Consider the following 57,671-nt stretch of genomic DNA (forward strand, 5'->3'; position numbering starts at 1 on the left):
TGCAAAACAGATAGCCGCTTAACCCGTTGGACTCTACGGTTGACGACCTACGTCAATTTTTCCAACCCATTCCCGAAAATCAGAGGCTTTCATAATCGTGTCCTCCCTCTATTGATGTTCCAGCTCGTTGGACTAAAATGACTTTTCAACGTTTAATGCAGACATAGCCTTTTCTTATCCCGAACTCAGGTTAATTTTATCATTCCCAGTCGATCTGATCACCATAAATGACAATATAACCAATAATAATCAGTCGGTTATTTTGTCTTTCAGGGACGACTAAATAATTGCTGATCGAGGCTGACAGCCGGGAAAGGTACCCTTTCAAACCGTCCAAGCCAGATTTTATCGGCAAGAAGCAGATGGTTCAATGTGCCGTGGATGGACCGGAAAAAAGCCCCGCGATCCTGCTTGCATTCTTCATCAAAAGTTCGGCGCATACTGCATATAACCGTTCATTCATCCAGCGATTGTAAGCTGCCATGGTAATTGCTTGTTCCGCTTTCATGAGTCACTTTCCGGGAAAGATCAGGGGAATCTGAGAAATAATAATTGGTTTCCGTCATGGCTGAAATGGAGGAACGCTTTCTTTCCGGATGACGAGAATGTTGCAGCGGCCCGATAGTGTAATTCTGATAGCGCGATATCAAACCGGAATATGCTGTTTAGTCCTACATTGTAGTGGTATGGATTTGCCTCCGATGCGTATGGAAATCTGATCAATTTTGAGTCACTGGGGGTGAAGTTCACGACGCCAAAGTTGCGCACCAACTCATCGCGAAAATAGGCGTGGCGGAGAATTTCATTGCAGACAAAGGCTATGACTCAGAGGCCATTCGTGAGCAGACAAAGGTTGTCGGAATGAATCTCGTCATCCCGGGAAGAGCCAACAGCAAGAAACCCATCCAGAGTTCGATTCCTACCTCTACAAGCTTCGTCACCTGGCGGTAAATCTGTTTGCCAGACTTAAACACTTCCGCAGTATTGCAACCCGCTTTGAAAAGCTGGCGCATAATTTCAAAGCGATGGTCTGCCTGGCCTGTATATTCATCTGGCTCAAACTGTGAAATGAGGACACACACTGGTGCCAGAAAAACCTGACTTAAACTAACTTAGTTAACAACATAATAAATATAATAATTATTATCAGAGGAACGATAACAGCCTTCCAATCCGAAGAAGTAGCTTTAGGGCTGTTCTTCATCATTTCCAGCGCCGCGGGAAATAAAATTATCAAGAACATTACTAACGCTAATGCGGAGCCGATTTGCATCCAATCCATACCTGAACCTCTTTCCCTTCCATTTATTCCGCTCTAAAAACAAAGCCCCGGTCAAACCGGGGCTTTGAGTAGCTAAAGCAGCTGACAATTAATCATCACTACCCATAATTCCTAAAATTTGCAACAAACTGATAAAGATATTGAAAATAGTCATATACAGCCCGATTGTTGCTAACACATAATTAGTTTCGCCACCATGAATAATACGACTCGTGTCATATAAAATGAAACCACTCATGATGAGAATAACTACAGTTGATATCGCTAATGACATTGCAGGTATTTGTAAGAAAATATTTGCCAGGGCAGCAAGTAAAACTAACAAAAAACCTACCATCAAGAATCCACCCAGAAAACTAAAATCTTTTCGTGTGGCAAGGGCATAAACCGATAATCCCATAAATATTGTGCCAGTGCCCGCTAGTGACAATGTAATGATATTTCCACCATTAGGCAGCGAAGCATACATGGTTAACATGGGCCCCAATCCAAATCCTAATAAACCTGTAATCAGAAAAACAATTCCGATTCCTGCTGCAGATCTGGCAAAACGGGGTAACACAAACATTGCAATCAGCATGCCGCCTATCACAGAAACCAAATATGTCATCGGTGGCATATTTAAGAACATCGAAAGCCCGGCAGTTAGGCCACTGAACAATAGCGTCAACGATAACAGCATGTAAGTGTTACGTAATACCTTGTTAGTCGCAAAAGAAGATGATGCACTATGAGAAACTGTTGAATAGCTTCGATTCATTTTAATGATCTCCAAACATAAATATACAAATTACTGCTGTTTTTGTTATAGCAGGTTATATTGACCCGCCTGCCTTATTTATAGTTCATCTTATAAGTATAACCTCAGTAGCGCCTAGGGATAGTTTGAAATTGCTCTGTATTTTTACTGGTCGCCGGAAATCTCATTACAGAAACGGGGTTGATATAGAGAACGATGATAGTTCTATACATCTTTTTCCCGGCCTGGGTTGGGATACGTCGAATGCTCCTGTGCGAACTCATCTCCTGTCAGCGTGCCAATTCAGGGTTGTGCAGGTAGAATTGGCTGAAAAAACCGATTGGCAAACGGCAGCACCATATGGGAGGGGATATGAATTTTATACAGGTAAAGGATTACCTGATTGATTTACAGAACAGAATCGTAGCCGAGCTGGAGCAGGCCGATGGCCAGTCATTCCGTCGCGATACCTGGGATCGCCCGGAAGGCGGAGGAGGGGCCAGTTGTGTGATCGAGGAGGGTAACGTGCTGGAGCGCGGGGGAGTCAATTTCTCGCATGTGTTCGGCAAAGCGCTGCCCGCCTCGGCCACTGCAGCTCGGCCTGAACTGGCCGGCAGAGCATTTGAAGCAGCAGGTGTTTCGCTGGTATTGCATCCGCGCAACCCTTATGCACCGACTGTTCACATGAATGTCCGTTTTTTTGCAGCCACTAAAGAAGGAGCAGAGCCGGTGTGGTGGTTTGGCGGCGGTATGGATCTCACGCCTTACTATGGTTTTGAAGAAGATGCCGTTCACTTTCATCAGATCTGCAAGGATGCACTCCAGCCTTCAGGTACGGAGTACTACCCGCGTTTCAAGAAATGGTGTGATGAATACTTTTATCTGAAACACCGCAAGGAACCACGCGGAATTGGCGGGGTATTTTTTGATGACCTCAATCAGCCGGATTTTGCTACTTGCTTCAACCTGACCAGAAGTGTCGGTAATCATTTTCCGGCAGCATATATCCCGATCCTGCAAAAGCGTCGCGATCTTCCCTATGGCGAATGTGAACGGGATTTTCAGGCTTATCGGCGTGGCCGCTATGTGGAATTCAATCTGGTATGGGATCGCGGCACACTGTTCGGTTTGCAATCGGGAGGGCGTACCGAATCCATCCTGATGTCACTGCCGCCTATCGTCAAATGGCGTTACGACTGGTCACCCGCAGTGGGCAGCCCGGAAGCGAAGCTCTATACCGATTTCCTTACGGGCAGAGACTGGCTCCCGCTTAATTGATACTGCAGTTCTGCAGAATGATGTTTTTCAGAATGTGCAGTTTGCCATGGAAAAAGTGCTCGGCACCAGGAATGACCGTCACTGGAAGTGTTTGTGGAGCTGCCCAGCTCAGTACGTTCTGAAGCGGCACGATCGTATCCTGATCACCCTGAATGACCAGGATATGCCGGGCATGATCGACTACAGGCGGGGCATGTAGACGCTCTACTGATGGTGCAACCAGTACTAGCTTGCAGGGCTTCAACTGCTGTGCGACATGCGCCTGGACCGCTCCACCAAATGAAAATCCGGCCAGTGTCAGCGGCAGTGGTTCCGGCCCGGTATCGTACTGCTCACGCATAGCTTGAGTGACAGCCATTACATCTTCGATTTCCCCTTTTCCTTCGGCATAACTGCCTGCACTTGCACCCACACCACGAAAATTGAATTTCACCGTGATGTATTGCTGTTCGATAAAAGCCCGGGTGAGTATGTAGACGATCTTATTGTCCATGCTGCCCTGATAAAGCGGATGCGGATGTGCCACGACAGCGAGGCCGCGTGGTGATTCCTCCGGCAGTGTAACAACGGTTTCCAGTTGGCCGGCCGGGCCGGTAACGAAGAGTTTCTGTTCATTTAGCATGGATGAATCCTGTAACAGGTGACTGTTTTATGACGACTAACTACTGTATAGAGTGTTTTGCCGGATATGCCGTATTTACAGTGTGTATGAGTTTTCCAGTATGATATCTGTCTTGAATGGTGTGTTTTCTGCTATGTATTATCCACCTCCTATCTTTGAATTAGATCAATGATCACAATAGAAAATCAGATTGAATTTGATCTGATCGCCAAGCTTGGTGACCTCAAGTACACCTATCGCCCTGATATCCGGGACCGTGCCGCGCTAGAGGCCAACTTTCGCGCCAAGTTTGAGGCACTCAACCGGGTGCACCTGACCGACAGCGAGTTCCAGCGTCTGCGGGACAGCATCGTGACAGACGATGTTTACAACGCTGCCCAAACACTACGCAACATCAACAGCTTCGAGCGCGACGATGGCACGCCGCTGAACTACACCTTAGTGAACATCCGGGATTGGTGCAAGAACGACTTCGAGGTCATCAACCAGCTACGCATCATCACCGCTACGATGTAATGCTGCTCATCAATGGGGTGCCGGTAGTGCAAATTGAGCTGAAGACCCTGGCCGTCAGCCCGCGCCGGGCGATGCAGCAGATCGTTGATTACAAGACCGTTCCCGGCAACGGCTACAGCAAGACGCTGCTGTGCTTTTTGCAGCTATTCATCGTCAGCAACCGCACCGATACCTGGTACTTCGCCAACAACAACGCGCGCCATTTTAGCTTCAACGCGGACGAGCGTTTTCTGCCGATTTATCAGTTCGCCAGCGAAGACAATAAGAAGGTTACCCTGCTCGATAGCTTTGCCGAGAAGTTTTTGGCCAAGTGTACCCTTGGCCAGATGATCAGCCGCTACATGGTGCTAGTGGCCAGTGAACAAAAGCTGTTGATGATGCGGCCATACCAAATCTATGCCGTCAAAGCCATCGTGGATTGCATCCACCAGAACTGCGGAAACGGCTATATCTGGCATACTACCGGCTCGGGAAAGACTCTCACATCCTTCAAGGCGTCTACCCTGCTCAAGGACAATCCAGACATCGACAAATGTCTGTTCGTGGTCGACCGTAAAGACTTGGACCGACAGACTCGCGAGGAATTCAACCGCTTCCAGGAAGGCTGCGTTGAGGAAAACACCAATACCGAAACACTGGTGCGCCGCCTGCTGTCGGATGACTACGCCGACAAGGTGATAGTCACGACCATTCAGAAGTTGGGCCTTGCCCTGGATGGGGCCAACAAGCGCAATTACAAAGAGCGTTTGGAGCTACTACGCAACCAGCGAATGGTTTTCATCTTTGATGAATGCCACCGTTCGCAGTTCGGCGACAATCATAAAGCCATCAAAGAGTTCTTCCCTAACGCTCAGCTCTTTGGCTTTACCGGCACACCCATCTTCGAGAAGAACGCCAGCTATCAGCAGATCGAAGGCCAGCAGGCCAGCTACCGCACGACCGACGATCTATTCCAGCGCTGTCTGCACCAATACACCATCACCCACGCCATTGAAGATCGCAATGTCCTGCGCTTCCACGTGGACTACTTCAAGCCTGAAGGCAAGAACCCGCCCAAGCCCGGCGAAGGCGTAGCCAAAGCCAAGGTCAAGGTCATCGAGACTATCCTCGCCAAGCATGACACTGCGACCAATGGTCGTAAGTTCAATGCGGTGCTGGCAACGGCCGGCATCAACGATGCGATTGAATACTTTGAGCTGTTCGGGCGCATTCAGAACCAAAAAACAGAGCAAGACCCCGAATTCCGTCCGTTGAATGTCGCCTGCGTGTTCTCCCCACCAGCCGAAGGCAACAAGGACGTGCAGCAGATTCAGGAAGACCTGCCACAAGAACAAGAAGACAACAAGAAAGACCCAGAGGGCAAGAAGGCGGCACTCACTCGCATCGTCGCCGATTACAACGCACGCTTTGGTACCAACCACCGTATCAGTGAGTTCGGCCTGTACTACCAGGACGTGCAAAAGCGCATCAAGGATCAGCACTTTTTCCTGGCCGTGGTCGAGCTGGCGATGGATTTGGAGATCGAGGCGTATCAGTGGGTGAAGTATCTGTATATCGACGACCCGATCTCATCACTGGATGAGCACAACGCCATTGCCGTCGCCAATCACCTGGCACAGTTGCTCAAGCGGCAGGACAACCGACTCAAGACGGTGATCTCCACGCACCACACCTTGTTTTCAATGTGCTATGCAATGAGCTGGGCAAGGCTCGCCGCTATGTAATCAACAAGCACCCGGCCAACGGCGGCTATCTGCTACGACCCGAAGAGGGCGATACGCCGTTCTTCCACCACGTTGCCGCCTTGGCTGAACTGTATCAGGCGGCGCAGGAAGATCGTTTGTTCACGCACCACTTCAACATGCTGCGCACGATTCTTGAGAAGACGGCGAGCTTTCATGGCTTCTCGAACTTCTCGGCCTGCATCCCGACCGACGATGCGGACGACCCGGAGGGTGTGCTGCATGCGCGACTCATCAACATCCTGAGCCACGGCAACTATTCCTTGTTCGAGCCCCAGCCGATGCTGGAAGAGAACAAGGTCTACTTCAAGACGATTTTGGATGGCTTCCTGAAACGCTATCCCTTCAATCCCGATTTTTTCCCTCAGACCGCTGAGGCCGCAATAGTAGGCACACCATGACCGAATTCGAAAAACAAAAACTGGGCAAAACCCTCTGGGCCATCGCCGACCAGCTACGTGGCGCGATGAATGCGGATGACTTCCGCGATTACATGCTGGCTTTTCTCTTCCTTCGCTATCTGTCGGACAATTACGAGGCCGCCGCGCAGAAGGAGCTGGGGCCAGACTATCCGCAGCAGATTGATGGCTCGGTCTCTACCTCGTTGCAGCTTTGGTACGAATGCAACCTGGATGATGTGCCTGAGTTTGAGAAGCAAATGCGCCGCAAGGTGCATTACGTGATCGAACCCCAATACCTGTGGGACAACATCGTCGAGATGGCGCGCACGCAGAGCCCGGAACTGCTCATCACTTTGCAGGCCGGCTTCAAATACATCGAGGAAGAATCCTTCGCCAGTACCTTCCGTGGGCTGTTCTCAGAGATCAACCTGGCATCCGACAAACTGGGCAAAACCTACCCAGAACGTAACACGCGCTTATGCAAGATCATCGCCGAAATCGCCAAGGGCCTGGGTCAGTTCTCCACTGACAGCGACACCCTGGGCGATGCCTATGAATACCTGATCGGCCAGTTCGCAGCAGGCTCCGGCAAGAAGGCCGGCGAGTTCTACACGCCGCAGCGTATTTCAGACATTCTGTCGGCCATCGTCACGCTGGATAGCCAGGAACCTGCCACGGGCAAGCGTTCGCACCTTGACAGCGTGCTCGACTTTGCCTGCGGCTCAGGCTCCCTGCTGCTCAACGTGCGACACCGCATGGGGCCGCACGGTATCGGCAAGATTTACGGTCAAGAGAAGAACATTACCACTTACAACCTGGCTCGCATGAACATGTTGCTGCACGGGATGAAGGATTCGGAGTTCGACATCTTCCACGGCGACACCCTGCTCAATGAGTGGGACATGCTACGCGAGACCAATCCGGCCAAGATGCCCCGGTTCGATGCCGTTGTGGCCAACCCGCCGTTCAGCTACCGCTGGGAGCCTAGCGAGGCACTGGGTGAAGACACCCGTTTCAAGAACTATGGACTGGCACCGAAGTCGGCCGCAGACTTCGCCTTCCTGTTGTACGGCTCCACTTCCTGAAGCAGGACGGCGTGATGGCCATCATCCTGCCCCACGGTGTGCTGTTCCACGGCGGAGCCGAGGCGCGTATCCGCACCAAGCTGCTGAAAGACGGCCACATCGACACGGTGATCGGCCTGCCCGCCAACCTGTTCTTCTCCACCGGCATCCCGGTGTGCATCCTGGTGCTGAAGAAGTGCAAGAAGCCGGACGACGTGTTGTTCATCAACGCCGCCGAGTATTTTGAAAAGGGCAAGCGGCAGAATTATCTGCTGCCGGGGCACATTGATAAGATCATCGACACCTACCAGTTCCGCAAGGAAGAGCCGCGCTACTCGCGCCGGGTAAGCATGGAAGAAATCGAAAAGAAAGATTTCAACCTCAACATCTCGCGATATGTGGGTACCGCCGTGGCGGAGGAGGAAATTGATCTTGCGGCCACACACCAGCAATTGATGGATATTGAGCAGGAGATTGCGCAGGCAAAGGCCAAGCACAATAAATTTCTGAAGGAATTGGGTTTGCTCTTACCGCCATGAAGATGGGCTATGTGTTTCCTGTTAGAACCTGTTCAATATCTCACTGAAGGGTGCATTGCAGCGTTAAAATCGAACTCAAAATGCTCACATACTTCGAGTATGCTCCGCTTTCTCGTTCAATTTTGCCTTGCACTGCTTCCCTTGATCGAGACTTTGAACAGGTTCTTATTGCCAGGCGGGGAACAGTCAGATCTTCAGCCGTTCGACGATTTTCCCGTTCTGCAGGTGAGATTCGATGATTTCGTCGATATCTTCCTGATCGACATAGGTGTACCAGACTTCTTCCGGGTAGACGACGATGACCGGGCCTTCGCCGCAGCGGTCGAGGCAGCCGGCGTTGTTGATGCGTACTTTCCTTTTTCCGCTCAACTTGAGTTCCTTTATACGTGCCTTGGCGTAATCACGCATTTCCTGAGCGTGGTGGTCGTTGCAGCAGCGTTCGCCATTGGCGCGCTGGTTGATGCAAAAGAAAACGTGGTGCTGATAGTAGGTCATACCTTTTACCTCAGTTTGATTTCTGTCCATATCCGGCTGAGTAGCCGGCGTTGTGTGTGGTTGATGTCTTCCAGCATTTCCAGCCGGGCAAACTGTGCTGCATCCGGGAAAATGGCCGGATTGGCAATAATTTCGGGATGGATGTAGGGCCTGGCATCCAGATTGGGGTTACCGGAGCCAGTCAGATTGGTCAGCTCGGCAGAGTTTTCACCTTTCAGCATGAAATTGATGAAGCGGTGTGCTAGATCGGGGCGGTGTCCGCTGCGGTGGAGCACCATGCTGTCGAGCGACAGTACTGCGCCTTCCTTCGGAATGGCAAAGTCGATGCTGAACTGGCGCCCGGTTTTTTTCGCATCCTGCGCAGCCTGAAACATATCGTTCGAATAACCGTGAGCAACCCATAGATTACCAACCGCCAGTTCACGGATATAACTGGTGTTGTTGAAAGCGGCCCAATAAGGTTTGGCGCGAATGATCAGTGCTTTGGCCTGTTGCCAGTGAGCTTCGTCGGTATCATGGGCGGAGTAGCCCAGATATTTGAGTGCAGCAGCAAGCAGTTCGCGCTGGCTGTCGAGTACTGTCACGCGTCCTTTGATTCTTTTCAGGTATTCCGGTTCGAAGATGATTGCCCAGCTATCGGTGGGTAATCCCAGTCCGGTAATTTTTTCGCGATTGAATCCCAGCAGGGTAATGGTGTTGGCATACGGGACGGAATAGCGGTTGTCCGGATCAAATTTGGTTTCCAGGTAGCCGGGATTGATATTTTTCAGATTGGGGATCTTTGATTTATCCAACTCCCTCAGCGCGCCCTCTCGAATCAGTGTGTCCATGGCATCGCCCGTCGGAACGAGCAGATCATAACCGGTTGCACCAGCCGCCAGTTTGGCGAGTAGCTCTTCATTATCGGAATAATAGTCTTGTGTTACCTGGCACTGACACATCTGTTCGAAGCGCTCGACTGTTTTCTGGCTGATGTAATTATTCCAGTTGAACAGCCGCAAAACGTTATCTTGCTGATCAGACGAATTATCTCCGGACCCGCTTCCGGCAGTGCAGCCTGCAAGTATACTGATCAGCAGATAGACGAGATACGATCGAATAATCCCCACTTTCACTGTTATTCTCCGCGTAGTGCACCAGCATCGAGCCGGTTGGCGAGAATGATCAGGACGAGCGTCAACAGCATCAGCAGTGTGGAAATCGCATTGACTTCGGGCGTTACTGAAATTTTGATCATGGTATAGATCTGGATCGGCAGAATCGGTTCTCCGACACCCTTGGTAAAGAAGGTGATGACAAAATCGTCGATCGATAGTGTGAACGACATCAGTGCGCCGGCGGCCACGGCAGGCATGATCAGCGGCAGGGTGATCAACCTGAACGTTTGCCAGGGAGTTGCACCCAGATCGCGTGCTGCTTCGAAAATACTGTCGTCCATACCTTGCAGGCGAGCACGGACGATGATCGCGACAAAACCGATACAGAAGGTTGTATGCGCAATGATGATCGAGATCATGCCCAGTGTCAGATTCAATACCTGCAGGAAAAATAGCAGCAGCGAAACTCCCAACAGAATTTCCGGCATGGCGATGGGTGTAAAGGCAAGTATCGGCAGTACTTTGAGCCGGTAGCGGTGAATCGCCAATCCGGCCATGGTTCCCAGTATGGTGGCGAGCAGGCTCGCAGTTACTGCGATGATCAGTGAATTGCGGGCGGCCAGCAGCATTTCACCGTTGTTGAACAGTTTGTAGTACCAGTCCAGTGTGAAACCCACCCATTCCGCATTCAGGCGGGAATCGTTGAACGAATACACTATGACGACAATCAGCGGAATATAAAGAAATGCATAAACCGGAATGGCTGCAAGCCACAATGTCAGATTATTACGTTTCATGTCAGTGAATTAATTACTGGAAGCAGTGCGGGAGCGGGCAAACCAGGTTGCCAGGCCGGCCACACTCAGCACCGCCAGGGTGAGCATGATGGACAGGGTAGAGCCGAACGGCCAGTCGCGTGTACCCAGGAACTGATCCTTGATCAGGTTACCGATCAGGATATCGCCGGTGCCACCCAGGATATCCGGTATGGCAAACATGCCGAGTACCGGGATGAATACCAGTGCCGAACCGGAAAATACACCCGGCAGGGATTGTGGCCAGGTTACCCGCCAGAATCGCTGCCAGCGGTTTGCACCGAGATCCTGGGCCGCATCGAGCAATACCGGATCATGTTTTTCCAGATTGGTGTAGAGCGGCAGGATCATGAACGGCAGATGCACATACACTGTGCCTACCAGTACAGCAAACGGGGAAAACAGCAGCATGACCGGCTCGAAGCCCAGCACACCGAGTACGCTGTTGATCAGGTGACTGAATGTCGATTCCGGCCCGAGAATGATCATCCAGGCATAGATACGGATCAGAAAATTACTGGCAAATGGCAGTACCACCAGCAGTACCATCAGATTGCGGTATTTTTTTGCACTCCGGGCAATCAGCATGGCGACCGGATAAGCCATGACTAGGCAGATCAGGGTAGTGGCCGTCGCAACTGCGAATGATTTCAGGAAAATTTCCGCGTACAGGATATCGCTGAAAAAGAAACGGTAGGTTTCGAGTGTCAGACCGTACAGCCCGGAATCTCCTTTTGCAGTACCTGTTTCCGGTGCCGACAAGGGCGCCAGCCCGCCAAATTCACCCGGGTAGCGGAAAGAAGTCACAATCATGAGCAGGCTCGGTGCCACGAAGAACAGCAGCAGGAATAGGGTCGGTGGCAGGCTTACCAGCCAGCGTGTCAGGCGGAGTCTGTTCATGGTCAATCCATCAGAAATTGGGCTGCTTCTCGCGTCCAGCTGACGATGACCGGATCGTCCACCTCAAAGAAACGCGCGCGTCCGGGTGAAGAGTTCGCCAGCAGGGCCTCCACGCGGATACCGCAATCCAGTTCGACGATGTAGGTGGTGACATCCCCGACATAGAGAAAATCGAGCACTTTGCCAGCATGGGCATGGGGTAGTTCCGTATGCCTAGCCAGTGAGTGCACGCTCACCTGTTCCGGACGAATTGCCATCACGCCCCGATCTCCGGCTTTGATACCCTGTTTCAGCGGGAGCGTAGTGGTACCGAGCTGATCGATTTCCAGCGTCATATCGTTGTTGGAAACTTGCGTTATCCGTGCTGCCATCAGGTTGATCTTGCCGATGAAGTCGGCAATGAAACGATTGGCCGGGTGGCTGTAAATTACGGAAGGTTCACCGATCTGTTCGACTTGTCCCTGATTCATGACTGCAATTCGCTGCGATAGTGCCAGCGCTTCATCCTGCGAGTGAGTAACGAAAACGAAGGTGATGCCGACTTCCTTTTGCAGGTTGATCAGCTCCCGTTGCATGTCTTCCCGCAGCTTTGCATCCAGCGCACCGAGCGGTTCATCCATCAGCAGCAGGCGTGGCCGGTTGATCAGCCCACGGGCAAATGCCACCCGCTGCCTTTGTCCGCCGGATAGTTCATGCGGAAAGCGGTGTGCGAATCTGGACAGTTGCACTTCCTCCAACGCTTTTTCTACTCGTTTTTTGATTTCGGCAGATGCCTTTCCCGACATTTTCAGTGGGAAGGCAACATTGTCTGTCACTGTCATGTGCGGAAACAGGGCGTAACTTTGAAAAACCGTATGAATGGGGCGTTTCTCGGGTGGTGTGTTGGCGATATCCTGGCCATCCAGCAATATCTGGCCGGAATCAGGTACATCGAAGCCGGCAATCATGCGCAGCAGTGTCGTTTTTCCGCAGCCGGACGGACCCAGCAGGGTGAAGAGCTCGCCTGCCTCGATCGATAGATTGACGCAGTCTACTGCGGTGAAGTCGCCAAAACGTCGGGTAACGTCGCGCAACTCAAGTAACGCCATGACTTTATTCCAAAAAGCCGAATTTTAACAAATTTGATTCTGCCGGGTTGGGAAACTCTGAAAGTGCCGGAGAGTGCCATTGCAGATCATGGCGACTTTGGAAACCGACAAAGGCAAAGTATCTTCTTCTTTACCTTTTTCGAATTTATCAGTTTCGTTCAGAGGTATATCTGAGCAAGTAGTAATCCTGTCAGCAGCAGTGCAAGCAATGCCAGTAATCTGCTTTGCCGTTTCTCCTGTGCGACTAGTTGGGCTAGCCTGTCTTCCAGATTCTGGGCGCGTTCCTGGCTCAGGTTGTAGTGCAGCAGGCGGGGGAATTGCGGCAGAATGACTGCCCAGTTGGTTGCCTCCTTCTGGAGATGGGTGACCAGCCCGCGCAGGCCGACCTGTTCGGCCATCCAGTTTTCCAGAAAGGGTTTGGCGGTTTTCCAGAGATCGAGATCCGGATCCAGGTCACGGCCCAGCCCTTCGATATTGAGCAGGGTTTTCTGCAGCAGAACAAGCTGAGGCTGGATCTCCACATTGAACTGGCGCGAAGCCTGGAACAGACGCAGCAACACGCGGCCAAAATAGATTTCTTTCAGTGGCCGGTCGAAAATCGGTTCACAGACGGCACGGATGGCGGATTCAAAGTCATCCACGCGTGTATTTCTTGGTGCCCAGCCTGCTTCGATATGTGTTTGCGCTACGCGACGGTAATCGCGGCGGAAAAAAGCCAGGAAATTCTGCGCGAGATAGTTTTTATCCTGATCACTCAGCGAACCCATAATGCCAAAATCCACGGCAATGTAGCGTCCATCACTGCCGACGAAGATATTGCCAGGATGCATGTCAGCATGGAAATAGCCATCTCTGAATACCTGAGTGAAGAAGATCTCCACTCCCATGCGGGCAAGTTGAGGAATATCGATTCCCTGTGTGCGCAACGAGGCGACATGGCTGATGGGGGTACCGATCATTCGTTCCATCACCATGGCTTCCGGATGGCAGTAATCCCAGTATACTTCCGGTACCTGCAGCAGCGGGGAATTCTGGAAATTGCGTCGTAACTGGCTGCAGTTGGCAGCTTCCCGGATCAGGTCGAGTTCATCCTCCAGATGGCGCGCGAATTCAGCCACTACCTCACGTAGTTTCAGCCGCTTGCCATCCGGCCAGATGGATTCGAGCAGCCAGGCACCGGTTTCCATCAGTGCTACGTCATGCGCGATGATTGGCGCGATGGTCGGCCGCAGGATCTTGACGGCAGCCTGCGTACCGTCCTGTAGTACTGCATAATGCACTTGGGCAACCGATGCACTGGCGACCGGTTTAATGTCAAATTCGAGAAAAACTTCATGAACCGGCCTGCCGTAGACGGTTTCCAGAATTTTGACTGCCTGTTCAGAAGGGAAGGGGGGCACCCGATCCTGCAGCAGTGCCAATTCCTCGGCAAAATCCGGAGCGAGTAAATCTCGGCGAGTGGACAGCATCTGTCCGAATTTGATGAAAATAGGCCCCAGTGCTTCCAGCGCCAGACGTAGCCTGACCGCACGTGGCAGCTTGAGCCGGGAGCGGAATGGCAGTAAAGCCGAAAATACCTTGAGTATGCGCAGGCGAACCTGGGCAAGCAGAATTTCATCCAGACCGAAACGGAACGCGATCAGGATGATTTTGAGCAGACGAAAGAAACGCATGAAATAGTTACCGGTTAAGTGAGATTACCGGCAGATGAGGCAGGTACTTGCACAGTATGAGAAATAGTACTGCATTATTCAATTCCCGGTCATCGGCCAGTCCGGGGCAGATTATCTGCAATCGGGGAAAACAATGGAATGAGGGTGGTAATTCGCTCCTCGAGTCGTAAAATCTGCTGCTGGACCGATTCAACTTCGGAAGCAAGCTGATGGAATCGTGTTCTGCTCGCGGTTACCGATTGCTCCTCGCTAAGAAATCCACTTAGTGCCAGTGACAAATTGTGAATGCTTCCCAGATGCCAGCGTACCAGCTTTTGCCCGGTTAAAGTGACCCGTCTGGTGAGCACATCTCCCAGGATTGAATTCAGATTTTCTTCAATTTCAGCCTGAAAGACTCTGCCTATGTAAAGCAGGGTATCTGCCAGCTCCGGATCACCGCAGATAATGATTTTATCGAATATGGCCATCTCACCGGAAATAATGCGCGGGACAATTTCGACCGGTATTTCGAAAATGACTGCAGCTTGCATGTCTCTGGCAGCAACCGTGAAATGGCCATCCTGCATAACTGTGACAGACAGGCACGCCACAGGATCAATGCGAAAACATATGGTTTCATTCGCATGAGTCTGCAACCGCTGTTTTATTTGGCTCGATTTGTCGGTAAGACGATTCAGACAGCTAACCAGGAGATAAGCCAATATCGAAGACTGAGTGATCATTGCCAGGAACGGGTTGTCAACATAGCCTGCCATTAGTGCAGGGTGAGTACGCCCGCCGCCGGATGACCGGGAGTATATCCATGATGAGTCAGTTGGTCAGATTATAGCGTGATTTGGCGGGAGGACAGTTGGCTGCATCATTACCGCCCAATCGGTTGATGATGACTTCTGATAGAGTGAGCTGCTCCTGTAGCGCGATTTCGGAAAGAATTTTCCACGCATGATGTGTCACGCTGATGGTTTTGTGTGGCTCAGCGTACCGCAATCTCGTTTCCTGCCGGCTTCTGGCTATACAGATAGCCTGTTTGATTTCCGCCCATTGATTTTCATTCAGCCACTTCTGGCACCACGCATTGAAACTGACCGGGTCGGTTCTGGCCTGTATATATTCCTGGCCGGCGGTGATCCGCCGGGATTCGGTTTCATTGAGCCACGCGTGGTTTTTATTTAATTGATTATCAATGAAGCTGATCGCTGCGTTTCTGTCCTGTTGTCGGATGATGTAAGTGTGATCTGACATTTTTATTTTTACTCAACTTGTTGCTCAAATTTCCGAAATATAAATAACGCCTTACGGGTAAGGATATTACAAGGGAACATACCCTGTCGCAATGCAAATTCCTGTGATTCAGATACCTGTCTGTTTCTTTTCCGCCGTTACATACGGCCGTTTTCCTGGTTTTTAGAGCAGGAGAGGATGGAAACGATTGTCATTGCGCATTGTACCCGGTTTTGGAATTAGCTAGAAATGAAGCCGATTTATCAATCTGTTTAAAATTACATATTGATTTTACTGCAGTAATCTGTTGCAAATTTAAGACAGGAGCCTTTATGAGCGCTGACCTCGAGCAGTTTTACGAGATATTTTTTGAGGAAGCAGGTGAATTGCTGGCGGAAATGGAAACACGCTTGCTGAGGTTGGATATTCTGTCGCCTGATCCGGAAGATTTGAACGCCATATTTCGTGTAGCTCATTCCATCAAAGGCGGGGCGGGAACCTTTGGTTTTACCGATATGGCGGAACTTACCCACGTGCTGGAATCTCTGCTGGACAGATTGCGCAAGAATGAGCTCGAGCTGCGTGCTGAAATGGTAGATGCTTTCCTGCATGCCAGAGATGTATTGAAACACCAGCTCAATGGTCACAAGGGCAATGATCCAGCTGATCCAGCAGAGGTGGAAGCAGTCAATCATAAACTGAAAGAGTTGGAGATGGACGTCAGCAGCAGTCATGCAGCGCCTGAATCTCCACCTGAATCTATTGAGCCTGTACCCGTGGCGAAATCTGACAGTGTCCTCGGTGCTGCTATGCCGGTCCATGTTGCGGAACCCCCTCCCACAATGGCTGAACCGGTTTTCATTCCGGAGAATGCTGTTACTTACCGAATAGAATTTGATTGCGCGAACCTTGCTCGGCCGGTTATGGAAAAACTGCTGGCCGATCTCTCGCGACAGGGGCAGTTGAAGAATCTGACTGAAACGGGCACCGAATCAGTTTGTATATTGCAGCTTTCCACCCAAATCAGTGAGGAAGATGTCTGGGAATCACTGGCATTTCTGGTGGATCCGAGCAGCTTGTCCATTGAGATCACAGAAAAAGTTGCAGACGATCCGCTATTGATTGCTGGTGCTCCTGAACCGGTAATCGAATATGAACAGAAATACCCTCCTGTCATCGATCAGACAACCAAAGCAGTTAAAGTACAGGAGGGGAAAGAAGAAACCGGAACACCAGTCCTGTCCAACTCTACCAGTCCCGTGAATTCCGCGGTGAAGCCGCCTGCCAAAGCTGCCGTCAGCACATCGCACTCAAAGCGATCTGCAGACCAGTCCTCATCATCAAACAGTGAATCTTCCTCCATTCGCGTCAGTGTCGAAAAAGTGGATCAAATGATCAATCTGGTGGGTGAACTGGTCATTACCCAGGCTATGCTGGCACAAACCGCCAGCCAGATCGATCCGGTTATTTTTGAAAAATTGCTCAACGGCCTGAATCAGCTTGAACGCAATACGCGTGATCTGCAGGAAGCTGTCATGTCGATCCGTATGATGCCGATCAGTTTTGTCTTCAGCCGATTCCCACGAGTGGTGAGAGATGTCGCTTCCAAACTGGGCAAGCAGGTCGATCTCAAAACCATGGGTGAAGGTACAGAACTGGATAAAGGATTGATTGAAAAGATTACCGATCCGTTGACACATCTCATTCGCAACAGTCTCGATCACGGTATCGAAACACCGGAAAAAAGAAGAGAACTGGGTAAACCGGCGCGCGGCACGATCACACTGCGTGCTTCCCATCAGGGAGGAAGTGTCGTGATTGAAGTGATGGATGATGGCGGCGGTCTGAATCGAGAGAAAATCCTGGCCAAGGCACAAAGCCGTAATTTGCCCGTTAACGAAAACATGACTGATCAGGAAGTCTGGATGCTGATTTTCGAGGCCGGTTTCTCTACTGCCGATGTCGTGACGGATGTTTCTGGTCGCGGTGTAGGTATGGATGTGGTCAAACGCAATATCGAAGGGCTCGGCGGACGAGTGGAAATCGACTCGGTTACCGGCCAGGGTACCAGGATCTCGATCCGTCTGCCGCTGACGCTTGCCATTCTGGATGGATTATCAGTCGCGGTGGGTGACCAGATATTCATCATTCCGCTGACCTATATCACCGAATCACTCAAGCCTGCTGTCCAGGATATCCGCACCATACGCGGCCAGGGACGCGTGGTACAGGTGCGCGGAGAATATCTGCCGGTCATTGCCTTGCATGAGATCTTCAATCTGGAACCGATGGTTCAGAACATCCATGAAGGCATTCTGGTGATTCTCGATGCCGAGGGAAGCAAGGCCGCTATGTTTGTCGATACGCTGGTCGGTCAGCATCAGGTGGTGATCAAGAGCCTGGAAAGTAACTATCGCCGGGTACCGGGGGTTTCAGGCGCAACCATCATGGGCGATGGGAGTGTCGCCCTGATCCTCGATGCCGTGGGGCTGGTCAATGTCACGAAACAGAGAATGATCAATGCGGCGTAATAAATTGATCAAATTTCTGCGGGGAAGGCCGTTAAAACTGCTACCCGATTTGTGCACATTACTGAGGAGCAAACCATGTTGTTGACCCAAGCCGCAGCCGCCGGTGAATCGCTTAACCTGGTCGGAAATCTTGCCAGCAGTGAATTCCTGATTTTTCGTCTGGGAAAAGAGGAATACGGTATCGAGATACTCAAAGTACAGGAAATACGCGGGTACGATGCCATTACTCGTATTGCCAACGCACCTGAATTCATCAAGGGTGTCATCAATCTGCGTGGGGTCATCGTACCGATCGTCGATATGCGTATCAAATTTAACCTGGGCGATGCGCATTATGACCAGTTTACCGTGGTCATCATTCTTAATCTGTCCGGACGCGTCATCGGCATCGTGGTGGACGGTGTATCTGACGTGATCAATCTGAGTACCGAACAATTACGCCCTGCGCCAGAGTTTGGTGGGGTGATCGATACTGAATACATCATTGGACTTGGGACCATGGAAGAACGCATGCTGATTCTGGTGGATATCGAAAAACTCATGAGCAGTTCGGAGATGGGTCTTCTTGAACAGACAGGCAAATAGTTGCAGAAATCAGTGGCTGTGATGGGAACACAGTATTTGGGGAATCAAGTTACTTTATCGGGAGCAAAAATGTTGCAGAACATGACGATCAAATCACGGCTGGTTTTTATAGTCGGCCTGTTGTCTTTAGCACTGATCAGTGTAGGCGCAGTGGGGCTGTACGGTCTGTATCAGTCCAAGACGAAGCTGGAAACAATTTACCAGGACCGAGTGGTAGTGCTCGGTCATTTCTCGCAGATACTGGATAGTCTGCTGCAAGTGCGTATGCACGCGTTACTGGTAACCAATTTGCGCGATACCGGTATTGCCAAGCAGCGTGCAGGGCAGGTAATTGATGAAGATACCAAAATTAATGAACTCTGGCAGAAATTCACTCATACATACATGACGCCGGAAGAACAGACACTGGCCGGCCGTTTTACCGAACAATGGAAAATTTACCAGGCGGCACGCAACCAGACACTCAATCATGCGATCAATGGTAATTTTGAGGCAGCGGTAGAAACTACGCTGCAGGATGCTGGCCCCAAATATGAAGCGGTACATAGCACATTGATGCAACTGATCGGCCTGCAGGAAAGTGTGACTGCACAGGAGTATGAACATTTACAGACGATAACTTCCAGTATTTTTACAGCTACGATTATCCTGACCGTGTTGGGAATTTTACTAGCAGGCGGGGTGGGTTTTGTGTTGATCCGTGGTATCAGTCGTTCGATTAATCAGGCAGTGGAAGTAGCAGAGGGCATTGCTAACGGTCGCCTGGATCAGCGCATCGAGGTAGTCGGTCGTGACGAAATTTCTGGGTTGCTGCAATCAATGGGAAAAATGGTGGAAGTGTTAAATGGCTTTAGCATTGCCCAGCAAAAAATGCGGCAGCAGCATGAGGCCGGCACGATCAGCTATCGCATCCCGGCAAACCAATTTCCAGGTAGTTATGGTGACATTGCCAGTGCGATTAATGAACTGGTAGAAGCGCATATCGCCGTTAAACAACGGGTGGTGGAGGTCGTAACATGCTATGCACAAGGTGATCTGTCTATGGATATGGATCGTTTACCTGGTGAGAAAGCAAGAGTTACTGAAGCAATGGATAAGGTAAAGGTCAGCCTGCAGGCGATTAACAGTGAGATCAAATATCTGGTGGAGGGCGCTACAGCGGGAGATTTTTCCCGCCGTGGTCATGCCGACAAATATCAGCACGAATTCCATGGCATGGTAAACAGTTTGAATCAGTTGATGCAAATTTGCGAAACCAGCTTGGAGGACGTTATTCGTATCATGGATGCCCTGGCGGATGGTGATCTGACGCAGAAGATCACACGTGAATATCAGGGCATGTTTGCCACGATGAAAGATGATGCGAATGTCACTGTGGGACAACTTGCCAATATTGTCAGACAGATCAAGGATTCAGCGGGACTGATCACTACCGCTTCGAAAGAAATTGCCGACGGTAATTCGGATTTATCGCAACGTACCGAAGAACAGGCTGCCAACCTGGAAGAGACTGCTGCCAGCATGGAAGAATTGACCTCAACCGTGAGGCAAAATGCGGACAATGCCCGCCAAGCCAACCAACTGGCTGCCTCAGCTTCCGATGTGGCAGTAAAAGGAGGAGAAGTCGTTGGCCAGGTAGTGGAAACCATGAGTGCGATCAACGACAGCTCGAAGAAGATTGTCGACATCATCAGCGTGATCGATGGCATCGCTTTTCAGACCAATATTCTGGCGCTGAATGCGGCAGTGGAAGCTGCCCGTGCAGGTGAACAGGGACGCGGGTTTGCGGTAGTGGCAACTGAAGTGCGCACGCTGGCGCAACGTTCGGCGGCAGCGGCACGCGAAATCAAGGAACTGATCAACAACTCGGTACACAAGGTAGAGGATGGTACCCAACTGGTGGATCAGGCGGGCAGAACGATGGAGGAAGTGGTGCTGTCGGTCAGGCGTGTCACTGACATCATGGGTGAGATTTCGGCTGCTTCGCAGGAACAGAGCCAGGGAATCGAACAGGTCAATCAGGCTATTTCGCAAATGGATGAGATTACGCAACAGAATGCGGCATTGGTAGAGCAGGCGGCAGCGGCTTCTGAATCGATGCGGGAACAGGCGGAACAACTGTCACGTGCGGTAGCGGCATTCAAACTGGAGCAGGGAATGGCTGCTGCTCATACGACCAGCCAGCCTTTCGTCGAGCGGCGTGGTCCCAATCGGGCAACCAACATCGAACGCTTGCCACAAGTGAAGAGCCACAGGAAGACTACTTCTTCCAGGGTATCTCCGGCTGTTTTAACCGGTACGGATGGTGACTGGGAAGAATTCTGAAATAGAACAAAACATTCATCTTTGCGAGCGTTTCTCGGGCGTACGATTCATGATGCTTTTATATGACGGGAAGAAGCGCCAAAATTTGGTCGATACTGAGAAGTAGCGTTTCTGTAAATATGTAACTTACCGGGAAAGTGAGAGTCATGCGAATCAATATGCCGGTCACCAGCGTCGAGCGAGAAATGCGGGATGGAGAATTTCTCGTTTCCAAGACCACGGCCAAAGGGGTCATTACTTATATCAATGAACCCTTTATCAGAATGAGTGGTTTTACAGAGCAGGAGCTGATTGGACAGGCACATAACATCATTCGCCATCCGGATATGCCGTCGGAAGCATTTGCGGATTTCTGGGAGATGCTCAAACAGGGCAGACCATGGAGCGGTATAGTCAAAAATCGTTCCAAGGATGGCAGTTGTTATTGGGTCTATGCCAATGCAACGCCTATCAGGGAACATGGCAAGGTGACCGGACACATGTCCGTACGCAGCAAGCCATCGCATGATCAGATTCGGGCAGCTGAGATACTTTATCGCCAGATGCGCGAGGGTACGGCAAAGATGAGGATTGTTGCGGGAGAGATAGTTGCAGATAACTGGCTGGGGGCACTGCGCGAGAAATTCCGCCATCTCAGCTTGAAAACACGGATTGCAGGATTTAGTGCAATGCCTTTGCTGGTCATGATGGGTTCCGTCTGGCTGATGCTGCAAGGCCAGCTAAATCTGGCGTTCGCCGGGATGGGGTTAAGTGTCTTGCTGGCGGGTGGAATGGGTGTGTTGCTGTATCGCTGTATTCATCAGCCGCTGGATGCCATGGTTTATCACCTGGAAAAAATGGCGCAGGGCGACTACAGCAGTCAGATTACCATCTATCGTAACGATGAAATCGGGCGGCTGACCGAAGCGCTTAAATCCATGCAGATTCGTGCGGGAATCGACTTTACCGAAACCAAACGGATGAATATCGAAAATCTGCGGGTACGCAATGCACTCGATATGGCTACTTCTGCAGTCATGATTGCTGATAACAGCGGAACAATCATTTTCATGAACCGGATGGTACGCGAGATTTTGGTGAACAAAGCGACCGAGCAGGAAATATGTAAGTCATTACAAGGTCGTTTGCGAGACTTGGTCGGGCAGCAACAGATTGATAACGTCAGGATCGGGGAGCGGACGTATTCATTGATATTGATGTCGGTTACCAGTGAATCAGGCGAACGGGCGGGTGCTGTAGTCGAATGGCGTGATCGTACTCAGGAACTGACAGTCGAGAAAGAAGTCGTGGATATTGTCCAGGCAAGTGTGGCGGGTGATTTCAGCCAGCGCCTGACGCTGGCCGGTAAGGAAGGATTCTTCAGACAACTGGCGGAAGGGATCAATCGGCTGATGGAAAGTACTTCTCAGGGATTGAATGAGTTGGCAGAAATGCTGAATGCCCTGGCGGATGGTGATCTGACGCAGAAGATCACACGTGAATATCAGGGCATGTTTGCCACGATGAAAGATGATGCGAATGTCACTGTGGGACAACTTGCCAATATTGTCAGACAGATCAAGGATTCAGCGGGACTGATCACTACCGCTTCGAAAGAAATTGCCGACGGTAATTCGGATTTATCGCAACGTACCGAAGAACAGGCTGCCAACCTGGAAGAGACTGCTGCCAGCATGGAAGAATTGACCTCAACCGTGAGGCAAAATGCGGACAATGCCCGCCAAGCCAACCAACTGGCTGCCTCAGCTTCCGATGTGGCAGTAAAAGGAGGAGAAGTCGTTGGCCAGGTAGTGGAAACCATGAGTGCGATCAACGACAGCTCGAAGAAGATTGTCGACATCATCAGCGTGATCGATGGCATCGCTTTTCAGACCAATATTCTGGCGCTGAATGCGGCAGTGGAAGCTGCCCGTGCAGGTGAACAGGGACGCGGGTTTGCGGTAGTGGCAACTGAAGTGCGCACGCTGGCGCAACGTTCGGCGGCAGCGGCACGCGAAATCAAGGAACTGATCAACAACTCGGTACACAAGGTAGAGGATGGTACCCAACTGGTGGATCAGGCGGGCAGAACGATGGAGGAAGTGGTGCTGTCGGTCAGGCGTGTCACTGACATCATGGGTGAGATTTCGGCTGCTTCGCAGGAACAGAGCCAGGGAATCGAACAGGTCAATCAGGCTATTTCGCAAATGGATGAGATTACGCAACAGAATGCGGCATTGGTAGAGCAGGCGGCAGCGGCTTCTGAATCGATGCGGGAACAGGCGGAACAACTGTCACGTGCGGTAGCGGCATTCAAACTGGAGCAGGGAATGGCTGCTGCTCATACGGCCAGCCAGCCTTTCGTCGAGCGACGCAGCCCCAATCGGGCAACCAATATCGAACGGTTGTCGCAAATCCGAAACCGGAAGAAAGCGGTCGTCAAGGATTATATTGCATCGGCCTCTACTGGCACCGAAGGGAAATGGGGAGAATTTTGAAACGGAACAAAATACTCGTCTTTGCGAATGCCTCGGGCGTAAAGCAATCCAGTATCAACGGCAACGAAAGTACTGGATCGCTACTTGCCGCTCACCATACTTCTTTGTTCGCAGTCGTGGCTGAAGATTATTACGTGACTTGCACAGACGAGGGTGGGTATGGGGCGAATGGAGATGGATTCCTCACCTTTTCGACAAGTGCAGATGGAAGGTTTCATTCATCCAATGGTCATCGGCCATGAATATATCTACCCCAAGTGAACAAAATACACGTGAGTACGCGTTTTCCTCGCATGATTTCGAATGTGTGAAAAAGTTGATTTACGCACGTGCCGGTATTGCACTGGCCGAGAATCGTCAGGAGATGGTGTATACCCGCCTGTCACGGCGTTTACGTGCGATGGAGTTAAAGAGGTTCAGTGAATATCTGGAACGTCTGGAGAAAAATGATCAGGATGTGGAATGGGAATCCTTTGTCAATGCGCTGACCACCAATCTGACCTCTTTCTTCCGGGAAGCGCATCATTTTCCGATACTGGCCGAGCATGCGAAGAAACGTCAGACTGGCCATACGTTGAAACTCTGGTGCAGCGCATCTTCCACCGGTGAAGAACCTTATTCGATGGCCATGACCATGGTGGAAACTTTTAATTCAATGAAACCCCCTGTCCGTATTCTTGCCACTGACATTGATACCGAAGTGCTGGCGGCAGCGCGTGAGGGCGTTTATCCCCTCGACAGGCTGGAATCCATGTCCTCTGAGAGAATCAGAAGATTCTTTCTCAAAGGGAAAAACAGTACTGCCGGCTATGTACGGGTACGGCAGGAATTGCGTGATCTGATTACATTCAGGCCGCTCAATCTGCTGCACCCCAAGTGGCCGATGCGTGGGCCTTTTGATGCGATTTTCTGCCGCAATGTCATGATTTATTTTGATAAACCTACGCAGTACCGGATTTTACAGAAATTTGTACCGTTGCTCGATCGTGATGGACTGCTGTTCATGGGCCATTCGGAAGTATTTCAGCATGCTTCCGATCTAATCAGGCTCATCGACCGCACTGTTTATAAGCCAGTTACGAAATAGGCGGCAGAATCAGGGCTATGCCAATCTCTGTGCCAAAAACGGATTTGATAAATTATTGGGTAGCTCTGCCTTACTATGGTTGATCCTCAGTTTGCTTCAAATTTCTATTTTGATCAACGCTTGAAAGCGGAAGCGGTCAAACTGCTGCCTGGAGAATATTTTGTGACCACTCGGGATATGGTGCTGAGTACAGTACTGGGCTCCTGCGTTTCAGCCTGTATTTATGACAGTCAGAGCGGCGTAGGTGGAATGAATCATTTTATGCTGCCCAGAGGAGAAGATAATCAGGGACTTCAGGTGGAATGTGCGCGCTTTGGCGGCTATGCAATGGATATTCTGATTCGGGAGCTGCTCAAGAATGGTGCACACAAGGAGAACCTAGTTGCCAAGGTATTTGGAGGTGGTAATGTGCAGCGTGCCATGGTGACATCAATGATCGGTTCACAGAATACCCGGTTTGTCAAAAAATATTTGGCGGAACGAGGGATTCCGATTTTGGCGGCAGATCTGGAAGGTAATCATCCGCGCAAGATCCATTTTTTTCCCAAAAACGGCCGAGTGTTACAGAAGAAATTATATGTATCGCGTAACGATACCATTGTCGAGCGCGAGCAGAATTACAGTCGATTGCTGCTGTCTGTAGCGCAGTCGGAAATACAGTCAGGTACTCATGAAAATTGAGGGGCAGCTCATGAAAAAGATCAGTGTACTCGTTATCGATGATTCAGCCCTGATTCGCAAATTACTGACCGAGATCATCAATACCCGGCCGGATATGGAGGTGATTGGTGCAGCCCCAGATCCGATCGTGGCGCGTGAAATGATCCGGACATTGAATCCGGATGTACTGACGCTGGATGTAGAAATGCCGAAGATGGATGGCCTGGAATTTCTGGAGAAACTGATGCGATTGCGGCCCATGCCAGTGGTGATGGTATCGACACTGACTGAACGAGGATCAGAAGTAACATTTCGGGCACTGGAACTGGGGGCTGTTGATTTTGTTGCCAAACCAAAGATGGATATTCGCAATGGCCTCGAAGCCTACACAGATGAAATTACAGGCAAAATTCGTACTGCCAGCACGGCACGGATCCACCGCCTGGAACCAGTTGCCAGCAACGGTGGTGTAAATGGAAATATTGTACAGATGCCGCGGCATCACGGTATTTCTACCGAAAAGCTGATCATCATTGGAGCATCTACTGGTGGTACCGAAGCCATCAAGGATGTGCTGATCCATTTGCCACCGGATTGTCCGGGTATACTGATTGCTCAGCATATGCCGGAAGGATTTACTCGCTCCTTTGCCGAGCGGCTTGACCGGTTATGCAGAATCCGGGTAACGGAAGCCGAAGGAGGCGAGCGTGTGCTGCCAGGTCATGCGTATATCGCACCAGGTCATTCCCATCTTCTGTTGAGAAAGAGTGGCGCCAATTATATGACCGAGCTGAGTCAGGCGGATCCGGTCAATCGTCACCGTCCATCAGTGGATGTGCTGTTCCAGTCTGCGGCCCATTGCGCCGGGAAAAATGCTGTCGGCGTGATTCTGACAGGGATGGGCAAGGATGGTGCTGCGGGAATGCTCGATATGCATCATGCAGGTGCCTATAATCTGGCACAGGATGAAACCAGTTGCGTGGTGTTCGGTATGCCCAAAGAAGCTATTACTCTCGGCGCTGTCGATGAAATCGTCCCGTTGCAGGATATGGCCAGACGAGTATTGGCGAGACTGGTCGGTGCAGGTAAACAGGCTGTCCGCGTCTGAGATTCCCTATCGATTGCTGTATCGCCACGATATGACCTGCTTCCTGCCATTTCCAAGATAATTCTTTATTCCATCCAGGAGTGATGAGAGGTGCGGGGTAAGGAATTACCTCGTGAGGTCGCAGACCCTTTCACCGCGAATAGAGTGTGGCAAGTAGCCGCGATCTGATACCTTCGTAATTGATGGGTTGGATTGTTTCATACCTGTCGGCATTTACAAAGAGACAGAAAGTCGGGGTCCGGATTTTTCAATGTATCAGTTTTACCGGAATGAAGTACTTTGTTCCCGCTTTCAAAGAGGGTGTCCTTCAACAGCGTCAGCCGCGGGCATGCACCAGTGTCCGGGCATCATCTGGCGTAATGCACAATAGTTCACCGATTGCAGCATAATCATCCGACAGGGCGGCGTCATCCCAGCCATGGGCGCTATGCCGTGCAAGGTTTACTGCCAATGCGACATTGCGGACTCGGGAGTGGGCGATATGCTTTTTATCCATCAGCATGATCAGCAGTTTAGGCAGTGTCCAAGCTTCTATCAGTGTGGCTTGCAAATCGTATACTGTGAAACCCAATACCGTTTCTTGAACGGTACTGCTGTCCAGTGTGCTGTCCTGTTGCTGCAATGTATCGATTTCGAGCATTTTGTCCGGAACGAAGCAGCACAGCAGTATTTCGGTGATGTCGTGCAGTAGCGCAGCGATACCAATTTCCTCGAAATGAGTGTCGTACAAGCGTATGGCCCATTCAAATGCATAGTTGGAGGCAATATGCGCGCGATATATTCGTCGCAACAGATGGACCTGTGCAACGGGGTGTTGTTGCAGTAAATGTTCCACGAGGGGTTCAGTAGTAACCTGATCGAGTGTGTTTTCTACGCCCAGCATGATCAGCGCCTGTTCGACTTGTACGATTTCCTGCTGTTGCCGCTTATGCTTGTGTTGTTGCAGGTGACGCAACAACTTCACCGTCATGAGCGGGTCACGCCTGATGATGCGAGCGACGTTGCGTGCACTGGGACTGGGTTCCAGTTCTTTCAACACTGCCAGATCATGGGCGGTTTTGCGCAACACGGGAATTTCTACTTCACCGAGAAATCGGGCCCATTCCGTCAGTTTGCGAAAATTTTCTGGTTGTATCGTCATCTTTTGTATCCGCCCTGATTGGTTGCTGGTTTTGACATACTCCAGAGCTGGCACTCTGGAGAGGGTATTGAAATTTCTTCGGCAAACTGACGGAATAGTTTAGGAAAACTCTGAAGAACTGCTGCATTCAACCAATACTGTGTTGATATCAGGAATTAAATACTCTGTAAAGTGGGCTTTCTCGCTTGTTTCTGTCTTGCCTGATTATTGCTTCCTTCTTTCTCAGTATTTTCCTGACGCTTGCGAAATAAGGCCATGATTTCGATATGCGGAGTATGGGGAAACAGATCTATGAGCTGAATATCAGTGAATTTCCACCCGTTTTTGCAGAATATCCAGGCATCGCGCGCGAAGGTTACGGGATCGCAGGAGATGTAGCAGATGGTTTCAAGCATGACGAAGGTTTCGAAGAATCCGTGCAGGGTTTTCAGTCCGGAACGAGGTGGATCGAGTATCAGCGTATCAGCCTCTCTCACGTTTCTTTTGAGAATTTTCCAGATGAAGGGATGGTAGAGGTCAGCCGTTCTGGCATCCACACCGGGCAGCTTTTTTTGCCGGAGAATGGAGATTGCCTGTGGATCGGCTTCATAAGCCAGTATCTCGGGACATCCAGTTTGTGCGATTACTTCAGTGAAATTGCCTGATCCACAGAATAATTCGATGATTCTGCGCAGATTGCCATGCTGTTCGAGCGTGTGTTTCAGCCACGCCTTCATCCACTGATTCTGTGCATCGTTGCCTTGCCGGAAAGGTTGTTTCCGGTTGAGCAGCACCGGTTCTACCGGTGACTGATCGTCCAGATCGATGAAGTTCCAATCGTAACCCGGTGTCGGTATCCATTCGTGGCTGGGCAGGTGCTTGCGCAGGCTTTGCAGGTGTTGCCGGCAGGTTTGATTGAGAATCAGGCAATCCTCGATTGGGACGATATGATGCGATCCCTCGGCAACGAAACCCAGTTTCTCACCATCTGTTTTGACCTGAAAACGGTTGCGATAGCCGAACAGATCCGGAGAAGGTCGTACCGATCCGATGTTCAGATCAGCGAGATCGAAGCCAACTCTGTGCATGGCGTAGAGAAACCGGTTTTTTTTCTGTTCCAGCTGGCTATCGTAGTCTGCGATCATCCACGGGCAGCCGGAGCAATCACTGTCGCTGAAACCCAGGAACTGGCATTCAGGAATCTTGCGATGGCAGGAAGGTTGAATGAGGTGAATCAGACGGGCATAACCATATTTCCTGTTGTTCAGGGTGCGATCGATCGTTTCGAATTCGCCGATATCACCTGGCCAAGTGCCGGCAGCAAAGTAGGAAAGCCCATTCTCGGGATGTCGCACGACGCCCAGTCCTTTCTGGGATAAATGGGTGATTTCGCCCTGAAATAGCATGGCCGGATGAAAAGATCCCCCCTGCCACTGTTGCTGCGGGCAGGGGGTGTCGGGTGATTGACTGATCAGGCTTGTTCAGCGGCAGGTTGGTTCTGCTCCTGATGACCGGATGGGTCGGTGAACTGGTCGTTCAGCATTTGGATGTAATCGTTGGCATCTTCCTTGACTTCAGCCAGGATGCGGCGATTTGTACCATTCCAGCCAGCTGGTTTTTTCAGGAACATGGGGCGGTAACCAGCAGTGCTTTTACTGAAGGCTCGGCTGAATTGCTTGGCAGCATTGTGGTCGTGCCCGAATTCCTTCGGGAGTTGTTTCAGAATGCTGCGGGCGACACTTTTACGCACGGCCAGGTGAATATAGCCGATGACTCCCAGTAGAAGCATGATGGTGATGATCGGCAATATGCCACCGGCAGAAATTCCATCGATGCATTCCTTGAACAGATGCCAGCTGTCCGTAACGGTCAGTGCTATTCCTGTCAATGCTGCCAGCAGGCCGACCAGTATGCCATCGAGTGTGAGTACCTGGCTTCTCCACTGATCGAGTGCAATTTCCAATTTACCGATGACCTGGTTTTCGATGGTGTTGGCTGTTTGTTCAAGCATGGCGGCTATGCGGTACGAGCGCTCGATTTCGATTTGTTGCATGCGTGCGCTGATATCTGCCAGATCTTCCTCGCGTTTTTGTTCGAAACGTTCTCGGATTTGCGGATTTTCGATGGGGATGGCTGCATCTTTATCATAAACCCGGTAAAAACGCCCGGCCAGAAGCCCAGCCTGGGCCAGTGAACGCTGCCAGGCGGAAATGACTTCCTCGGGATTGTCTTCCTTTGCCGTCACGTCGATCTGGTTGAGTATGTACAGAAACTTATTGGCATCCGGACGATTGATGGTGGCGGCGACCAGATATTCGAGCGTGTCTTTCATGGCGCCGGGTTCCGGGTGGCGTGCATCGAAGAAGACGAGTACCAGGTCGGACAGATCGATGATGTGCTGGGTAAGGCGCAAAGTGGAAGTACGCTGACTATCTGCATCGAATCCGGGAGAATCGATCAGGATCTTGCCGCGAATCTGTTCCGACGGGCAGGTCTTGAGCTGAATGTAGGCATCTATGCGCTGCGGTCCGGCTTCTGCAATTTCGTCGATGCTGTGGCTGATCTGATAGAACGGGAAACGGGGGTCGGCATCGAGTGCTACACCGGGGAGTGTCTTGATTTCATCATGGCGGCTGTAGCAGATCACGGTAAATTTATCGTCGACCGCCTGATTACCGGTGCGCTGTAGCGACATATTCAGATAAGAATTGATGAAAGTCGATTTGCCCGACGAAAAAGTGCCCAACACTGCAATCATCGGCCACCAGGTGACATAGGTGGCATACGATTCGTTCAGCTCCAGTAATCCGAGCGCCTGGGCGACACCGTCCAGTTTTCTGAAACTGTGGACGGCTTTAGTCAGGACCGGATTATCCGGGTGTTCCTCTGCGAGATGTTTTTCCAGATTGGCAAGGTGCTTGAGGATATTGGTCGTGCTCATAGTTGATGATCCTTGTTTGATTGATGAATGTCTGCCGCAACCCGGGTATTGCGGCATGATCCACGGTTGGTAAAAGGGGGTTGCCCGTCATTTGTATGTTTTCTGGCTTTACTTGAGGTTGCATATGGCTGGTACAGCCCGGTGACGACAGGTTGCCGGTGCTGAAAAGTGCTGGTCAGAGCGTTGGTGACAGATATCTCCTTTCTTGTTACTCGAATCATTTTATTGTGCCTGCTGCTGCTTGACAATGAATGTGATTACAGGGGCAGATTTGTTTACGCTAATAAAGTTCGGCCAGTAATTTTTTTATGATGGTTTCTGCCTGGCTCAGATACTGCGGCCCGAACAGATTGAGGTGATTGAGGATATGGTAAAGATTATAGAACTGTTTGCGGGTGGCATAGCCGGTTTCTACCGGCCAGGCGTCACGATAGGCCGCATGGAAATCCGGCGGGAATCCGCCGAACAGTTCTGTCATCGCCAGATCCGTTTCTCTGTCACCATAGTAAACCGCCGGATCGAAAATGACGGGCTGTCCATCCGGATCGAAAGCATAATTGCCTCCCCACAGATCGCCGTGCAGCAGTGACGGTAGCGGCAGGGTATCGGTAAAGAAATGGTGAAATTCGGACAGAAGACGTTCTCCCAATGATTGCAGTGAGCCAGCGTAACCGTTTTTGCGCGCGAGATTCAACTGATAACCCAGTCGGTATTGTCGCCAGAACGAAATCCAGTCGCTGTCGGTGGTGTTCCTCTGAGGGGTTGATCCGATTGTGTTGTCGCGTATCCAGCCGAATGTTTCTGCGGTGTGCCGATGCAGGCTTGCCAGCCCGATACCTAGTGCAGCTGCATCTCCCTGGTTCTGTAGATCGATGAATTCCAGTACCAGCCAGGCATGATCATGATTACTTCCGCAGCAAAGCGGTCGAGGAACACGCAGGCTGGCAGAATCGAGTATTTCTTTCAACCCTGCTGCCTCGGCTTCGAACATAGCCAAGTCCCTGGCTTTGTTCAGTTTGGCGAAGTATTGCCGTTCGTGATCACGGATGCAGAAGGTCTGATTGATACAACCTCCACCGATCGGGGTGAGGCTTTCCGGAGTGAATACTTGCTGGGTATACCGTGAAATCTGTACGGCTATGCTTGCCCATGGAAGAGTAGTAGTGTGCAGAGATCCCCGTTTCATTCCGCGTTCTGTTTCCAGCTTAGCCGGGTAATTGTGATCGGGCACGGCAGATGGCTTCGCGCACTTGCTCTGGTGCGGTGCCACCAAGATGATTGCGACTTTGCAGGGAACCTTCCAGTGTTAGTACCTCGAATACGTCCTGTTCGATGATTTCGGAAAATTGCCGCAAATCCGCGAGCGAGAGTTCACTCAGATCACAAGCCTTGCTTTCCGCAAAACGAACTGCCTGGGCAACTGCTTCGTGCGCATCGCGAAACGGTATCCCTTTTTTGACCAGATAATCAGCCAGATCGGTGGCCGTTGCGTAACCGCGCAGTGCAGCCTGGCGCATGGCTTCCGGGTTGACGTGCAGCCCGGCCAACATGTCGGTGTAAATGGTCAGGGTATCCTTCAGGGTATCGACCGTATCGAACAGAGGTTCCTTATCTTCCTGGTTATCCTTGTTATAAGCAAGCGGCTGGGATTTCATCAAGGTCAGCAGTGCGACCAGATGGCCGTTGACGCGACCGGTTTTTCCGCGTACCAGTTCAGGCACGTCAGGATTTTTCTTTTGCGGCATGATTGACGAGCCGGTGCAGAACCGATCTGCCAGCCCGATGAAACCGAATGCCGGATTCATCCAGAGTATCAGCTCCTCTGAGAGGCGAGAGAGGTGCATCATGATGAGTGCGGCACAGGCACAGAACTCGATCGCGAAGTCTCGATCAGAAACAGCATCCAACGAATTGTGGCAGATACCGTCAAATCCCAATTCATGCGCGACCCTTGCCCGGTCGACAGGGTAGCTGGTACCAGCCAGGGCAGCGGCACCCAACGGCAGCTGATTGACCCGTTTTCTGCAATCCTGCAGGCGCTGCCCATCACGTTGCAGCATTTCGTAATAGGCAAGCAGATGATGTCCGAACGAAACGGGTTGAGCCACCTGTAAATGAGTGAATCCGGGCATAATTGTGGCGGCGTGCTGCTCTGCCAGATCCAGCAGTACATATTGCAGGGTGTGGATGAGGTTGATGATGTCGTCAATCGCAGCACGCAGATAGAGCCGGATATCGGTGGCCACCTGATCGTTGCGCGAGCGGGCCGTGTGCAATTTTTTGCCGGCATCTCCGGTCAGCGCAGTCAAACGTCGTTCGATATTCAGATGGACGTCTTCCTGTTCGAGCTGCCATTCGAATTCGCCTTTGCTGATTTCTTCATGGATCTGTGCCAATCCCTGTTCGATGGCGGCCAGATCTGCGGGCTGGATGATGCCGGTTGCAGCCAGCATACGGACGTGTGCTAGCGAACCCTGGATGTCATATTCGGCTAATCGGTAGTCGAAACCGATCGATGCGGTATAACGTTGTACGAGTTGTGCAACTGGTTCTCTGAAACGTCCCGACCAGGTTTTTTTATCTTTTTCCACGGAAATATCTGTCGTTTGTTGAAACCCCGTATTTTACCCGCAACCCGGAAAGAATCGACTGGCAGATTTTGCAACACGTATGCATAATAGAGGCTGGTTATTGGCAGCACTGCTTTCCCTGGAAAAGGGAATGGTGGATAATTAGCGCCTTTCATCGAGTCACTCATTAACGAAGGAGCAATTCATGTCGGATCAATACACGCAGAACGAGAGCGACCAGTCCAAAGACAAGGTTGAATGGACCAAGCCCGCTTCATTACTCAATATTCTGGGCAAGAAGTTTGCGCCGATTGCCGACCTGCAGCACAAACAGTTGCCGTCATGGTCATTACTGGTTTTTCTGGGTGTATTGCTGCTGGTATTCATCTGGAAGCAGATTGCTGTAAACCAGGCTGAGTCACAGCTGGAAAAAGGGCAGGCTCAGATCGCGCAGCAGCTTGAGGAAAAGAGTAAGGAACTGGTCAAAAAAGCGCGTGAATATGCCGACAGCCAGTACAAAAAGGAAGAAGAACGCTTTGGTCAGGTGCTGGCATGGGCAGTGCGTGGCGAGCTGATCCGTAATAATCTGGACCAGATCGACCAGTATCTGACTGAACTCGTCAAAACAAAGGATACTGAGCGTGTTGTATTGATCAGTGACGAGGGCAAACTGCTGGTATCCACCGATAAAAGGCTGGAGAGTGAAGAGGCTTCGAGTCTTTATCCCAAAGATATTCTTGGTCTGCAGACCATCACCGTCAAATCGGATGTGGATAACAGGAAATTGCTGGTCGTACCGGTCATGGGCCTGAACAAACGTCTGGCCACCATCGTAATCAGCTACAATCCGCCATCTTTGCTGAAAAACTGATTTAACGACGAACTGCCTGTTTCAAACCCCCGTGATACGGGGGTTTTTAATGTATGCGTTTGATTTGTGCACCTGCCTGCGCGAGTTTTCGTTCGATTCGTTCATAACCCCGGTCCAGGTGGTAGATCCGATCGACGATGGTTTCTCCCTGTGCAACCAGACCGGCGATGATCAGACAGGCGGAGGCACGCAGATCGGTTGCCATCACACTGGCACCATTGAGTTGGGGAATGCCATGTACGATCGCGGTATTGCCCTCGACCTGAATATCCGCATTCAGACGTTTGAGTTCCTGTACGTGCATGAAGCGGTTCTCGAAAATTGTTTCTGTCATGACAGAAGTACCATCAGCAATACTGTTCATCGCCATGAACTGCGCCTGCATATCGGTGGGGAAGGCCGGATAGGGGGCGGTACGCAGACTGACCGGCTGTGGCCGGTGTTGCATGCGCAGGCGGATCCAGTCTTCACCCGTATCGATGGCCGCACCAGCCTCTATCAGCTTGCCGAGTACGACATCGAGTGTATCTGCGCGTGTCCGGGTCAGGGTGATGTCGCCACCGCAGGCAGCGACAGCAGTCAGGAATGTACCGGTCTCGATGCGATCAGGCATGACAGTATGTGAACAGCCATGCAGGCGATCCACTCCTTCGATGACGATGATGTCACTGCCTGCTCCTTCTATTTTCGCTCCCATGCTGATGAGGCAATCCGCCAGATCGACTACTTCAGGCTCACGTGCGGCATTTTCCAGAATGGTGGTGCCGGAAGCGAGTGTGGCGGCCATCATCAGATTCTCGGTGCCGGTGACGGTAACGAGATCCATGACGATACGTGCGCCTGAGAGGTGCCTGGCCTGGGCACGGATATAGCCCTGTTCGATACTGATGTCCGCTCCCATGGCCTGCAATCCCTTGATATGCTGATCTACCGGACGCATACCGATTGCGCAGCCGCCCGGCAGTGAAATATATGCCTGCCCGGTTCGTGCCAGCAATGGGCCCAGTACGAGGATGGCGGCACGCATGGTTTTGACCATGTCGTAAGAAGCGGTCGGATTAGTAATGCTGGCAGCAGACAGTTCTGTTGTACCTGGGTCATTTGTTAAAATGCGCACACCGATCTGTTCGAGCAGTGCCAGCATGGTGGTGATATCCCGCAGATGCGGGAGGTTCTGTATGGTAAATGTATCGGCAGTCAGCAACGATGCGCACAATACTGGCAGAGCTGCGTTTTTGGCACCGGAAATACTGATTTCACCCTGGAGCTTTGCTCCTCCGTGAATGACGAGTTTCTGCATGAATTTATACTTTATCGAGAATTGAGACCGCTGCCTGCCTGTGCGGGCGCCAGACATTTTATTCTATCGTACTATCCAGGGAGTCAGAATGAGCAAATTTATTATCCAAACCAACGATGCCCCGCAGGCAATCGGCACCTATTCCCAGGCTGTTCGCGTGACAGGTGGTGAGACTGTCTACCTTTCCGGCCAGATCGGGCTCGACCCGGTCAGTATGGTAATGGTATCGGGGATCGATGCGCAGATCGAGCAGGTCATTGCCAATCTCAAGGCAGTGATCGCTGCCAGTGGCGGCAGTCTGAGTGATGTGGTCAAACTGAACGTTTACCTGACCGACTTGGGCAATTTCTCCCGGGTCAATGAAATCATGGGTAAGCATTTCAGCCAACCGTATCCCGCACGTGCAGCCATTGGTGTGGCAGCATTGCCGCGTGATGCGCTGGTGGAGATGGATGCTGTCGTCGTGCTGGATAAGTGATCCTGATTCACCATTTATATCATTTTCCCCGTTGGCTGCTCATTTTTTCGGCTCACTGGATGAGACTTTACGCAAGAAACTCGAAAAACTTGGCTTGTTCAGTGATTTCGATCTGGTTTTGCATCTGCCGCTACGTTATGAGGATGAAACACGGCTGTCGCCCATCAGTGAGGCCGTTCCTGGAAGTACGATACAAATAGAAGGGGTCGTTGTCGAGCAGGAAGTGCTGACCCGCCCGCGGCGGCAGCTTGTTTGCCGGATAGAGGACGATAGCGGTACGCTTTATCTGCGTTTTTTCAATTTTTATGCCAGTCAGGTAACTGCCTGGTCGCCGGGCACACGGCTGCGTGTGTTGGGCGAAATACGGACCGGATTTCATGGGGTGGAGATGGTGCACCCGAAATGCCAGGTGGTGCACGGCAGTATGGCGCTGGCACATGCGCTGACTCCGGTTTACCCGGTAACGGCCGGGTTGCCGCAACGTACCCTTGCCCGGCTGATCGTGCAGGCTTTTGAACGATTACGTGCAAAACAGCTTCTGCAGGAAATTCTGCCGGTAACGATACTATCCGCCTATCAGTTCCCCGCATTTGAGGACAGTTTATCCATACTGCATTGTCCACCTGCCGGAGTGTCGATCACATCCTTGCAGCAACGTTCCCATCCGGCCTGGTTTCGGATCAAATTCGACGAATTACTGGCACAGCAACTTTCCATGCGTTGTCATTATCACCAGCGTCGCAGCCAGCGGGCACCTGTTTTGTCGCAGCAAACCGGTTTGCAGCAGACATTGCTGGAAGTACTGCCATTCGGTCTGACTGACGCGCAATGCAAAGTGGTGGCCGAAATCAGCAAGGATCTTGCGCAGCCTTACCCCATGCAGCGGCTGTTACAGGGAGATGTAGGCAGTGGCAAAACGATTGTGGCAGCACTGGCTGCGTTGCAGTCGATCGGAAACGATTATCAGGTCGCGGTCATGGCGCCGACAGAGATTCTGGCCGAGCAACATTTTCGCAAATTGTCCGACTGGCTGATTCCCCTTGGCGTGGGTGTAGGCTGGTTGTCCGGCAGCCAGAAGAAAAGCCTGCGCAACCAGGAACTGGAAAGGATGGCAACGGGTGAGGCCATGCTTGTTGTCGGGACACATGCATTGTTCCGGGAGACGGTCCAATTCAAGCGGCTTGGACTGGTGATCATCGATGAACAGCACCGTTTCGGTGTGGATCAGCGGCTGGCACTGCGTATGAAAGGTGGAGATGAAGGCATGATACCGCATCAGCTGATGATGAGTGCTACACCGATTCCACGAACACTTTCAATGAGCTATTTCGCTGATCTGGATGTCTCTGTCATCGATCAATTGCCTCCCGGCAGATCACCAGTGGTGACCCGGTTGATCGACAACAGCCGACGCGAGGAAATCGTTGCGCGTATCCGTGAAGCCTGCCTCGCTGGTCGCCAGGCTTACTGGGTTTGCCCGTTGATCGAGGAATCTGAAGCGTTGCAATTGAAAACGGCAGTGGAAACTTACGAAACGTTGAGCCAGACTTTTCCTGATCTCAGAATCGCTCTCATTCACGGCCGGCTCGACAGCGATGAAAAATCTGCGATCATGGCGGAATTCAGCCAGGGAGCAGTGCAATTGCTGGTTGCTACGACTGTGATCGAAGTCGGTGTAGATGTGCCAAACGCTTCGCTGATGGTGATCGAGCATGCTGAACGTATGGGGTTGTCGCAATTGCATCAGCTGCGCGGGCGGATCGGCCGCGGATCGGCCACCGGTGTGTGTGTCCTGATGTATCAGCAGCCATTATCCGAAGTGGCGCGTAAACGGTTGCAGATTATTTTCGAACATAGTGATGGATTCGAAATCGCGCGTCAGGATCTGCTGCTGCGTGGGCCCGGGGAATTTCTTGGTACTCGCCAGAGTGGTGTGCCTTTGCTGCGATTTGCCAATCTGGAAGAGGATGTCGATCTGCTTGAAATGGCGCGCAATGTTGCCGAGGATATGCTGCGTGATCATCCGCTTGCAGCGCAGCGCCACATGCAACGCTGGCTGGGCAGGAAAGAAGATTATCTGCGTGCGTAATGCAGGTTGTATTCTGCCAGGCCGCGATGACGCACCAGGACATGGGCACTGTCGCGGAAGTGTAGTGCGAGCTTTTCTGCAAAGTAAACCGAGCGATGTTGTCCGCCGGTACAACCGATGGCAACTGTGAGATAGGCTCGATTATCCCGTATGTAAGCCGGTAGCCAAGTACCCAGAAAATTGCGGATATCTCTAAGCATTTTTGAGGCATCCGGCTGAGATTCCATAAAGCGGATGACTTCAGGATCGTGCCCCGTCAACTCTTTCAGTTGCGGATCGTAAAAAGGATTGGGCAGGCAGCGTATATCGAATACCAGATCGGCATCCAGAGGGATACCGTGTTTGTATCCGAATGACTGGAACAATAGTGTCAACTGGGATAGATTCCGGCTGTCTGCGATGAAATCCTTGATGAAAGCCCGCAGCGCGTTGGGCCTGAGAGAACTGGTATCGATATGATGCCCTAGCCCTATCAATGTGGCCAGTGCTTCACGTTCACGTCGGATAGCTTCTTCCAGGGTGATATTCTTGTTGCTCAGGGGGTGTCTGCGACGAGTCTCGGAAAAGCGCTGCATCAGCGTTTCAGTACGTGCATCCAGGAATATGAATTTTGTCTGGATACTTTTGTCGATCATTTTGAGTTGCCAAGGCAAAACGGTAATGTTTTCGCCACTGCGCATATCAATAGCGACTGCAACGTGAGTGTGATGCTGCGTTTGCAGGTGATTGATGAGAACAACGAGCAGCGATGCAGGAAGGTTATCGACACAATAATAGCCTGAATCTTCCAGGACATTGAGTACGATCGACTTTCCCGAGCCGGATAACCCGCTGATAATGATGACTTGCATGCTCCGGAGTATAGCAAAGTGTTTTGTTTGTAAACACTTAATCCGGCTATTACCGGATTTCGAGGACGGCGATACCCCGAGTCGCAATGGAAAAGACAGCCAACAGTCCTGAATATTGGCAAATCTGGCTTATGTTTCTAATAGTTGAGTGATTTTTATTGATAATTATGAGTAAAGCGTTCATTAAAGAAAGCGATGATGAAGAAGAACTCGATACTGCACCGCAGTTGCAGCAAGGGACGAAGAACTATGTCACTCCCGGGGGATATCAGCGATTGAAGGATGAATTTGATCAGTTATGGAAAGTGGAGCGCCCGGAACTGGTCAAAATCATTTCCTGGGCGGCATCGAACGGTGATCGCTCGGAGAATGGTGATTACATTTACGGCAAACGGCATTTACGTGAAATCGATCGCCGTCTGCGGTTTTTATCCAGGCGTTTGGACAACGCTGAAATCATCGATCCGAAGCAGCGCGGCGAATGCGATCAGGTGTTTTTTGGTGCGACGGTAACGGTTTGTAATCAGCGGGGCGAGGAGCAGACTTACAGTATCGTCGGTATTGATGAGGCCGAACCGGGCCGGGGCTGGATCAGCTGGATTTCACCGCTGGCCAAGGCATTGCTGAAAGCACGTGAAGGCGATGTGGTGTCATTGCAGACACCGGGTGGCCTGGAAGAGCTGGAAGTGGTGGAAATCCGTTACGAAGCGTTGTGATATACAGATCTTTGGCTGGATTTTTGGTTCTGCCATCAATACAGGATGAGTCATTGCCATGCCTGGAACGGCCGATCGTTCGCTGCATCAGGCAGAGATGTGATCAGCCTTTTGCATGATGAGTTGTAAAAATATCGTGCAGCAGAGTCTGGCTGGTGGTTTGCACGTAGCGAACGGCCTGTTTGTTGCGTTTTCCTTTCAGCTTGAGATAAAAGGGTTTACTGAATCTGATTTCAGGGTGGTCCATGTGTGCAGTGATTTCGTACAGGGTTTCGCTGATCAGTATCGCGCCCGGGCAGCAGTTTTTTTCAAGTCGGGCAGCTGTATTGACGACATCCCCGATCGTCGTCCAGTCGAGTCTGTCAGAAGAACCGATATTACCGATGACCACTTTGCCCCAGTGGATGCCAATGCGTAAGAGCAGCAGATCTTTACCGGCACGCATTCGCAGATTATTGAAGTCATAGGAATGTTTGTGAATTTCCAATGCGGCCAGTATGGCTTTGTGGGGTTCTCTGAACAGCGCCATGACACAGTCACCCATAAATTTGTCGATGATTCCCGCATGCTGTCTGACGGCTTTTGTGATTCTGCCAAGTATCATATTGAGCGTATGAATGACGGATTCTTCTTTTTCGTTGTTTTCCACATAGCTGGTAAAACCGGCAATATCACAGAACAGGACAGCGAGCCGGCATTCTTCATTGAGGAGTGCATTACCGCCCAACCGGACGATTTCCCGGGCTTTTTGCTCGACCAGCTGAGGTACGTAATTACGGGTGATGTTATGAACACGAGCTTCATTGAGGATAGAGCCTTCGGCCAGGGTGTGTGTGGCTTTATGGTCCAGCGATACGATTTGCCACAACGTGTGAATGGTCATGTCATGATGGCGATAACCGCTGATATTGAAAAGTATCGACAGGCTATCATCATGAGGTAATCTGATGCGGATTCTGTAGTTCTCGAACAGACCACCCTGTGACTGCAGAGCGAGCCCCCACAACACATCGTTATAAAAATGGCCGGGGATGATACCTGTCAGGGTATGGGCCGAGGTTGGTGATATTTCCAGTTTCAGGTTATTGAGAATTGCGGGGGAAATGGACAGGATATCGCCTGCACTGGAAAAAACGATGATGCCATAGTTCAGTTTGCAGAAAACGGCCAGGACTTTGTCCGATTCATCATCAGGGAGCAGTAATTCAGAGTGCCCTGCCTGTTCCAGATGAGGATGATGTTGCGCAATGTCTCTCACTACAGTGGCGCAATAATAGGCCGGTGTAATGGTGTCGGTCTGCTTTAACAGTGTGAATCCGATCGCTTTGGCAAGTTTACTATCCAGATAAGCACTGCTGTCACAGCTTTCCGGGTATTCGATTCGTATTAAAGTATCCGTTTTCTCAGGAAAGGTCAGCGTGACCTGGAAATGATTCTTTCTGCAGAATTGCTCGATATTCCGATCGCCATGTGTGTTCAGCTCATTCTGCAGAAGTTCATCGAATACATTATCCTTGCTGACGATGTCGATATTCAGATCATCTTCGATCGCCTGCTGGAATGCATGACGATGCATGGTTCTGACTATGTTTGTGATCAGTTTGTGCAGTAAAAGTACGGTTGAATCCAGCAGGCGCGGGCATTGCAGACGTTTCAGCGAACATACGATTTCCTGTTCCAGTTCCTGCCAGACATGATGCTCAAGTGAGGTAACGATGATCGAGTGATCGGATTCGAGAGAGAATGATTCAATCCTGTCCGGACTTGTTCCAGAGGAGGGATCAACTATGATCATGGGCGCAGAACTGAAAGATTTCATCGTTAATCAATTTTTGAAAGAAAGCTTCATCGAGCAGATAATCAGAAAACTCCTCATTCAGTCCGTAAGACATCAGCTTCTCCTTGCGAATGGCCGGATCACCGGGGTTGGTGCCAATTCCAGCTCCTTTGATCAGGCTGTTGGCAATTGCCAGCCAGTGCAGAATTTCATTATCGGTCTGTCCGGGTAATAACTGATCCAGATCGGTAGCGACATACAGTTGAAACTGTGGCGGGAGTTTCCATTCCCTGACTGCCTGTTCACCGATCTGATAATGATCCGTACCCAGAAATTTCTGTTCTGCTTCCTTGCTTGAGCAGCTATTCTCGAGCATGTAGGTAAGGGCATCCATATAATCCTTGCGCACATGGGTAAAAAGCAGCACTTTGCCGATATCGTGGACTAGTCCGGCAACAAAGGCTTCTTCACAATCCTCCGATTTTCCTAATTCAGAACAGATGTTGTAACTGGCAATGGCGGTCAACAGAGAGTGGTGCCAGATATGTTTGCATACCAGAGCGTTTTTGCTTTTGGAAAATACAGAGCGCGAAAAAGCCAGTATGACCAGTGAACGAATAATATTGATTCCCAGCAGACTGATTGCGATGGGTAACGTTCTGATCGGTTGACTGCGGTTGTAAATGGGTGAATTTGCCACCCTGAGAATAAATGACGCAACTACCTGATCAGAACGTAACAGATGATCCATTTCCCTAAAACAGTTTGGAGATTCTTCATTGATCTCGATGATTCTGGAAATGATTTCCGGTTGTGTGGATTTTATTGTTTTGTAGTCAATGACACATCGATTCATGGCTCATGGCTGCCGAGGTCATGGCAGTAAAAATTTTTGGGTGTTGTTATAAGAACCTGTTCAAGGCCTTGATCAAGGGATGCAGTGCAAGGCAAAATTGAACGAAGAATCGGAGCATACTCGAAGTATGTGAGCATTTTGAGTGCGATTTTAACGCCACAATGCGCCCTTCAGCGAGATATTGAACTGGTTCTAAATTAAAACAACGGCATGTATGAGGCTGTCTTGATAGATGACAAATAAAATTCCTGGAATTCGTGGGAATTGATTTGAGGTTATTTCTAAAAACAAGCGTGAGCTGATAGGCCAGGATGTGCAGCCAGAAGAAAACAATCTTAATCGGGGTCGACTGTACTTATGTCCGGGGTACAAAGCCAGAATCGATATGGGATTGCAACAGAAAAAATGGAAAGGATGTCCGATTGGGTATCCCGAATAAAGTGAGCATATCAGGATTCTAAGAACCTGTTCAAGGTCTTGATCAAGGGATGCAGTGCAAGGCAAAATTGAACGAAGAAGCGGAGCATGCTCGAAGTATGTGAGCATTTTGAGTGCGATTTTAACGCCGCAATGCGCTCTTCAGCGAGATATTGAACAGGTTCTTACAGCTTGTAAAAATTCTAGCCGGGAGTGTTGCAATCAACGATATAGTGAATCGGGGAGGGAAAAAACTGAGGAATAAACGCCCAGGTACTGAACACTCCTGTAGGGGTCAGACTATTTCCCTTTCGGGAGTGTTGTCGCTACCGTTATCCGCTACAGGGGTAAAGGAAGGGGTGTGTTCAGCACCTGACCGAACTATAAGCCTGAGAAATTGATGATGTCAAGATTATTAAATACTTTTGATTAAATTACTTGTATTTCCTTCCATGAAACCGTAATGAGCCAATCGTAACTATATGACGAATTGGCAACAAGTTTGAATCTGAATGGCAAGGTAGGGAATGAGCAGAATGTCGGCAAAAAAACTATGTTTTACAAGTTAGCGAAATCCGCACTGCGGTCGACATAACTATTCGAATCCTCTCCTCATGTTTAGAGGCTCCCAAGCCAGGGTGTAAACCTCGCTATGATCGTATTACATTGAGGAGAGTGACTTAGAACAGGATTTCTCTAAGCAGCTTCCAACTATTATAAAAATTTTGAACAGTGGACTAATGCGTCTCGAATCATGAAGTTTACGAGTGTGGGAGAAACGCCTAACTCTTTGGCGATTTCCTTTTGAGGTATGCCATATATACGGTGCCTTTCGAAGACATAACGCGTTCGATCCGGTAATTCTGACAATACGGCAGATAATCTTTCTAAGGTCTGCCTATCTTCGCATATGACTTCGGGGGATATTTCATTCGTACTGAGGTTTTCATATTCTTCATCAATTATGATGCGTTTGTTCATCAGTGCTTGCTTGCGATAGTGATCGACAGCTAAGTTGCGGATTATTTGGAGCAGGTAGTTCAGTTGATCCTTAGGAGATGAAATGGGAGGAGCAGAGGGTAATCTGAAAAAAACATCCTGCACCATATCTTCAGCATGATGACCACAATTGGTGAATTTACGAGCGAATCTGGTGAGTACTGATAGATTTTCTGTGTATATTTGGATCCATGATGTAGCAAGTGGGCCTTGAGTATTTGTATTCGGCATGCTGAAGTACCAACTTTGATTATTGTTATAAAAGAATAACTTTTCCGGAAGTGCCTGGGATTCTATACTCTAAATAGTATAGGTAAATTATAGTACTAATAGTTCTCATTAACAATAATTCTTATATCTTATGACCAAAGAGCAGAAACTCAGGTCATGACCGGAAGCTAACTTTTTGTAGAATTATTGTTGTAGGTTCGGTTGTTGATTTAACCACGTAACCACTTATCAGTATGGCCTTTCAATTGGCATTCTCCACCATTTTTGCGCACTGCAACTAATTATTTTACTCCTGTATTCGTTAACTGCTCATAGACAGGGTTTTTTCAACAGAGAGGCATCGGATGATAGAGCATCTGGTCAGTATACCTGACAAAAGCTTGATTTCGAGCCCATAAAATTTTCTCTGATTTTTTTGCCTTATCTGATCTGTCACTCATTGAGTAAAGGATAGACGGAGCCCAAGCATTCAGCAGTTCAAGGAAAATATAAGTACAGGATAGATTATGGTCAACGCATTTGCGCTTCCACGCACACTGGTTCAATCATTGCGGGATCGAGCTTCCCAAACCCCTGAGCAAGTGGCCTTACTTTTTCTTGGTGAGCAAGGAGAAGAATGCAGAAAGATTAGTTATCGTGAACTGGATTTACGGGCGCGTACTATCGCAGCCTCTATTCAAACTATGGCAAATCCGGGAGACAGAGCTATCCTGCTGTTTCCCAGTGGCGTTGATTATGTGGCCACCTTTTTCGGCTGCCTGTATGCGGGTGTAATCGCAGTACCCGCCTATCCACCCGAATCAACCATGCGCCAGCACCAGGCCCGACTTTTTTCCATCATTGAAGATGCTACTCCCCGCTTACTCCTAACCAACTCTGTTCTGTACGGACCTTTGCAAGCGGCTGATCAGCAATTGCTAGGGAATGGTTCCGCGCTTTCTGACATCGAGCGTCCCACATGGTTGTGTGTTGATACATTGGATAGTGCCAAAGCGCAATATTGGCAGGAACCGGTACTGAAGCCAGACGATATCGCATTTTTGCAATATACCTCAGGTTCAACCGCGCAACCCAAAGGTGTCCAAGTAAGTCATGGGAATCTGGTAACCAACGAGTTAATGATTCGTCAGGGTTTTGAAATCGGAGATGAGGATGTGATCGTCAGCTGGTTGCCTCTTTATCACGATATGGGCCTGATTGGCTCACTTCTGCAATCCGTCTTCAGCGGGGTTCCCTGTGTGCTGATGTCTCCGCGCTATTTTCTTGAACGCCCAGTTCGCTGGCTTGAGGCCATCAGTCAGTACGGCGGTACGATCAGTGGCGGGCCGGATTTTGCTTACCGGTTATGTGCCGAACGTATCTCGGATTCCGCTCTGAAGCGCCTGAACCTGGAGCGTTGGCAGGTGGCATTCTCAGGAGCAGAACCTATTCGTGAAGACAGTCTGACGCTGTTCAGCCGGAAATTCTCAGCCTGTGGTTTCAGCGATGATAAGTTTTTCCCCTGCTATGGATTGGCTGAGGCAACCCTTTTTGTAACGGGCGGGAAGCGTGGGCAAGGTGCCTCAACGCTGCAAGTGGATCAGCAGCAACTGGCACAAAAAGTAGTGGCCGCGGGAAAAGATTCGATACTGGTGAGTTGTGGTCGTAATCAACCCGAGCAGGAAATACGTATCGTCGATCCGGATAGTCAATCCGTTGTGGGGGATAACACTGTCGGGGAAATCTGGACTGCTGGCGGCAGTATTACCCGGGGTTACTGGCGTAACTCAGATGCCACGGCGAAAACCTTTGTACAAGACGGTAATCACGCTTGGCTGCGTACTGGTGATCTAGGTTTCATACGCGCGGGTGAGCTGTTCGTTACCGGTCGTTTGAAAGATATGCTGATTGTGCGTGGACATAATTTATATCCCCAGGATATTGAGCGCACGATCGAGGAGGAAATAGAGGGCATTCGTAAAGGGCGCGTCGCTGTATTTGCTGTTCAGATGAATGGTGTTGAAGGGATCGGTGTTGCGGTGGAAGTGAGCAAAAAGCTGCAAAAACTGGTACCAGCCCAGGCATTGATCGATAACATCCGGCAAGTAATCGCTGAAGTGTATCAGGAAACCCCGCAACAGGTGGCTTTGTTGAGTCCTGGCACTTTACCCAAGACATCCAGTGGCAAACTGCAGCGTTCCGCATGTCGTGCCGGTCTGGCAGAAGGTAGTCTCGAAGCCTACGCTATCTACCCTGTACAAGGGGATGATCTGAGGGGCACGAAGTCTGATCAACCGACTGCTGCCGCGACGGTGCTTGAAGCGGAAATCCGTGCTCTCTGGTGTGAGATTCTTGAGGTTGGTCATCTGGAACCCGGTGACAATTTTTTTCTTAAGGGAGGTAACTCGGTCAAGGCAGTACAGCTCATGGCTGCTTTGCAGGAACGTCTGAATCTGACACTGGATATTCAGTGGCTGTTTATGGCGCCTACACTTGCATCTTTCGTGGCCACCGTCGCTGATCAGCAGACTTCGGGATCCCAGGTCGGCAACAATGATATTCCTGCGCTAACTGAACAGAGTAAGCTCCCTTTGTCACCTGGACAGCAACGGCTTTGGTTCTTATGGAGGTTGGATCCACAAGGCGCTGCCTACAATATCCCCGGCGGATTGCGTTTACGTGGTTCCCTGAATGAGGCGGGTTTACGCACCAGTTTTCAAGCATTAGTGGAACGCCACGATATGCTGCGGACCCGATTTGCCGAACAGGATGGTATCCCTGTTCAGTCTGTCGGTGAGGTGGTGGAGGTTGCTGTCCACACGATCGATCTCAGCCGACTGCCTGGCGAGGAACGTGAAGCTGAAGCATTGCGTATACAGGAGAAGGAATCACTGACTCCGTTTGATCTGCTTACCGGTCCTCTGATGCGGATCACGCTGGTACGGTTGGGAGAAGAAGATCACTTATTGCTGGTCACTTTTCACCATATCGTAGTCGATGGCTGGTCTGCCAGTATCCTGATGGCGGAATTTGCACAACGGTATGCCGCTTACTGTGAAGAACGAGAAATCATTCTGCCAGACTTGCCGGTTACTTACGGCGCTTACGCTAAATGGCAGCAGAAGTGGCTGGCTGGTGAGGAAGCCGATCGGCAGCGTGCTTACTGGCTCGCACAATTGGAAGATGAATTTCCTGTTCTGATACTGCCGACCAAACGACCAGGTGAACACGTTGGCGGGCATGGTGATAAGCGATCGACAGCGGCCCGCTTGAGTCTGCCTGTCGACGATACATTGGCAGATGCTTTGCGTAAACTGGCCAGCAGCAGTGAGGCCACATTGTTCATGCTGTTACTGGCTGCATTTCAGACATTGCTGTTCCGCTACACCGGTGAATCGGATATCCGGGTAGGCGTTCCCAATGCCAATCGTCGACGCCGTGAGATCCAGGGGATAGTAGGATTTTTCGTCAATACCCTGGTGATACGGAGCAAAGTTCAATCGCGTATGTCTTTTGCTCAATTGATAGAAGCTACAAAGACAGTCACGATAGCCGCCCAGGCGAACCAGGATCTACCCATCGATCAGCTGAGCGTATCTTTGGCAGAGCGGTCAGGTGATACTTCCCTGTTCAATGTCATGTTCAATCATCAGCAACGGGACCGAGGAATTCTGCATGCATTACCAGGACTGATGGCAGAAGAACTGCCGTGGCACAGTCGTGAGGCCAAGTGTGATCTTCAGTTACAGACGGAGGAAGACGAAAAGGGACGTTTATTACTATCCCTGGATTATGCAGAGAGCTTGTTTGACGAAAACACCATAGCGCGTGTGGCAGCGCATTTCCTGTCGCTGCTCAGGCAAGTGGCAGTAGACCCTCGACAAAGTATTAGTGATATTCAACTGCTGACGGCTACCGAGCAAGATGACTTGATGCGCTGGGGGTGCAATCCCGGCAACCGAGCTAATCGCTGGTTGCCCGATCTGTTCGCCGGGCGAGTTGTGGAAAACAGAGATCGGATAGCCTTGCAGTGGGACAGAGGCACGATGACGTACGGAGAGCTGGATGAATCTGCCAACCGATTGGCTCATTACTTGAAAGCCAAGGGAGTGGGGCCGGATAACTGTGTCGGCATACTCATCGATCGTTCTCCACAATTGCTGATTGGCCTGTTAGCCGTCCTCAAAGCGGGAGGCGCTTATGTGCCATTGGATAGAGACTATCCTGCGGCGCGTCTGCTTGACATGCTGAAGGGCAGTGGTGCGAAATTATTACTCACGCGTGGGGTGTTGCCCGAAGGATTGCCCGGTAGTGTTACACCTGTTGATCTAGCGGAACTCGATCTCGATACTTATCCAGGTTATGCACCGGAAATGAGTCTTCACGGCGACAATCTGGCATATGTACTTTATACCTCCGGTTCCACCGGGCAACCCAAAGGTGTGGGTATCAGCCATGCTGCGGTGGGTGAAAGATTGGCCTGGATGCAGAATACATACCAGCTGACTGCCGATGATGTATTGCTGCAGAAAACGCCGATCACTTTCGATGTGTCGGTATGGGAATGCTTCTGGCCACTGCTTAACGGGGCCAAGCTGGTACTGGCCGGTCCGGGCGAGCACCGCGATCCGCGCAGACTGGCAGAGTTGGCTATGCAATACCAAGTGTCAGCCCTGCATTTTGTTCCGCCTTTATTACAGCAGTTTATTGAAGAGCCAAAAGTATCGGATTGTACCGCCCTGCGTTATCTGTTTTCCGGTGGTGAATCATTGTCTGCATCTTTGCGTGACCAGATTCTAGAAACCTTGCCGGGTGTAGTGTTGCACAACCGCTATGGTCCGACAGAAACGACGATCAACGCCACTTTCTGGTCATGCCGGAAAGAGGATGGTGAACATTCCCCAATTGGTAGACCGCTGGGTAATGTAATTTGTCGAGTGCTGGATGGAGAATTTTCCCTGGTACCGGTTGGTGTGTCCGGGGAGCTTTGTATCGGTGGGATGGGCCTTGCCCGGGGATATCAGCATAATGCCGCACAAACTGCGTTGCGATTTGTGCCGGATCCTTTTGCAACGGAGGAAGATACCGGAGCCAGACTGTACCGTTCTGGCGATCAGGTACGCTGGAGCAGTAGCGGTACGCTGGAATTTCATGGACGTTTGGATAAACAGGTCAAGCTGCGCGGATTCCGGATCGAGCCGGGTGAAATCGAAGAGAGGTTGCGCAGCTTAGAGGGCGTAGCTCAGGCAGCAGTCCGGTTACACACGAGCCCCACTGGCAACAAACAGTTGATCGGCTACTTCACGGCCGAGAACTCTCGCAAGATAGAGTCGGAATCATTACAGGCGGCATTGTCCCGGGAACTGCCTGACTACATGGTACCAACACAGTTGATTCCGCTGGACACTATGCCACTGATGCCGAGCGGTAAGCTGGATTATCACCAGTTGCCAGAACCTGTCCTGCAAGTACGTGAATTCGTGGCGGCAGTAACGCCATTAGAGAAGCAGATTGTGGATATCTGGCAGGAAGTGCTTGGTATCTCCTCTGTCGGACTGGAAGATGATTTCTTCAGACTGGGTGGGCATTCGCTACTGGCGACGCAGATCGTGGCCCGAACCCGCCAGGTTTGTAACGTGGATTTACCGTTACGAGTTCTGTTTGAAGCTTCCCGGCTGAAAGATTATGTAGAGCAGGTTCTGCGTATTCAACGGGCTGGCCAGATCGATCGTCAACCCCCAATCGAGCTTATCGATCGCAGTCAGCCTGTACCCTTGTCTTATTCTCAGCAGCGCATGTGGTTCCTGTGGCAACTGGAACCGGACAGTCCCGCCTACAATGTCGGCGGTATGGCTCGTTTCGTTGGTGACCTCGATGCGGATTGCTTGGATAGAGCGTTGCAGGCATTGATTTTGCGTCATGAGGCGCTGCGTACCACTTTCCCCGATATCGACGGTATACCGTTGCAGCAAGTGACACCGGAATCGAACGTCGTACTGGTGCGTCATGATATTTCCGGATTGGAAGCGACCAGCCGCCAACAGTGGTTGAACACTTTAGCGGATGAGGAGGCGCACAAACCATTCGATTTGAGGCATGGTCCATTGCTGCGAGCCTGTCTGGTCAGGTTTTCGGATCAAGAGCATTACTTCGTACTGACCTTGCACCATATCGTTACTGAAGGTTGGGCGATGGATATTTTCGCCAGGGAACTGGCGGTACTCTATGAGGCCTTCCTGGAAGGGCGGCCGTCATCTCTGTCATCCCTGCCACCTTTGCCGGTGCAATATTTAGATTACAGTGTTTGGCAGCGTAAATGGCTGGAATCAGGGGAGGGCGAGCGCCAATTGGAATACTGGCGCCGTCAGTTGGAGGGTGAGCAACCGTTGCTATCCCTGCCCAGCGACCGACCACGGCCACCGATACAGAGTCATCAAGGTGAACTATACCGTTTCGATTTGAGTGAAGATCTGGTGGCACGTGTCCAGTCTTTCAATGCTGCGCAGGGAATGACGCTCTTCATGACGGCAGTCGCTGCCCTGGCCATTCTGCTGTACCGCTACAGCGGTCAATCCGATCTGCGGGTCGGTGTGCCTGTAGCCAATCGTATCCGCCCTGAAAGTGAAGGCTTGATCGGTGCCTTTCTCAATACTCAGGTATTGCGCTGCCAACTCAGTGGTGAGATGACGGCGGAAAACTTTTTAGGGCAGGTCCGGCAGACGGTAATCGACGCTCAATCCCATCAGGATCTGCCCTTTGATCAGCTCGTCGATGCGATTCAGCCCCAGCGCAGCGCTGCCTATAACCCGCTGTTCCAGGTGATGTGCAATGTACAGCGCTGGCAATTCCAGCAAACACGCCAGTTGGCCGGAATGGTCGTGGAATATATCGTCAACGATGCAAAAGCCATCAAATTCGATCTTAACTTCGAAGTGACGGAACTGGACAACCGTATGGGTTGTTGCCTGACTTACAGTACCGATCTGTTTGATGAAGCCCGGGTGGCTACCATCGCCATGCATTGGCGTAATTTGCTGGCAGCGATGGTCGCCGATCCGGGGCAGCCTGTTGCCGAGTTGCCCATGTTTGAGGCTGACGAATATCGTCAGTTGATCACCCGGCTGAACCCACCAGAAGCGGCGCCAGGGCAGGAGAGCGATTCGGCAACCTGGTTGCCGGTCCATCGGTTGTTCTCCCGGCAGGCAGCCGCTGCACCGGATGCGCCAGCGCTGGTCGTCGACGGCCAGGTGCTCAGTTATGGAGAGCTGGAGTGTCGGGCAAACCGTCTGGCATATCGCCTGCGGGAGCTGGGTGTAAAACCGGAGCAGCGGGTGGGACTGGCGCTGGAACGCTCCTTCGACATGGTCGTCGGCCTGTTGGCAATTCTGAAGGCCGGGGCTGCCTACGTGCCGTTCGATCCCGATTATCCGCGGGATCGCTTGTATTACATGCTGGAAGATAGCGGCATCAGATTGCTGCTCAGCTATCGGGAGCTTTTCGAGTCACTTGGTGAATTACCCGAGGGTGTCGAGCGTTTGTGCCTGGAGGATGAAGTGCAGATTCTGCTGAATTATCCGGACAGCGAACCGATCGACCTGACTTTACCTCAGCATCAGGCCTATCTGATCTATACCTCCGGTTCTACTGGCAGGCCCAAGGGGGTGGTAGTAAACCATGGCCCGCTGAGCATGCATTGCCAGTCAGTCATTCGTGAATTCGGTATGACTGCTGATGACTGCGAACTGCACTTTTATTCCATTAATTTCGATGCTGCCACCGAGCGTTTGTTGACACCTCTGTTGTGCGGAGCAAAGGTTGTGTTACGTGCCCAGGGGCAGTGGGCCGTTGAAGAAGTTGCGCCACTGATCGTCGAGCATGGCGTCACTATTCTGGGGTTCACACCTAGTTATGGTTGCCAACTGGCGCAATGGGTCAGCGAGGCTGGATTGCGTGATAACACAGCGCAATGGCGGGTGCGTCTGTGTATTACCGGCGGCGAGGCTCTGACTGGCGAGTACTGGCGGATAATCCACCAGGCGTTCCAGCCGGATCATTTCTTCAATGCCTACGGCCCTACGGAAACCGTGGTCATGCCGCTGGCTGCATCGATTGCAGGAGAATCCCGGCAAGGCGTAGCCAGTCTGCCCATAGGCCGTGTCATAGGCGATCGGATTGCGTATATTCTGGATGAAAACCTGCTGCTGGTTCCGCCAGGGGCGACGGGTGAACTGTATGTCGGTGGTGCCGGGCTGGCTCGTGGTTATCATCATCGTCCAAGGTTGACCTCTGAGCGCTTCGTACCGAATCCTTTTGCTGATCTCATCATGGATGAGTTCGGTAATGATCAGCCGGCTCGCATCGCTGATCGGTTGTATCGTACCGGCGATCTGGTGCGCATGAATCCAGATGGTTTGGTGGAATACATCGGCCGCACGGATGATCAGGTAAAAATCCGCGGTTTTCGCATTGAACTCGGTGAAATAGAGTCATGCATCCTGGCTCTGCCTGAGGTACGGGAAGCTGCTGTCATCGCCCTGGATCATGGCGGACATCTGCAGCTGGTGGGGTATGTCGGGCTGGGAAAATACAGTGGTGACAACGATGCCAATAGTGTGACTGACAGCGTGACTGAGCCTGCTGAGGATTTGAAAGCGCGGATCCAGGCACATCTCCGTCAACAGTTGCCGGACTACATGGTACCGGCGCAACTGATGGTACTGGACCATCTGCCCCTGACGCCCAACGGTAAGTTGGATCGTCAGGCGTTGCCGGCACCTGAATCAGCATGGCAGCAACATTATGAACCGCCTCGCAGTGAGTTGGAGCAGACATTGGCTGCCATTTGGGGAAGTGTGTTGAACGTAGATCAGGTGAGCCTAGACCATAACTTCTTTGAGCTCGGCGGCGACTCGATTCTCTCCATTCAGGTCGTTAGCCGTGCACGCAAACAGGGTATTCATTTCAAACCCCGGGATCTGTTTCAGCATCAAACTGTTCGCGCGCTGGCTACAGTAGTGGCTGTGAGTAAGGATGTGCCGGACGATCAGGATGTCATTGACCAGAGAGATATCACCGGTCCATCACCAATGACGCCGATCCAGCACTGGTTTTTCGAGAACGACATACCAAATCCTCATCACTGGAATCAGGCCATCTGGCTGGATATGGATGAGCCTCTCGATACGGAACTCTTGGAACAGGCTTTGCAGCACCTGGTTCGCCATCATGACAGTCTGAGACTGACATTTACCGAACAGGAAGGTAATTGGCAGGCGGTATATCGGGATCTGGATACTGAGGATCAGAGTCTGCTGACCGTCAAAAATGTAGCCAGCCTGTCGGAAATTCCATCGGACTACTGCGATACCATTCAGCGCAGCCTGGATTTGTCACAGGGACCGTTACTGCGTGGTTTATTGCTTAATGGACCGGAGGGTCATCAGCGTTTACTGCTGGTCATTCATCATTTGGTGATAGATGGTGTTTCCTGGCGTATTTTGCTTGAGGATCTTGAGCAAGGTTACCGGCAGTTGTGTAGGGGAGAAGCGATCTGCTTGCCGAAAAAGACCAGTGTTTTCCGTGATTGGGCCATGCATCTGCATACTTATGCTGACAGTGAAGTGATGCCTGAAGCGCTTACCTGGTGGCAATCTTATCTGCGCCCTGAGGTATCTTCGGATACCTTGAAATTAGTACATGATGAGATTTTTCCCTGCGATTTCCCTGAGGGTGAGAACTTGGAGAAACTGGCCGCTACTGTGACGATGCGGCTGAACCGCGAGCAGACCCAATCCCTGTTGCAGCGTGCACCCAAAGCCTATCGAACCCAGGTTAATGACCTGCTGTTGACTGCTTTGTCTCAGGCGTTGTGTGACTGGACAGATCAATCCTCCACATTGATACAGCTGGAAAGTCATGGGCGGGATATGCCGGATGGCGTTCTGGATTTGACCCGGACCACCGGCTGGTTTACGACTGCTTATCCGGTACACCTTACCCTTGGGATATCCGACCCAGGAGCAGCCATTAAGGCTGTCAAGGAACAACTGCGAGCTGTACAGCCCCATGCACTGGAGTATGGTGTCTTGCGCTATCTGGCAGATGATGCCCTGCAACAAGCAATGGGAGCACTTCCCGAAGCGCGGATTACATTCAATTATCTCGGGCAGATCGATCAGGGCCTCGATCATGACGGGCTGTTCCATTGGGTGGATGTTCCAGTGAGCGGTAACCATGATCCTGAAGCACCTTTGCCAAACTGGATCAGTGTCGATGGCCAGGTGCAGGGGGGCGAATTGAGTCTGCGTTGGACCTACAGTGCAGCGCGTTACCGAGAAGCAACCATCACTGCACTGGCAGAGAGTTACCGTCGAGCCCTGGAAGAGATGATTGATCGCTGCTTGACGGAAGGTGCGGGTGGTTTTACCCCTTCTGATTTTCCGTTGGCGAAACTGTCTCAGGCTCAGTTGGATGCATTACCGATACCTGCTGTACAGATTGAAGACATTTACCCGCTGACTCCCATGCAGGAGGGATTACTGCTTCACACCCTGCTGGAGCCAGGTACAGGCATTTATTACATGCAGGATCGTTACCGGATCAACAGCCCAGTGGATCCCCAACGTTTTGCCCAGGCTTGGCAGGCCGTGGTAGCGCGCCATGAGGCATTGCGCACTTCCTTCAGTTGGAATGCGGGTGAAGCCATGGTGCAGATCATTCATAAATCCTATCAGGTACCGGTGGATTATCTGGATTGGAGGGATGCCTCCGAGGAAATCAATGAGCAGCGTTTGCAGGATTTGTTAAAAACAGAGCGGGAAGCAGGATTTGATCTGTTGAACACGCCACCGTTCCACCTGCGTCTGATTCGTATTGACGAAGCACGCTACTGGTTTATGATGAGTAATCATCATATCCTGATCGATGCCTGGTGCCGGTCATTGCTGATGGGGGACTTCTTCATCATCTACAGTGCCCTGATCAAAGGCACTGCGCCTTCTTTGCCTGTGCCACCGCGCTATCGCGACTATATTGCGTGGCTGGGCCGACAAGATCTGGAGGCTACCCGCCAGTGGTGGCAGCAGAACTTGCGGGATTTCACCAGCGCTACACCGATTGCCAGTGATCGGCCTTTGCTGCGCGAGCATGCGGGGGATAATGGCGGCATGATCGTGGGCGATTGTTACAGTCGCCTGAACATCGAGGACAGCCGACGACTGCAGGAACTGGCGCGGCGGAATCAGTTGACCATCAATACGTTTGCCCAGGGTGCCTGGGCGCTGGTACTGAGACGCCTCAGCGGGCAGCGCGACGTATTGTTCGGCGTAACGGTAGCGGGACGCCCCACACATTTACCGGAACTGCAGCAGACTGTAGGACTGTTCATCAATAGTATTCCGCTGCGAGTGGCCTTCCCCGATGTGGACGAGAGTCGCTCCGTAAACGATTGGCTCCGCCAGTTGCTGGATCACAATCTTGAACTGCGTGACCATGAATACTTATCGCTGGTCGATATTCAGCGTTGCAGTGAAGTGCCTAAGGGTGAGCCCCTGTTCGATAGTTTATTCGTTTTCGAAAATGCACCGGTTGAAATGTCGGTGCTGGATCAGGCGCGCCAGTTCAATGCTACTTCTGATTCTGGCCGCACCCATACCAATTTCCCGCTGACCGCGGTTTGCTACCCGAGTGACACACTGGGCTTGCATATCTCTTATGACCAGCGTTATTTCGATCGTGACACCATTGAAGCGATGCTGGGCGAGTTTCAGCGCTTGCTGTTGGTGCTGATCAATGGTTTCGACCAGAATCTGGAAGATATACCCCTGATCAGTGTGGAAGAAGCCAGCTTCCTGATGCAGACGGGCAATCAGACTGAACGCCATTATCCACTGCAAAGCTATGTTCGTTTGTTCGAAGAGAGCGTAGCGATTCACCCGGAACGCATCGTCGCTTCCTGTTTCGATCAGCGCTGGAGTTATGGTGAATTAAACCGATACGCCAACCGCCTGGGTCATCATTTGCTGACATTAGGCAATATGGCAGATCGGCCGGTGGCACTCCTGGCCGAACGCAGTCTGCCTCTGCTGGGTATGATGATCGGCACATTCAAGGCAGGGGCGGGTTATCTGCCTTTGGATCCGGATCATCCGGTCCAGCGTCTGGTAGATATGATTCATAACAGCGGGACACCAGTATTAGTATGCAATCAGAGCCAGAGAGAACTGGCAATTAAGTTGTTGGCATTATGTCCGGAGGTATCTCGTCCGGAACTGGTCATTTGGGAAGAGGTGCAACAAGGCTCAGCAGCTGAAGATAATCCGGGAATTTACGGTTGTGCCGATAATCTGGCCTATGTGATCTACACTTCCGGGTCCACCGGTCAACCCAAGGGCGTGATGGTGACTCAGGAGGGTATGCTCAATAACCAGCTGAGCAAGGTACCTTATCTGAAGCTGGGTGAAGATGACGTCATCGCTCAGACCGCCTCTCAGTGTTTCGATATTTCCGTATGGCAATTCCTGGCCGCACCTTTGTTCGGTGGCAGGGTGGCAATCATTCCCAATGAAATTGCCCATTATCCCGCGGTGCTGTTGGAATATCTTGTACAGGAAAATATCACCGTGCTGGAAAGTGTACCGGCAGTCATCCAGGGAATGCTGGATGAATGTGATCAGCCGTTACCTGCTTTACGCTGGCTGCTGCCTACCGGTGAAGCAATGCCGCCTCAGTTGGCGAAGCAATGGCTGAAACGTTATCCGACGATTGGCCTCGTGAATGCCTACGGCCCCGCCGAGTGTTCAGACGATGTAGCTTTTTTCACCATTACCGAGGATTCGACCACTGGAAGTTACTTGCCGATCGGTTTACCAACGGACAATAACCGTATCTATCTGCTGGATGAAGCATTGAACCTGGTGCCGACTGGTACTGTCGGTGAGCTTTATGTCGCAGGAACCGGGGTAGGCAGGGGCTATCTGGCGGATCCCGCGCGTTCAGCACAGGCTTTTCTGCCCGATCCCTTGGGAGAAGCCGGTGAGCGGTTATACCGTACCGGCGATTTGGCCCGGCGGCGCCGTGATGGCCTGCTCGAATATGTGGGACGAGTGGATCAGCAGGTCAAAATTCGCGGTTTCCGTATTGAGTTGGGTGAAATCGAATCCTGTCTGCTCGATATCCCGGAAATCCGGGAAGCTGCAGTTATAGCCCAGACTAGTGCGAATGGCGCGTATCTGGTCGGTTATCTGACATCAGCAAAAATCTCCAGTCCCGTAGAAAATACATCTATCAATCCACAGTCAGAATTCATCGAACGTTGCAAGTCATGGCTGGGCAGCCGTCTGCCGGATTATATGGTGCCTGCTTACTGGCAAGTGCTGCCCGAAATGCCGCGCAACTGTAACGGCAAATTGGATCGCCGATCTTTGCCATTCATGGAAATCGGTAGTCTGCTGGAACAGACTTATGTGGCCCCGCGCAATTCTTTAGAGCAAAGCCTGGCAGAGATATGGGCTGATGTATTGAAAGTAGAGAAAGTGGGCATTCACGATAATTTTTTCCAGTTGGGTGGTCATTCTTTGCTTGCGACCCAGATCGCGTCGCGCATACAGAAAACCTTGCAACGGGAAGTACCATTGCGAGCGATGTTCGAATGCCATACGGTTGAATCCCTGGCTGAATATATAGATGGACTGGCGGTGACTGTCATAACTGAGGAAAAAGTGGATCGTTTGAGTGATTTGATGACGCAGCTTGAAACCTTATGACTGTAACTCCAGCAGCTTTTTGTGATTGTTATTCGATAGTCAAAAACATTTTCTGGATCACATTAAATTCCGCTATCTGAGAATCGTTATACCTAATAACCTGCTTTTGCAGGAATTAGCCTTCGGATACGACGAGAAATAGTTCAGGAACCTCTGAAAAACGTCAGCGAAGCAGTCAGTTCAAGGCAAAAATCGGTAAAAAAGCGGAGTTTATATGTAATAAATGAGCATTTTGAGCCGACTTTTAACGTGGAAGTGGCAACGCAGGTAGTTTTTCAGAGGTTCCTTAGAGAATATCAGCTATGAATAAGATTCTATGTTTAGCAATGATCTTGCTGGGTAACAGTTATCAGGTAAATGCACAGTCTGCAACGGATGCGATAAAGCCCGGTACATCATTTAAAGATTGTGATATTTGCCCCGAAATGGTTGTTTTGCCGGCTGGTAGTTTCATAATGGGGGCGCCTC

The 57,671-nt window shown here is 50.9% G+C and carries 39 protein-coding genes and 2 pseudogenes (1 of these 41 running past the window's edge); 20 read left to right on the forward strand and 21 right to left on the reverse strand.

From position 1 onward, the window contains the following. Nucleotides 1-269: 269 nt before the first annotated feature. On the reverse strand, nucleotides 270-440 hold the full coding sequence (locus ABUL11_RS02505; protein WP_350282286.1) for a DinB family protein: 171 nt from the start codon (nucleotides 438-440) through the stop codon (nucleotides 270-272). A 260-nt stretch (nucleotides 441-700) separates the two neighbouring features. Here ABUL11_RS02505 and ABUL11_RS02510 point away from each other — a divergent pair. Continuing rightward, nucleotides 701-1,067, forward strand: a pseudogene (locus ABUL11_RS02510) (IS5 family transposase); the annotation flags it as partial. A gap of 303 nt (nucleotides 1,068-1,370) precedes the next feature. Here ABUL11_RS02510 and ABUL11_RS02515 read toward each other — a convergent pair. Next, nucleotides 1,371-2,042: a Bax inhibitor-1/YccA family protein gene (locus ABUL11_RS02515; RefSeq protein ID WP_350282287.1), complete on the reverse strand. Its 672-nt coding sequence runs from the start codon at nucleotides 2,040-2,042 to the stop codon at nucleotides 1,371-1,373. A gap of 351 nt (nucleotides 2,043-2,393) precedes the next feature. On the opposite strand from ABUL11_RS02515, the gene hemF reads away from it, so the two are divergent. Further along, nucleotides 2,394-3,299: an oxygen-dependent coproporphyrinogen oxidase gene (gene hemF / locus ABUL11_RS02520; RefSeq protein WP_350282288.1), complete on the forward strand. Its 906-nt coding sequence runs from the start codon at nucleotides 2,394-2,396 to the stop codon at nucleotides 3,297-3,299. Here hemF and ABUL11_RS02525 read toward each other — a convergent pair. Further along, nucleotides 3,292-3,921, reverse strand: coding sequence for an alpha/beta hydrolase (locus ABUL11_RS02525; protein ID WP_350282289.1), 630 nt, complete (start codon nucleotides 3,919-3,921; stop codon nucleotides 3,292-3,294). The genes hemF and ABUL11_RS02525 overlap by 8 nt on opposite strands. A 168-nt stretch (nucleotides 3,922-4,089) precedes the next feature. Here ABUL11_RS02525 and ABUL11_RS02530 point away from each other — a divergent pair. The 5 genes and pseudogenes from ABUL11_RS02530 to ABUL11_RS02550 form a co-directional block, all read left to right on the forward strand. Then, nucleotides 4,090-4,577: pseudogene (locus ABUL11_RS02530) on the forward strand (type I restriction endonuclease); the annotation flags it as partial. A 237-nt stretch (nucleotides 4,578-4,814) separates the two neighbouring features. After that, on the forward strand, nucleotides 4,815-6,161 hold the full coding sequence (locus ABUL11_RS02535) for a DEAD/DEAH box helicase family protein (protein ID WP_350282326.1): 1,347 nt from the start codon (nucleotides 4,815-4,817) through the stop codon (nucleotides 6,159-6,161). Continuing rightward, the gene (locus ABUL11_RS02540; protein WP_350282290.1) at nucleotides 6,122-6,580 is read left to right on the forward strand and encodes a hypothetical protein; all 459 of its coding nucleotides are present in this window, start codon (nucleotides 6,122-6,124) and stop codon (nucleotides 6,578-6,580) included. The genes ABUL11_RS02535 and ABUL11_RS02540 overlap by 40 nt, the downstream gene beginning before the upstream one ends. Continuing rightward, nucleotides 6,577-7,665, forward strand: coding sequence for an N-6 DNA methylase (locus tag ABUL11_RS02545; protein ID WP_350282291.1), 1,089 nt, complete (start codon nucleotides 6,577-6,579; stop codon nucleotides 7,663-7,665). The genes ABUL11_RS02540 and ABUL11_RS02545 overlap by 4 nt, the downstream gene beginning before the upstream one ends. Before the next feature lie 14 nt (nucleotides 7,666-7,679). Beyond that, nucleotides 7,680-8,183, forward strand: coding sequence for an N-6 DNA methylase (locus ABUL11_RS02550; RefSeq protein ID WP_350282292.1), 504 nt, complete (start codon nucleotides 7,680-7,682; stop codon nucleotides 8,181-8,183). Between the two features lie 186 nt (nucleotides 8,184-8,369). On the opposite strand, the gene ABUL11_RS02555 is transcribed toward ABUL11_RS02550, so the two are convergent. From ABUL11_RS02555 to ABUL11_RS02590, 8 genes are all read right to left on the reverse strand, one after another. Beyond that, entirely contained in the window at nucleotides 8,370-8,678 is a 309-nt protein-coding gene (locus ABUL11_RS02555) for a (2Fe-2S) ferredoxin domain-containing protein (RefSeq protein ID WP_350282293.1), read from the reverse strand. Nucleotides 8,679-8,683: 5 nt separating this feature from the next. Further along, nucleotides 8,684-9,793 carry an ABC transporter substrate-binding protein gene (locus tag ABUL11_RS02560; RefSeq protein WP_350282294.1) on the reverse strand — a complete coding sequence of 370 codons (1,110 nt, stop codon included), beginning with the start codon at nucleotides 9,791-9,793 and terminating at the stop codon, nucleotides 8,684-8,686. Nucleotides 9,794-9,795: 2 nt separating this feature from the next. After that, on the reverse strand, nucleotides 9,796-10,572 hold the full coding sequence (locus tag ABUL11_RS02565) for an ABC transporter permease (protein ID WP_350282295.1): 777 nt from the start codon (nucleotides 10,570-10,572) through the stop codon (nucleotides 9,796-9,798). 9 nt (nucleotides 10,573-10,581) lie between these two features. Continuing rightward, the gene (locus tag ABUL11_RS02570; RefSeq protein WP_350282296.1) at nucleotides 10,582-11,490 is read right to left on the reverse strand and encodes an ABC transporter permease; all 909 of its coding nucleotides are present in this window, start codon (nucleotides 11,488-11,490) and stop codon (nucleotides 10,582-10,584) included. A gap of 2 nt (nucleotides 11,491-11,492) precedes the next feature. After that, nucleotides 11,493-12,578 (reverse strand): ABC transporter ATP-binding protein, encoded by a 1,086-nt coding sequence (locus ABUL11_RS02575; protein WP_350282297.1) that lies wholly within the window; start codon nucleotides 12,576-12,578, stop codon nucleotides 11,493-11,495. A 158-nt stretch (nucleotides 12,579-12,736) separates the two neighbouring features. Then, nucleotides 12,737-14,251, reverse strand: a complete 1,515-nt coding sequence (ubiB, locus tag ABUL11_RS02580) for a ubiquinone biosynthesis regulatory protein kinase UbiB (RefSeq protein WP_350282298.1) — start codon at nucleotides 14,249-14,251, stop codon at nucleotides 12,737-12,739. A gap of 89 nt (nucleotides 14,252-14,340) precedes the next feature. Further along, nucleotides 14,341-14,973, reverse strand: coding sequence for a hypothetical protein (locus ABUL11_RS02585; protein WP_350282299.1), 633 nt, complete (start codon nucleotides 14,971-14,973; stop codon nucleotides 14,341-14,343). Between the two features lie 88 nt (nucleotides 14,974-15,061). Next, a complete protein-coding gene (locus ABUL11_RS02590; protein WP_350282300.1) occupies nucleotides 15,062-15,493 on the reverse strand; it encodes a hypothetical protein in 432 nt (143 codons plus the stop codon). A gap of 311 nt (nucleotides 15,494-15,804) precedes the next feature. On the opposite strand from ABUL11_RS02590, the gene cheA reads away from it, so the two are divergent. The 7 genes from cheA (at nucleotide 15,805) to ABUL11_RS02625 (ending at nucleotide 26,245) form a co-directional block, all read left to right on the forward strand. Next, the gene (cheA, locus tag ABUL11_RS02595; RefSeq protein WP_350282301.1) at nucleotides 15,805-18,003 is read left to right on the forward strand and encodes a chemotaxis protein CheA; all 2,199 of its coding nucleotides are present in this window, start codon (nucleotides 15,805-15,807) and stop codon (nucleotides 18,001-18,003) included. Between the two features lie 75 nt (nucleotides 18,004-18,078). Then, a complete protein-coding gene (locus tag ABUL11_RS02600; protein WP_350282302.1) occupies nucleotides 18,079-18,588 on the forward strand; it encodes a chemotaxis protein CheW in 510 nt (169 codons plus the stop codon). 69 nt (nucleotides 18,589-18,657) lie between these two features. Beyond that, nucleotides 18,658-20,913: a methyl-accepting chemotaxis protein gene (locus ABUL11_RS02605; protein ID WP_350282303.1), complete on the forward strand. Its 2,256-nt coding sequence runs from the start codon at nucleotides 18,658-18,660 to the stop codon at nucleotides 20,911-20,913. Between the two features lie 146 nt (nucleotides 20,914-21,059). After that, nucleotides 21,060-23,390, forward strand: coding sequence for a methyl-accepting chemotaxis protein (locus tag ABUL11_RS02610; RefSeq protein ID WP_350282304.1), 2,331 nt, complete (start codon nucleotides 21,060-21,062; stop codon nucleotides 23,388-23,390). A gap of 238 nt (nucleotides 23,391-23,628) precedes the next feature. Further along, entirely contained in the window at nucleotides 23,629-24,477 is an 849-nt protein-coding gene (locus ABUL11_RS02615) for a CheR family methyltransferase (RefSeq protein ID WP_350282305.1), read from the forward strand. A 75-nt stretch (nucleotides 24,478-24,552) separates the two neighbouring features. Next, entirely contained in the window at nucleotides 24,553-25,158 is a 606-nt protein-coding gene (cheD, locus tag ABUL11_RS02620) for a chemoreceptor glutamine deamidase CheD (protein ID WP_350282306.1), read from the forward strand. Between the two features lie 10 nt (nucleotides 25,159-25,168). Further along, on the forward strand, nucleotides 25,169-26,245 hold the full coding sequence (locus ABUL11_RS02625; RefSeq protein WP_350282307.1) for a protein-glutamate methylesterase/protein-glutamine glutaminase: 1,077 nt from the start codon (nucleotides 25,169-25,171) through the stop codon (nucleotides 26,243-26,245). A 316-nt stretch (nucleotides 26,246-26,561) separates the two neighbouring features. Here ABUL11_RS02625 and ABUL11_RS02630 read toward each other — a convergent pair whose 3' ends face one another. The 5 genes from ABUL11_RS02630 to argH all read right to left on the reverse strand — a co-directional run bounded on the left by ABUL11_RS02630 (nucleotide 26,562) and on the right by argH (nucleotide 32,897). After that, nucleotides 26,562-27,386 (reverse strand): HDOD domain-containing protein, encoded by an 825-nt coding sequence (locus tag ABUL11_RS02630; RefSeq protein ID WP_350282308.1) that lies wholly within the window; start codon nucleotides 27,384-27,386, stop codon nucleotides 26,562-26,564. Nucleotides 27,387-27,541: 155 nt separating this feature from the next. Beyond that, nucleotides 27,542-28,771 carry a class I SAM-dependent RNA methyltransferase gene (locus tag ABUL11_RS02635; protein WP_350282309.1) on the reverse strand — a complete coding sequence of 410 codons (1,230 nt, stop codon included), beginning with the start codon at nucleotides 28,769-28,771 and terminating at the stop codon, nucleotides 27,542-27,544. A 65-nt stretch (nucleotides 28,772-28,836) separates the two neighbouring features. Further along, on the reverse strand, nucleotides 28,837-30,306 hold the full coding sequence (locus tag ABUL11_RS02640) for a dynamin family protein (protein WP_350282310.1): 1,470 nt from the start codon (nucleotides 30,304-30,306) through the stop codon (nucleotides 28,837-28,839). A gap of 280 nt (nucleotides 30,307-30,586) precedes the next feature. Further along, nucleotides 30,587-31,492, reverse strand: coding sequence for a fructosamine kinase family protein (locus ABUL11_RS02645; protein WP_350282311.1), 906 nt, complete (start codon nucleotides 31,490-31,492; stop codon nucleotides 30,587-30,589). A gap of 19 nt (nucleotides 31,493-31,511) precedes the next feature. Next, complete coding sequence (gene argH / locus ABUL11_RS02650; protein WP_350282312.1) at nucleotides 31,512-32,897, reverse strand: argininosuccinate lyase; 1,386 nt, start codon at nucleotides 32,895-32,897, stop codon at nucleotides 31,512-31,514. A gap of 184 nt (nucleotides 32,898-33,081) precedes the next feature. On the opposite strand from argH, the gene ABUL11_RS02655 reads away from it, so the two are divergent. Next, complete coding sequence (locus ABUL11_RS02655) at nucleotides 33,082-33,747, forward strand: hypothetical protein (protein WP_350282313.1); 666 nt, start codon at nucleotides 33,082-33,084, stop codon at nucleotides 33,745-33,747. Between the two features lie 46 nt (nucleotides 33,748-33,793). Here ABUL11_RS02655 and murA read toward each other — a convergent pair whose 3' ends face one another. Then, nucleotides 33,794-35,047 carry a UDP-N-acetylglucosamine 1-carboxyvinyltransferase gene (gene murA, locus ABUL11_RS02660; RefSeq protein ID WP_350282314.1) on the reverse strand — a complete coding sequence of 418 codons (1,254 nt, stop codon included), beginning with the start codon at nucleotides 35,045-35,047 and terminating at the stop codon, nucleotides 33,794-33,796. An 88-nt stretch (nucleotides 35,048-35,135) separates the two neighbouring features. On the opposite strand from murA, the gene ABUL11_RS02665 reads away from it, so the two are divergent. Together ABUL11_RS02665 and recG are read left to right on the forward strand one after the other, a co-directional pair. Beyond that, a complete protein-coding gene (locus ABUL11_RS02665; RefSeq protein ID WP_350282315.1) occupies nucleotides 35,136-35,525 on the forward strand; it encodes a Rid family detoxifying hydrolase in 390 nt (129 codons plus the stop codon). Then, nucleotides 35,482-37,614 carry an ATP-dependent DNA helicase RecG gene (gene recG, locus ABUL11_RS02670; protein ID WP_396956196.1) on the forward strand — a complete coding sequence of 711 codons (2,133 nt, stop codon included), beginning with the start codon at nucleotides 35,482-35,484 and terminating at the stop codon, nucleotides 37,612-37,614. The genes ABUL11_RS02665 and recG overlap by 44 nt, the downstream gene beginning before the upstream one ends. Here recG and rapZ read toward each other — a convergent pair. Beyond that, the gene (rapZ, locus tag ABUL11_RS02675; protein WP_350282316.1) at nucleotides 37,599-38,465 is read right to left on the reverse strand and encodes an RNase adapter RapZ; all 867 of its coding nucleotides are present in this window, start codon (nucleotides 38,463-38,465) and stop codon (nucleotides 37,599-37,601) included. The genes recG and rapZ overlap by 16 nt on opposite strands. 167 nt (nucleotides 38,466-38,632) lie before the next feature. Here rapZ and greB point away from each other — a divergent pair, with 167 nt between their 5' ends. After that, nucleotides 38,633-39,181, forward strand: coding sequence for a transcription elongation factor GreB (greB, locus tag ABUL11_RS02680; protein ID WP_350282317.1), 549 nt, complete (start codon nucleotides 38,633-38,635; stop codon nucleotides 39,179-39,181). Between the two features lie 103 nt (nucleotides 39,182-39,284). Here greB and ABUL11_RS02685 read toward each other — a convergent pair whose 3' ends face one another. The 3 genes from ABUL11_RS02685 to ABUL11_RS02695 all read right to left on the reverse strand — a co-directional run bounded on the left by ABUL11_RS02685 (nucleotide 39,285) and on the right by ABUL11_RS02695 (nucleotide 43,461). After that, nucleotides 39,285-40,976, reverse strand: coding sequence for an adenylate/guanylate cyclase domain-containing protein (locus tag ABUL11_RS02685; protein ID WP_350282318.1), 1,692 nt, complete (start codon nucleotides 40,974-40,976; stop codon nucleotides 39,285-39,287). Next, on the reverse strand, nucleotides 40,963-41,814 hold the full coding sequence (locus ABUL11_RS02690) for an HDOD domain-containing protein (protein WP_350282319.1): 852 nt from the start codon (nucleotides 41,812-41,814) through the stop codon (nucleotides 40,963-40,965). Before ABUL11_RS02690 ends, ABUL11_RS02685 begins: the two co-directional genes overlap by 14 nt. A 1,131-nt stretch (nucleotides 41,815-42,945) precedes the next feature. Then, complete coding sequence (locus ABUL11_RS02695) at nucleotides 42,946-43,461, reverse strand: sigma-70 family RNA polymerase sigma factor (protein ID WP_350282320.1); 516 nt, start codon at nucleotides 43,459-43,461, stop codon at nucleotides 42,946-42,948. A 506-nt stretch (nucleotides 43,462-43,967) separates the two neighbouring features. Between ABUL11_RS02695 and ABUL11_RS02700 the strand changes: the two genes are divergently transcribed. Together ABUL11_RS02700 and ABUL11_RS02705 are read left to right on the forward strand one after the other, a co-directional pair. Continuing rightward, entirely contained in the window at nucleotides 43,968-57,203 is a 13,236-nt protein-coding gene (locus ABUL11_RS02700; protein WP_350282321.1) for a non-ribosomal peptide synthase/polyketide synthase, read from the forward strand. A gap of 326 nt (nucleotides 57,204-57,529) precedes the next feature. Beyond that, nucleotides 57,530-57,671, forward strand: the 5' portion of a protein-coding gene (locus ABUL11_RS02705) for a formylglycine-generating enzyme family protein (RefSeq protein WP_502890019.1). 710 nt of this gene lie beyond the right edge of the window; 142 of the gene's 852 nt are visible here — the first part of the coding sequence; the start codon lies at nucleotides 57,530-57,532; its stop codon lies beyond the right edge, outside the window.

The sequence above is a fragment of the Nitrosomonas sp. genome (assembly GCF_040256045.1).
Taxonomy (GTDB): Bacteria; Pseudomonadota; Gammaproteobacteria; order Burkholderiales; family Nitrosomonadaceae; genus Nitrosomonas.

Coding starts and splice junctions, on each gene's coding strand:
- ABUL11_RS02635 (WP_350282309.1), bottom strand. CDS start 28,771: ATGCTATTTCAGGGCGAAATCACCCATTTATCCCAGAAAGGACTGGGC.
- ABUL11_RS02605 (WP_350282303.1), top strand. CDS start 18,658: ATGTTGCAGAACATGACGATCAAATCACGGCTGGTTTTTATAGTCGGC.
- ABUL11_RS02700 (WP_350282321.1), top strand. CDS start 43,968: ATGGTCAACGCATTTGCGCTTCCACGCACACTGGTTCAATCATTGCGG.
- greB (WP_350282317.1), top strand. CDS start 38,633: ATGAGTAAAGCGTTCATTAAAGAAAGCGATGATGAAGAAGAACTCGAT.
- ABUL11_RS02505 (WP_350282286.1), bottom strand. CDS start 440: ATGCGCCGAACTTTTGATGAAGAATGCAAGCAGGATCGCGGGGCTTTT.
- ABUL11_RS02535 (WP_350282326.1), top strand. CDS start 4,815: ATGCGGCCATACCAAATCTATGCCGTCAAAGCCATCGTGGATTGCATC.
- ABUL11_RS02525 (WP_350282289.1), bottom strand. CDS start 3,921: ATGCTAAATGAACAGAAACTCTTCGTTACCGGCCCGGCCGGCCAACTG.
- murA (WP_350282314.1), bottom strand. CDS start 35,047: ATGCAGAAACTCGTCATTCACGGAGGAGCAAAGCTCCAGGGTGAAATC.
- ABUL11_RS02550 (WP_350282292.1), top strand. CDS start 7,680: ATGGCCATCATCCTGCCCCACGGTGTGCTGTTCCACGGCGGAGCCGAG.
- rapZ (WP_350282316.1), bottom strand. CDS start 38,465: ATGCAAGTCATCATTATCAGCGGGTTATCCGGCTCGGGAAAGTCGATC.
- ABUL11_RS02640 (WP_350282310.1), bottom strand. CDS start 30,306: ATGAGCACGACCAATATCCTCAAGCACCTTGCCAATCTGGAAAAACAT.
- ABUL11_RS02555 (WP_350282293.1), bottom strand. CDS start 8,678: ATGACCTACTATCAGCACCACGTTTTCTTTTGCATCAACCAGCGCGCC.
- ABUL11_RS02565 (WP_350282295.1), bottom strand. CDS start 10,572: ATGAAACGTAATAATCTGACATTGTGGCTTGCAGCCATTCCGGTTTAT.
- cheA (WP_350282301.1), top strand. CDS start 15,805: ATGAGCGCTGACCTCGAGCAGTTTTACGAGATATTTTTTGAGGAAGCA.
- ABUL11_RS02655 (WP_350282313.1), top strand. CDS start 33,082: ATGTCGGATCAATACACGCAGAACGAGAGCGACCAGTCCAAAGACAAG.
- ABUL11_RS02645 (WP_350282311.1), bottom strand. CDS start 31,492: ATGAAACGGGGATCTCTGCACACTACTACTCTTCCATGGGCAAGCATA.
- ABUL11_RS02610 (WP_350282304.1), top strand. CDS start 21,060: ATGCGAATCAATATGCCGGTCACCAGCGTCGAGCGAGAAATGCGGGAT.
- ABUL11_RS02590 (WP_350282300.1), bottom strand. CDS start 15,493: ATGTCAGATCACACTTACATCATCCGACAACAGGACAGAAACGCAGCG.
- ABUL11_RS02600 (WP_350282302.1), top strand. CDS start 18,079: ATGTTGTTGACCCAAGCCGCAGCCGCCGGTGAATCGCTTAACCTGGTC.
- ABUL11_RS02665 (WP_350282315.1), top strand. CDS start 35,136: ATGAGCAAATTTATTATCCAAACCAACGATGCCCCGCAGGCAATCGGC.
- ubiB (WP_350282298.1), bottom strand. CDS start 14,251: ATGCGTTTCTTTCGTCTGCTCAAAATCATCCTGATCGCGTTCCGTTTC.
- ABUL11_RS02690 (WP_350282319.1), bottom strand. CDS start 41,814: ATGAATCGATGTGTCATTGACTACAAAACAATAAAATCCACACAACCG.
- ABUL11_RS02615 (WP_350282305.1), top strand. CDS start 23,629: ATGAATATATCTACCCCAAGTGAACAAAATACACGTGAGTACGCGTTT.
- ABUL11_RS02630 (WP_350282308.1), bottom strand. CDS start 27,386: ATGACGATACAACCAGAAAATTTTCGCAAACTGACGGAATGGGCCCGA.
- ABUL11_RS02575 (WP_350282297.1), bottom strand. CDS start 12,578: ATGGCGTTACTTGAGTTGCGCGACGTTACCCGACGTTTTGGCGACTTC.
- ABUL11_RS02570 (WP_350282296.1), bottom strand. CDS start 11,490: ATGAACAGACTCCGCCTGACACGCTGGCTGGTAAGCCTGCCACCGACC.
- ABUL11_RS02625 (WP_350282307.1), top strand. CDS start 25,169: ATGAAAAAGATCAGTGTACTCGTTATCGATGATTCAGCCCTGATTCGC.
- ABUL11_RS02695 (WP_350282320.1), bottom strand. CDS start 43,461: ATGCCGAATACAAATACTCAAGGCCCACTTGCTACATCATGGATCCAA.
- hemF (WP_350282288.1), top strand. CDS start 2,394: ATGAATTTTATACAGGTAAAGGATTACCTGATTGATTTACAGAACAGA.
- cheD (WP_350282306.1), top strand. CDS start 24,553: ATGGTTGATCCTCAGTTTGCTTCAAATTTCTATTTTGATCAACGCTTG.
- ABUL11_RS02685 (WP_350282318.1), bottom strand. CDS start 40,976: ATGATCATAGTTGATCCCTCCTCTGGAACAAGTCCGGACAGGATTGAA.
- ABUL11_RS02515 (WP_350282287.1), bottom strand. CDS start 2,042: ATGAATCGAAGCTATTCAACAGTTTCTCATAGTGCATCATCTTCTTTT.
- recG (WP_396956196.1), top strand. CDS start 35,482: ATGCGCTGGTGGAGATGGATGCTGTCGTCGTGCTGGATAAGTGATCCT.
- ABUL11_RS02545 (WP_350282291.1), top strand. CDS start 6,577: ATGACCGAATTCGAAAAACAAAAACTGGGCAAAACCCTCTGGGCCATC.
- ABUL11_RS02585 (WP_350282299.1), bottom strand. CDS start 14,973: ATGATCACTCAGTCTTCGATATTGGCTTATCTCCTGGTTAGCTGTCTG.